This window comes from Streptomyces sp. NPDC029466, from assembly GCF_055574515.1.
In genome coordinates this window covers 1-57,671 of record NZ_JBVHZH010000012.1, presented here as the reverse complement: position 1 = coordinate 57,671, position 57,671 = coordinate 1, and the positions used below count along the sequence as shown (strand labels likewise).

Here is a 57,671-nt window from a genome sequence, read left to right as displayed (position 1 = left end):
TGACCGCCCGGCGGATGCGCAAGGAACTCGACAAGCAGCCCGACCGCGGCGCCGCGCTCGCCCGCTTCGTCTCCCAACTGGCCGGTGAGGACCAGGACTTGCTGCGGAATCTGCTCGGAGGGGCGGGGGGCGGTGTACCTGCGTCTCCCCCGTCGTGACCGGAGCCGGATGACGAGTGCGGCGGCGGTGACGGTGCCCGGGAAGACGTATCCGCGCTGGGCGTCCCGGGAGGGAAAGGGGAAGGGTTCCACCCGGTCGCGGGTGGAACCCTTCCTGTGAGGTGTACTGCCCGGCCGGGCTACTCCTGGGCGGTGCCGCGCCGGCGCATCCACCACATGAGGCCACCGCCGGCCGCCGCGAGCACCGCGGCGATGCCTGCGATCAGGCCGATGGGGGTGTTGCTGCCGGTGTCGGCAAGATCGCCGTCAGGGTCGCCCGGCGTGGATGTGGCCGAGGGCTGTCCGCCGCTGCTGTGGGTCGGGTCCGGCGTGCCCGGCGTGGAGGGCTGGTCCGTCGGGGTCGGCTTACCGGTGTGCGACGGGGTGGGTGTCGGGGTGGGTGTGGGGTCGCCGCCCGGGTCCTCGCCGCTTTCGTCGCCGCCGGGTCCGGCGCCGAGGTAGAGGGTGTCGGTGTCCCGGTAGGAGGTGTCATCGGATTCGCGGGAGTTGCGGGTGGTGTTGTCCAGGTCCCGGTTCTCCAGGTTGAAGCGCGTCTTACTGATGTTGCGCTTGGGCTGCCTGGAGAAGTCGACGCCGCCGACGCCCTGCTTGTAGATCTTGCCGCCGTACTCCAGCTCGAACCACTCGATGCCTTCCTTGTACGACTTCATGTACGTGTCCCAGACCTTCTCGCGGGTCCAGTCCTGGTGCGGGGGCCGGATCGGCCACGCGGACACATCATTGGAGTTGATGATCCGGTGGAAGTCCGTCGGCGACTTGGCGTCGGCCTGGCGGATGTACTCGGCGGCGACGCGAGCGTTGTAGACGGCGCGCAGCTCGGCGTACTTGGGGTCCTTGTTCACCCGCTCCTGGATGATCGGGACGATGTTGGCGTTGACCGACACCTCGATCCGCTTCTTCTCGGCGTCCGAGAGGTCGGTGCACTCGGTGGAGCCGGGGACGGTGTAGTCCACGTCCAGCCACTCGGCGGAGACATCCATCGGCGAGTCGAGGATGTAGATCCCGCCGTCCTGCTCCCGGACCTTCGCCTCGTCGGGCTCGATCCAGAACCGGGTACCGGGGAAACACGGCATGCCGTTGCGGCGCGGCGCGGTGTCCCAGTAACGCTTACCCTCCACGTGCTTGTTCGGGTTCAGCGCCTCGGAGAAGTCGTGCTTCATGAGCAGATCCGCGTCGAGAAGGACACGGCCGGCGTCGGTCTTGCCGAACTTCGCGTCCATGACCTTGCCCGGCTGGTCCGGGTTCAAGTTGACCCAGAACTTCTCAGGGGTCAGCGCGAGCCAGGTGAACAGGGCGTCGGAGGAGAGCTGCATCCTCTTCTCGCCGCCGAAGCCGGGGTTGTTGTCCGGGTCGGGCATCTGGTCGGCACGCATGGAGTACTGCATGCCCTTGCCCTTGCCGAGACCACCGACGTAGCGGAGCTCCATGGTGGTGAAGTCGACGCCACCAGGGCCGCCCCTGGGGAGGGTGCCCCTCGGGTCGAGGCGGTTGGCATCCCTCTGGTAGCGCTTGGCCTCTTCCAGGGTCTTCCCGGAGGAGAGGGCGCGCTGGTTGGCGGGGCCGCGGGTGCCGCAGTTGTTGGCGCCGGCCGCCATGAGCTGCGTCCCCGTGCCGCCGCCGGTCTGGCAGGCGGGGGCGAACCACCGCTGGTGGTCGGAGAATCCGCGGATCGGGGTGGTCTTGGGCACCGGGTTGTAGAACCGCTGGTTACCGCGGACCTGCCCGGTCTTGCCGTTTCGCATGGCGCGGACGTCGCGTTCCAGGTCGTTGATGTGCTTGACCTGACCCTTGGTGAACTTCTTCGCACCGGTGAAGCGGAAGGTGTGCTGGGGCATCGACTTGGCGACGACCCGGTCCTTCGCGAGCTGCTTGGCGGTCAGCTTGCTGTTGGATTTGAACTCGTTGAACTCTTTGGTCTTCTGGTTGTAGGCGTCGTAGCGGCGCTCGCCGACCTTGGCGCCGTTCTTGTCGAACAGCTCGACGGTGACCTCACACAGCCAGTCCGGGCCGATCAGGCGGTAGTCCTTGACGAGCTGCCGCTCGAAGCCGGAGCCCTTGTGGTTGTTGATCTGGTTGCGGATGTACCGCTTGTCGAACCAGTGCTTGAACCCGAGGCCCTCCTTGTTCGCGAAGTACCGGGCGTAGATCTCCATCGCCCGGTCCTCGGGCTTCTTGGAGAGGTCGGCGGCCTTCTTCCAGGCCGCCACGTTCTTCTCCAGGTCGCCGGGGACCTTCGACAGCGCCCGCGTCTTCTCGTCGGCCGTCGGCGTCTTCAGGCCGTCGTACGCCTGGCCGGGAAGGTCGTACTCAAACTTCCGCGGGAGGGCGGTGTCCTTGTGGAGGTTCCCGGTCAGGTCGTTGGGGAACCCGGAGTTCGCCGGGGTCTTCGCGGCGGCCGGGAGCTTGTTGCGGACGTCGCAGCGCTGGCCGGAGCCGGGTTTCATCTTCGCCGAGACCGGCGGCAGCTTCGGCGGCGCGGCCTGGACGGCCGGCAGCCCGGTCATGGTGACGGCCGCAGTCAGGCCGAAAGCGGCCGTGCACCGGGCCGCGAACCGCCACCGGGACGGTATGCGGAGCAGTTTGTTCAAGAGCTCGTCTTTCCCTCGGGTGGGGCCTGAGGGGTCGTGGGCGGCACGTTGGGCCCCCGTGACGTGTACGCGCCGCCCGGACACCATAGCCCCAACTGCCCGCAGATAAAGACGAGTTAATGGAGTGTCGACATGGCGATCGGCGGCCCCTCAGAGGGTGGCCGCCGCTTCCTCGCGCCTTAGATGAAGTACAGGCCCTCCATCGAGGAGACGGACAGATCGCTGTGTTGTACGCGGAAGGCGGTGGTCTGTATCTCCTCCCATCCCCAGGGGTCGGAGTGCCCCAGTGCCAGGCCGGCCAGGGAGGCCCATTCGATCTCGTGGAGGGGCTGGTCCATGTCGATGTCGGCGGCGGTGAGCATCCAACTGCTCAGGCCGAGCGAGGCGATGACGGCGTGGGGGTCGCCCAGGACGACGAACGGTTCGCCGTCGGGCCAGCCGGCGGCGTGGAACATGGCGCCGTCGGGGAGCATCACGACGGTTTCGGTGTGCTCCATTCCGCCGTAGTAGGTGACGTGGCCGACGATCCGCGCCGCGGGGAAGCGCTCCCGCAGCCGTTCGGCTTCGGCCAACAGCGGGTTTCCGTTGCCGTCGTCGGCGAAGACAGGGGTGGAAATGGCCCGCACACCGCCCCACACGGCGGCATGAACGATGTCCAGATCGGAACGCACCGAGGAGGGCAGCGGCGTCTGCACGGAGCGCGGCCCGAGATCCGCCAGGACCTCCTCGATGCCGTCGAACGACTCGACGAACAGGCGGGCCTGATCGGAGTCGTTGGCCGGCAGGCTACGGGCGTCGATGTCGAACGGCGGCTGAGCCACGGTGAGATGACACAGGCCCATCGAGCCGCGAACCACCCGGTCCGGGGCAGCAGTCCAGTACTTGGTATCGGTCATGCGGGCCACCGTAGCGGCCGGCGGTGACACCCCTCCCCCGGAATGTGCACGCAGCAGTCGCGGGAAGCCGGCCGGAGACCCCCGTGACCGAGTGCCCGTCGGCGCACTCCGGCACGGTCCGCGACCGCTGAGCCAGGACCTGGGACGCTAGGGCGTGTCCGCAAAGTCCCGCCTGGCTCGCGACGCCTGGCACGCACGCTCGCTGCGTTGTCGGGATCGTCCACGTAGACCCACTACGAGGACGACCCTCCGCCTTGCGAGCGCACGCACCAGACGCCGCGAGCCCCGCCCTACGGGCGAACGACGGGACTTTGCGGACACGCCCTAGGCCCCCGGCCCCCCGGTCTCCGCATGCGCTCCGCCGCCGGACCCCGTGCCGCTCCCCGCCCCCGTCCCCGTCCCCGTCCCGGTGCCGACCGTGAAGCCCAGGGTGGCGCCCCCTCCCGGGCGGTGGGTGGCGAAGGCGTGGCCGCCATGGGCGGTGGCGATCTCGCGGACGATGGCGAGGCCCAGGCCGGAGCCGGGCAGGCCGCGGGCGGCCGCGGCGCGGTAGAAGCGGTCGAAGACGCGGGTGAGGTCGGCGTCCTCGATGCCGGGCCCGCGGTCGAGGACCTCGACCCGGGCGCCCGTCACCACGACCTCGATCGGCGCCGTGCCGCCCGCGTCGAACTTGGCGGCGTTCTCCAGCAGGTTGGTGAGCGCACGGTGCAGCGCGGCGGGCCGGCCCTCGACCACCGCCGGGCGCACGGTCCGTACGGTGATCTCGCGGCCGGTGCGGCGGCGGGCCGAGGCGGCCGCCTTCTCCGCGACCTCGGCCAGACTCACCTCGGCGAGCGGGTCGTCATCCCGCTGTCCGGCGGCCAGATCCACCAGCTCATTGACCAGATCGCTGAGTTCCCTGGCCTCGCCCGCCAGATCGGCCAGCAGCTCCTCGCGGGCGTCCGACGGCAGTTCCTCGAACCGCTTCAGCAGCGAGATGTTGGTACGGAGCGAGGTCAGCGGGGTGCGCAGCTCATGGCCGGCGTCCTGGACGAGGCGCTGCTGGTCCTGTACGGCGCTGGCCAGCCGGCCGAGCATGTCGTCGAAGGCCCGGCCGAGCCGGGCGACCTCGTCGCGCCCGGCCACCGGGACCGGGACGTCCAGCCTGCCGTGCTCCGCCACGCTCTCGGCGACCGCGGTCAGCCGCACCAGCCGGCCGGTGATCCGCCGCGCCAGCCACCAGCCGCCCGCTCCGGCCAGCGTGATGACCACGGCGGCCAGCAGGGCGGTGCGCTGCTGGAGCGCGGAGAGCAGATCCTCGGTCTCGCTGAACTTCTGGGCGACCTGGACCGCCCCGCGGCCGCCGCCGAGCGCGACGGTCGCGACGTGGTACTCCTCGTCGCCGATGTCGGCCTCCCGCTCCGCGTGCAGGCCCGCCCGGTCGTCGACGGCGATCCGGCGCTCCGCGGCACCGGCCGGAAGCGCCGGGCGCCCCCGCTCCACGATCTGGCCGCCGGCGCCCAGGATCTGCACCTCGGTCCGGCTGGGCCGGGTGAGGTCGTCGCGCGGTCCGTCGTGGTCGGGGTCGGCGGTCGCGTAGTCGGCGGGCCAGAACGGCTTCTCCTGGACCTGGGTGCGCAGATCCCGGACGACCTGCGAGAACACCGACTTCTCATCGACCCGTACCAGCCGGGCCGCCGCGTCGTAGCTGAGGAATCCGACGAGGACGGTCACCGCCGCGGCCCCGGCGGCGAACGCCACCGCGAAGGCGGTGCGCAGACTGGCGGGCCGGCGGGTACGCACCCAGGCCGCCGATCCGCCGCGCCGCCAGGACCGCAGCCGGGCGCACAGCCGGACCCACAGCCGGCGGCGGCCGGCGCGGGTACCGCTCCCGGTGCGGTCACGGGGCCCGGACATCTCAGTCCTCCCGCAGCACGTAACCGACGCCACGCACCGTGTGGATCAGCGGGCGGCTGCCCGGGACATCGACCTTGCGCCGCAGGTAGCCCACGTACACCGCGAGGTTCTTCGAGCCCGGCCCGAAGTCGTAGCCCCAGATCCGGTCGTAGATCGTCGAATGGTCCAGCACGATCCCGGTGTTACGGGCCAGCAGTTCCAGCAGTTCGAACTCGGTCCGGGTCAGTTCCAGCTCCCGCTCGCCGCGCCAGGCACGGCGCGAGGGGCCGTCGATCCGCAGATCCGCTGCCTCGACGACACCGCTGTCCGCCACCCGGGCCTCGTACGCTCCGCCCGTGTCCGCGCCCCCGCCCGTCTCGCCGGGCTCCTCGGCGGCGTCCGGACCGGTCCCCGGCCCGTCGCCGTCCTCCGCCCCGGCCGCCCCGGCAGCGCCGGCCGTCGTCCGCCGCAGCAGCGCCCGCAGCCGGGCGAAGACCTCCTCGACCTCGAACGGCTTGACCACATAGTCGTCCGCCCCGGCGTCCAGGCCGGCGATCCGGTCCGCGGTCTCGACCCGGGCGGTCAGCATCAGGATCGGGGTGCGGTCCTGCTCGGCCCGCAGCACCTGGCACACCTGGAGCCCGTCGATGCCCGGCATCATCACGTCCAGCAGGATCACGTCCGGGCGCTCGCGGTGGGCGGCGGCCAGCGCCTGGATGCCGTCGGCGACGGCGGTGACCTGGTATCCCTCCAGGGTCAGCGCACGCTCCAGCGCGGTCCGGATGGGTCGGTCGTCCTCGGCGAGCAGTACGGAATGGGTCACCCGGCAAGTCTGCCAAGGTCCCGGCGGTGCGAAGACGGGCGGCCGGTGGGGCGGCGGCTTTCTTACCCGGCTCTCACCCCTGGTTCTTACCGGGCTCTCACCCGGGCCACGCCCTCGGCTTACCCCGTGGCGACACGGTGACCCCGTGCCGGACGGGCCGGTCGCGGCGGCCCGTCGCGCAGGTACCGGCCGGTCGGAATGATTCGGCACACCTCGGGGAAGACACCACACCGCATGAAGATCACCCTCCTGTTGCACAACGCCTATGCCATCGGCGGCACGGTCCGCACCACCCTCAACCTCGCCGCCGCGCTCGCCGACCGGCACGACGTCGAGATCGTCTCGATGCTGCGGCACCGCGAGGTCCCGCGGTTCACCGTGGACCCCCGGGTGCGGCTGATCCCGCTGGTGGACACCCGGGTCGGCAGCGAGGACATGGCCGACCCGCTGTTCGGTGAGCCCGCGCGCGACTTCCCGCTCACCGAGAAGCGGCACCACCAGTACAGCCGGCTGGTCGATGTCCGCGCCGCGGAGCTGCTGCGGACCACCGACGCGGACGTACTGATCGGCACCCGGCCCGGCATCAATGTCTACCTGGCCCGGTTCGGCCCCCGCCGGGCGCTGCGGATCGCCCAGGAGCACCTCCGGCACGACGCGCACAGCAAGCGGCTGCGCGCCGAACTCGCCCGCCATTACCGGACGTTGGATGCCGTGGTCACCACCACCGAGGCGGATGCCGCCGTCTACCGCGCGCGGATGCCGCTGCCCGGCGTACGGGTGCTGGCGGTGCCGAACATCGTGCCCGCGCCGGCCGGTCCGCCGTCCGAGGGCACCTCCAAGGTGATCGCGGCGGCCGGCCGGCTGGTCCGCGGCAAGCGCTTCGACCTGCTGATAGAGGCGTTCTCCGGGGTCGCCGCCAAGCACCCCGACTGGCGGCTGCGGATACACGGCGGCGGCGCCGAGCGGACGCAGCTCCAGGGGCTGATCGACGGGCTCGGGCTGGGCGGGCAGGCGGAGCTGACCGGGCCGCGCTCACCGATCGAGGCGGAGTTCGCCAAGGCGTCGATCGTCGCCTCGGCCTCGGACGCCGAGTCGTTCGGCATGACCCTCGTGGAGGCGATGCGCTGCGGGGTGCCCGTCGTCAGCACCGACTGCCCGCTGGGCCCGGCCGAGATCATTCAGGACGGCACGAACGGGCTGCTGGTGCCGCGCGGCGACGGCCCGGCGCTGACCGATGCCCTGCTCGCCCTCATCGAGGACCCCGAGCGGCGGCGCACGATGGCCGGGAACGCGCGGGAGAGCTCGCACCGCTACGACCCGGAGCCGATCGCCGAGCGCTATCAAGTCCTCTTCGGGGAACTGCGGTCGACGCGCGGCCGGCGGGCCCGGCAGCGGACCGTGGCGCGGATCCGCGCCCGCGCACGACGGCTGCTGCGACGCGCCCTGCGGCGCTGAACCGGCCGCCCACGGACGGCGGGGCCGGTCCGGTCGGCGGGACCGGCCCCGCCTCAACTTGACCGCGTCACAAGGAACTTCCCGCCTCTTGTCTGGCGTCCCCGGTAGCGAACATGCTGAACTGCTGGAAACGAAACGGAAATCGCACGGAACGCGGAATCGCTGGATCACGGAACGCGGAATCACTGGATCACTCGATCACTGGATCACAGCACCGGGATCACAGCACCGGATCACCGAATTGCCGATCACGGAACGCCCGGAACTCGGCAACGCAGTTGGCGCTTCGAGCAGTTGACGCTTCGAATCCGCAGGTCCGAGGGCAGGAGGCCGCTCATGCTGCATGGTGTCGATGTCAGCTCCTACAACACCTCGTATTCCACCGCGGGGCTGGACTTCGTTTTCGTCAAGGCCACAGAAGGCCGCTCCTACATCAACCCGCACCAGTCGGCGCAGGCGTCAAAGGCCCGTAAAGCGGGCTGCGTGGTCGGTTTCTACCACTTTCTGTGGCCGGGAAATATCGCCGCCCAGGCGAAATACTTCGTCGAGAAGTGTGTTTCGGTCCAGGGCGACATTCTGGCCTGCGACTGGGAACGCACCGGCGAGGGGACCTATGCGAGCAATGCGCAGAAGGATCAGTTCCTGCGCGAGGTGAAAAGGCTGCGGCCCACGCACCGGGTGATGCTCTACTGCAACCGCGACTTCTGGCTCCACCACGACACCACGTCCTACGCGGCCGACGGCCTGTGGATCGCCGACTACGTCACCGCCGGGCACCCGCGGATCAAGGCGAAGTGGCGCATCCATCAGTACACCGACCACCCGCTGGACAAGGACGTCGCGGACTTCTCCACCAAGGCCGCCCTCAAGAAGTGGGCGCACCCGGCATAAGGTTTCCTACCGGCACGCCGATTTCGCGTCGCCAGGCACCGCACGCGGGCGGCGGATGAACGCTGCGTACGGGGCACAGGAACAGCGCGTCACCGCCACCGCGCGACGCAGCACGAGACAAGAGGAGCAGTCGTGACCGACCCGGCGCCCAAGGCCCTGCAACAGGAGATCGCCCGGGATCTCCAGGTGACCGCGTCCTTCGACGCCGAGCAGGAAATCGAGCGCCGGGTGACCTTCCTCACGGAGCGGCTGACATCCACGGGCCTGCGCTCGCTGGTCCTGGGCATCAGCGGCGGCGTCGACTCCACGACCACGGGCCGGCTCTGCCAGCTCGCCGTCGAGCGGGCCCGCGCCGCCGGGCACGAGGCGACGTTCTACGCGATGCGGCTGCCGTACGGCGTCCAGGCGGACGAGAAGGACGCCCAGCGGGCGCTGGAGTTCATCCGCGCCGACCGGGAGCTGACCGTCGACATCCGCCCGGCGAGCGATGCCGCGCTCCAGGCCGCGCTGGACGGCGGGCTCACCTTCCGCGACGCCCACCACCAGGACTTCGTCCAGGGCAACATCAAGGCCCGGCAGCGCATGATCGCGCAGTACGCGGTCGCCGGGGCGCATGACGGCCTGGTCGTCGGCACCGACCACGCGGCCGAGGCGGTCTCCGGCTTCTTCACCAAGTTCGGCGACGGCGCGGCCGATGTCGTACCGCTCACCGGCCTCACCAAGCGCCGGGTGCGCGCCATATCGGCGGCACTGGGCGCCCCGGAGGAGCTGGTCCAGAAGGTGCCCACGGCCGACCTGGAGACCCTCGACCCGGGCAAGCCGGACGAGGACGCGCTCGGCGTGAGCTACGACCAGATCGACGACTTCCTGGAGGGCAAGCCGGTCGACGACGCGGCCGCCCAGGCGATCGTCCGCCGCTACCACCTCACGGAGCACAAGCGGGCACTGCCGATCGCGCCTTGAGGGGTCGCTTCCCGACGGGCTGGGGCGGGGCGGACGGGCTCGTGGAGCTGTTTGCGCAGCCCCTCGGGGAGCCGCCGCTCGCACGACCTCGGAGGCCCGCTCGCACGGCCGCGTAGCCCCGCTCGCGCGGGCCCCGGAGCTCTCCCCCGCCCCCTCCCCCTCTCCCCCTTCGGGGGAGGGGGCGGGGGGTGGGTTCGGGGGTGGGGGGGGAGCAGAGCCGCAGCAGCGGCACCCCACCGGCCCGCCCTGTCCCGCCTTGCCTCACCCCTCCCCCGCCCCAACCCGCAGCGCCGCCCCCGCCCACCCCCGCCCCGTCATGTCATGGCCCGGCTAGGGGACCGTCATCATCCCGGTGCTAAATCGTGGGTGTGAGCGGGCATGCATCCGGCCATGGGAAGCCGCGAAGTGCGATCGGAAGATCAACTGTCAGTGGGGCCGCCTACGCTCCGGGACATGGGTTACGCAAACCTGCGCGAACTCCAGACCGCGCTGACCACCGCCTCCGACCTGGCCTCGGCCTTGCAGTCCGCGCCCACCCGGCGTGACGCGGACCAGCTCGTCGACGTCCTCCGCCAAGCACTGACCGCCGCCAGCTCGCTGGGTGCGCAGACCGGCCCGACCGGCTGCGCCCTGCATCCGCACGGTGCGGTCGACCCGTTGTACGGCGACCCGGAAGATCCCCTTCCGCCGGGCTACGGGAAATGCCTGCTCTGCAACGACCGCCGCCGCCGGGCGGACGCCCACCCTCCGCACACCCGCCCGTACGCCCGACCGCATCCGCGCTGGCGGCGACGTCTCAGTGCCTAGAGCCGGTGGGTGCCGTGGGCCCGGAAGGGGCCCGGTGCGCGGGGCAGGACTACCATCCGCGCATGCGACCTGCCACATACAGCGATGAGGATCTAGAGCAGCACTCCCTGCGGCGACGGGTGCCCGACGACGGGCAGCGGTCCGGGTTCGAGCATGACGTCGACCGGATCCTCTACTCGACGCAGTGGCGGGCGCTGGCCGGCAAGAGCCAGGTGGTGGCGAGCGCCGAGCTGGGCGCCTACCACACCCGGCTGACGCACTCGATGAAGGTGGCGCAGCTCGGCCGGCGGATGGCGGAGCGGCTGGAGCGGCAGTACGGCGGGCCGAATCCGGCGCTCGTCGAGGCGGCGTGCATGGCGCATGACATCGGCCATCCGCCCTTCGGGCACGCGGGTGAGCTGGCGCTGCGCGCCACCATGGACGAACTGCACTTCGCGGACGGTGTCCTCGACAGCTTCGAGGGCAATGCGCAGACCCTGCGGGTCCTGACCTTCCTCGCCGCCCACAAATACCCGGGCCACCGCGGGCTGCATCTGACCCGCGCCTGTCTGGACGCCGCCACGAAGTACCCGTGGGAGCGGGCGCCCGTCGACCAGGACCCGGCGCGGCATGTGAAGTGGGGCGTGTACGTCGCCGACCGGGAGGCGTTCTCCTGGGTGCGGGCCGGCCGTACGGACACCGCCGTACCGGTCGAGGAACAGGTCATGGACTGGGCGGACGATGTCACCTACGCCTGCCATGACGTCGAGGACTTCTACCGCACGGGCCTGATCCCGCTGGCCGCGCTGTTCCCGCCGGACGGCGCCGCGGGCAGCGACACCGAGCGGGAGACCTGCCGCTTCCTGGACTATGTGCAGGCCAAGCGGGCGCGGGCGGGCGAGGACTTCGACCGGGCGGCCGCGCTGGTGATGATGGAGGACATCGGCAAGCGGCTGGCGGTGCCCGCCCCGTACAGCGGCAGCCACGAGGACGCGGTGGCGGTCAATCGCCGCACCGCGGATCTGATCTCGTACTTCACCCGGGGCATCGAGCTGGAGGTCGGCGGCGCGGCGGCGATCCGCTACGGGGCGCAGCTGGTGATCCCGGCGGACCGGCGGGCCGCCTGCGATCTGCTCAAGGAGCTGGTGTGGTGCTACGTCATCGACCGGCCGGCGCTGGCCACCCAGCAGCACGGCAAGCGGCGGGTGGTGAGCGAGCTGCTGCGCTGGAGCCATGACGCGCCCGAGCTGCTGCCGCCGGACCGCGCCGAGGAGCTGGCGCTGCACGGCGACCGGCTGCGGGCCGCCGCTGACCATGTCGCCTCGCTGACCGAGGACCAGGCACTGGCCCTCCACCGGCGGCTGTCCGGCACGGGCCTGGGCTCGGTCAACGACAACGTGTGGCTGTGAGGCCGGGGAACGGCACCGCGGGCCGGTGAACCGTCCGGAGACCGGGGAGCAGGGAGCCGGGGCCCGTTCCCCGACGGCCCGCTCCGCCCCGGCTACTCACCGCCGTCCCGGCTACTCGCCGCCGTCCCGCTTCTTCTCCGGCCGTAGCGCGAACCGGCCGAGCACCCCGGCGACGACCAGCGCGGCGACCGCGATCAGTACGGCGTCCGGGACGCCGTTCCCGATCCGCGTCGCCCACTCCTCGGCCCGGAATTCGCTGTCCGCGTCGAGGATGCCGGGCAGCGCACTGGTCCCGTTGAAGCACAGGAACAGCACCCCGATACCGATGAAGAACACCCCGGACAGCAGCGAGGTGGTGTGCAACCGCAGCCTGCCGAGGGTGAATTCACGGCCCCGCAGCCAGCCCCGGGTGCCGAGCTTGCAGCGGTCCCACAGCAGCGCCAGTACGAACAGCGGCAGCGCCATGCCCAGCGCGTAGACGGCGAGCATGGAGGCGCCGTACACCGGTGAGCCGCTGACCGCCGTCACCGTCAGCACCGCGCCGAGGATCGGCCCCGCGCAGAATCCGGCCAGGCCGTAGACACAGCCGAGCAGGAAGGTGGAGACGGCCGACCGCGGGGTGATCCGCGCGGCGGCGGCCTGGGCGCGCCGGGAGGCGAAGCCCAGGCCGAGGATCTGGGCGAGGCCCATCGCGATGACGACCCAGCCGCCGACGGCGATCAGCAGATCACGGTGGCCGTTGAAGAGCCGGCTGGCCGCCGTACTGGCCGCGCCGAGCGGCACCAGTGTCGTGGCCAGTCCCAGATAGAACACGCCGGTACGGGCGACCAGCCGGCCGGGCGTGGACAGGGAGTAGGCGAAGAACGCCGGCAGCAGCAGTGCGCTGCACGGGCTGAGCAGGGCGAGCGCACCGCCCAGGAACGCCGCGAGATAGCCGATGTCGGTCATTTGCCGGCTCCCTTGGCCGCCGTGCCGTGCTTCGCCCGGGCCGCCGCCTCCTCGATGGCCTGGGCGAAGACCTCCTGGGGCTGGGCGCCGGCCACCGGCCGGCCGTTGACCAGGAAGGACGGCGTGGACTGCACCCCGAGCTGGTAGCCCTCGTCCTGATCCTTCTTCAGCGCCCGCTCGGCCTCCTTGCTGTTCATATCCGTACGGAACTTGTCGAGGTCGTCCACGCCGCTCTTACGGGCCAGGTCGACGAGCTTGTCCTCGGCGAGCGCCGCGCCCTTACGGGTCTTGGCGTACAGCTCGTCGTGCAGCTGCCAGAACTTGCCCTGCTGCCCGGCGGCCCAGGAGGCACGGGCGGCCCGCTCGGAGTGCGCGCCGAAGACGGTGAAGTTGCGGAATTCGATGCGCAGGGTGCCCTTGTCGACGAACTTCTTGATCAGGCCGGGCTGGGTTTCCCGGGTGAAACGGCCGCAGAACGAGCACTGGTAGTCGGCGTATTCGACGAGGACCACCGGGGCGTCCTTCTTGCCGATGGCCAGCGGGTCGCCGTCCGCGCGGCGGCTGGTCCGCTCGGCGAGGTCGTCGAACATCTTCTGCTGGGCGGGGTCCTCCTGGGGATCGGTGGAGGCGGCGGCCTCGGGTGCGTCGCCACGGCCGGTGTCGCGGTCGCCCTCGACGGACGAGCCGACCGCGATGGCGATGGCGATCAGGGCGACGACGAGGGCGAGGACCGCGCCGACGGCGGCGAGTTTGCGGGTGGGAGAGGCGGAAACGGGCATGCGGAAGCTCCAGACGTACGGAGGGGGATTTCGGGCCGGGTGCGTCGGGGCGGCGGCCTATATCCGCAGTACGGGGAGGAGCGCGGTGTGGTCGATGACGGATGCGCTGTCCGTCGGTGGCCGGGCGAGCGCGCACTGCACGGGCAGATCCACGGCGAGCGGCCCCGGGCCGACGGTGGCGGGGGCGAGGGGCTCACCGCGGTGCGGTGCGGGCAGCGGGGCGCTCTCATCGGGCCCCGGCGCATGCCGGTCCGAGCACCTCTTGGGCGCCTGGGCGACGGCGAGGGGGGCGGCGGGGTCGAGCCGCGGGCCGTGCTGCGCGGCGGCCGGTTGCTCGGTGGCCGGTCGGTCGGTGGCCGGTCGGTCGGTGGCCGGTCGGTCGGTGGCCGGTCGCTCGACGGCGGTCGCGTCCGTGGGACCGGAGGTGTCCGGGGCGGCCGCGGGCCTCGCGTCACCCGCCCGCCAGTCCGCCGCGGCCGTCGCCGCCCGGCCCGCCAGCCAGGCCTGGTCGCCGCCGATCCGGCACAGCAGCGGCCCGAAGGTGACGGTGAGGAGGAGCAGCAGCGTCAGCGCGGCCGACCGGCGCACAGGGCGCATGTCCCTCCCTCTCCGTACCTCGCGCGAGCATGAACAACCCATCCTACGGACCGTCGCCGCACCAGCGGAGCACCGCCGGACCCCGGCGCCTGTCGCGGGCCGTCCGGCCGGACCGGGGCCGGGGAAGCGGCGTTCAGCGGTCGGCGATCCGCATCTCGAACCAGGTGGTCTTGCCGCGGGGCAGCAGATCCACGCCCCAGCGTTCGGAGAGTTTGTCGACGAGGAAGAGACCGCGGCCGCTGAGGTCCATCTCCTGGACCGGCATGAGACACGGCAGTCCGCGGGACGGGTCGCGTACCTCGATGCGGACCCAGCCACGGCGGCGCAGCATCCGCACCCCGAAGGTGCGGGCGCCGGTGTGCCGTACGGCGTTGCCGACGAGCTCGGAGACCAGCAGCACGGCCTGCTCGGTGAGCTGGGGCGTCAGGGACCACTGCTTGAGGAGGACGGCGGCGGTGAGCCGGCGGGCGATACCCGCTGACTGGGGGCGAGAGGGGAGCCGGACCTCACCGAGGGTCGGATCACCGGCCGGTTCGGGTGCCGCGGACACCGGTCTGCGGGGAGCCGGGGTCCGGTCCCGGTCCGCGCCGGGGATGCCCCATCCTGCGGCGGCCGGATCGCTCCGCGGCCGCGGCTGCTCCATTCCCTCGAGGCCCGCCATGCCCCCCATCATGGCCGTTACTTGACGGTCACGGGGAGGGAACCGGCGGAATCCGCTGTCCGGAATCACCGGTTCCCTCCCCTCGCCGAGACATATGCCAAAGGCAGTTAAGGTTCCGGGTCGCACCTGCTGACCTGCGATGACACTCGGCATCCAGAGGGCGGCCGGAAAGCCTCAACAAGGTTGGCTTAAGCCGCAATTAAGTTTTGCATCATTCCCCCACAAGGGGCATCACGTCCCGGCCAAACCTCAGATGTCCCGTCAACACCAGTTGTTTCAGCGGAACTTGGCCTTGCCGGGACCTTCCTCGACGAAGCTGCGCATGCCGGTCTCCCGGTCCTCGGTCGCGAACAGCCCCGCGAACCAGTTGCGTTCAATGGTGAGGCCGGTGTCGATGTCGGTCTCCAGGCCCGCGTCGACGGACTCCTTCGCGGCCCGCAGCGCCAGCGCGGGGCCGGCCGCCAGCCGCGCGGCCCAGGCGTGTGCCTGCTCGTAGACCTCGGCGGCCGGCACCACCCGGTCCACCAGCCCGAGGGTGAGCGCCTCGTCGGCCTTCACCTGACGGCCGGTGAAGATCAGGTCCTTGGCCTTGGACGGACCCACCAGCCGCGCCAGCCGCTGGGTGCCGCCGGCGCCCGGGATGAGCCCCAGCAGGATCTCCGGCTGGCCCAGCTTGGCGTTGTCGGCCGCGATCCGGACGTCGGCACAGAGCGCCAGCTCACAGCCGCCACCCAGCGCATAGCCGGTGATCGCGGCGACCACCGGCTTGGGGATCCGGGCCACGGCGGTGAAGGAGTCCTGTAGCGCCTTGGACCGCACGACCATCGCCGCGTGATCCATGACCTGCATTTCCTTGATGTCCGCGCCGGCCGCGAACACCTTCTCCCCGCCCCAGATGACGACCGCACGGACGTCGTCGCGGCGGGTGGCCTCCTCGGCCAGCTCGCGCAGCCGGTCCTGGGTGGCGATGTCCAGTGCGTTCATCGGCGGACGGTCCAGGCGGATGGTGCCGACGCCGTCGGCGACCTCAAGATTCACAGTCATGCCGGAAGGTTAGTACGCGTTAACGGCGCCGGGCCCGGTGCACTCGGTCACAGTGCAGCGGGCCCGGTCGTCTTCCGGCCGTTCTGGAGGCGTCCCCTGCTCCCCTACTGCTCGGCCTTCCACTTCTCCCAGGAGAGGTTCCAGTCGCTGAAGCCGTTGTCCGGCTGGATCGTTTCATCGTGCGAGTTCTTGACGACGACCACATCGCCGATGACGGAGTTGCGGAAGAACCACGCCGCCGGAGTGGAACCGTCACCGCCGCCGCGCTGGTCGAAGAGGCCCACACAGCCGTGGCTGGCGTTGCGGGTGCCGAACGCCCCGCGGCCCGACCAGTAGTTGCCGTGGATGAAGGTGCCGGACGTGCTCAGCCGCATCGCATGCGGTACGTCCTTGATGTCGTACTCCCCGCCGAAGCCGACGGTGTCCCCGTTCATCCGCGTCACGAGGTGCTTCTCGCTGATCACCATCTTGCCGTTGTACGTCTCGGTTCCCGGCGCGCCCGAGGTGATCGGGATGGTCTTGACGGTCTTCCCGTCGCGGACCACGGTCATCTGCTTCGACTTGGCGTCGACCGTGCTGACCTGGCTGCGGCCGACGGTGAACGAGACCTCCTTGGCCTGGGTGCCGTAGACACCGGGCCGGCCCTCGACGCCGTTGAGGTCGAGCTTGAGGGTGACCTTGGTGCCGGGCGCCCAGTACTTCTCGGGGCGGAAGTCGAGCCGGTCGTTGCCGAACCAGTGGCCCTCGATCGGGACCGACGGCTCGGCGCTGACCTTGATGGCGTCCTCGACGGCCCCGGGGTGCGTGATGCCACGGGTGAAGCGGATCGAGACCGGCATCCCGACGCCGACCCGCTGGCCGTTCTCGGGGCTGTACTGGCCGATGAAGGTGTTCTTGGGGACGAGGGTGGTGAAGCCGGAGTGCTCGGCGGCCTCCCGGCCTTGGCCGTCCACCGCTATCGCGTCGACGGTGTACTTCGTCGAGGCGCCCAGGTGGCCGCTCGGCTTCCACACGGCGCCGTCGCCCGATATCTTCCCGTCGACCTCATTGCCCTTGCCGTCCTTGACCTTGACGGACTTCAGCCGGCCCTTCTGGGCGGTCACCTTCAGCGCACCGCTGGTGGCGACGTCGTCCGCGCCGTCCTTGGGCGCTATCGTCACGGCGGCCTGCGAGGCGTCCTTCTCCCCGCCCGCCTTGCCGGCCTTCTTGCCGTCACCGTCATCGCCACCACACCCCGCCACCAGCAGCAGCACGGCGGCGAGCAGCACGGCGAGCGGGCCCCCGCCCTTGCCTGACCACCGACGCCGGCGAGCCGGCACCCCCGAATTCGGCTGGACGTTCACGACTGGCCCCTTTTCCCCTCGCACGGCCCGCGATCCCCCGCACGCGGATACGGACAGCCGCGTGCTTGCCGTTAGATAACCACACCGCGGTGACAGTGAACTCCCCGTGAATGTCACTGTTTAGTCCCAAGTGCGGGGGTGGTGCGGGGGACTTGTCCCGGCGGACCGGCTCCCGTTCAGCGCAGCGCGGATCCGGCCCGCCACAACTCCCAGGGCATGTTCCAGCCACCGAGTCCGTTGTCCGGCGCGACCGTGCGTTCCGGGGAGTGGTGCACCTCCACGGTGTCGCCGACGATCGAGTGGCCGAAGAACCAGCCGGCGGGGGTGTTCGGGCCGCCGCCCTTGATGTCCTTCAGCCCGACGCAGCCATGGCTGGTGTTGACGCCGCCGAAGACCTCCGGCGGCGCCCAGTAGTTGCCGTGCAGGAAGGTTCCCGACCTGGTGAGGCGCATGGCGTGCGGCACGTCCGGGATGTCGTACTCGCCGCCGAAGCCGACGGTGTCGCCGTCCATCCGCGTCATCGAATGGCGCTCCAGGATCACCATCCGCCCGTTGTACGTGGGGTTCTCGTCGTCGCCCGCGGTGACCGGCAGCACCGCCACGACCCGGCCGTCCTGCCGCACGGTCATGGTGTGCCGGGCGGCGTCGATGGTGCTGACCTGGTCCCGGGCCACCCGGTAGCGGACGGTGCGGCGCTGGGTCCCGTAGGCGCCCGGGGCGGCCTTCACCCCGCGCAGCCGCAGCTGCACGGTGATCTCGGTGCCCGGGCGCCAGCGGTCGCGGGGCCGGAAGTCCAGCCGCCGGCGGCCGAACCAGTGGGCGGCGATCTCGACGCCGGGCCGGGCGCTGACCCGGACGGCGCGTTCGACGGCCGCGCGGTCGGCGATCGGCCGGTTGAAGACCATCGAGAAGATCAGGCCGGTGCCGACGGTGGCGTCGCGCTGGGGTGCGAAGTGGCCGACGAAGCGGCGGACGGGGGCGGCGGTGGTGAAGCTGGTGTGACGGGCGAAGCGGTGGCCGGCACCGTCCAGCGCCACCGCGTCGACGGTGTACTTCGCGCCGAGCCGCAGACGGCCGGGGGCGGGCCGCCAGGTCAGGCCGTCCGGCGAGATCCGCCCCGGGACGGGCCGCCGGCCTGCGTCACCGGTCCGGCTGACCGCCACCCGCTCCAGCCGCCCCGCCGGCACCCGGACCTCGAACCGCCCGTTGGCCCGTACGCCGTGCGCGCCGTTGTGCGGGACGACCGTGATCGTGCCCTCCGGGGAGGGCGGTTTGCCGCCGGTGAAGACCTCCGGGTCCCCGCAGCCGGCCAGCGCGGCGGCCCCGGTGAGCCCGGCCAGGACGGCGAGGGCGAGACGGGTGCGGCGGGCCGCCCGCACCGCCGCGCCACCGGCCGCCCGGCGCCCCGCCCGGTCCGGCAGCCGGTCCCGCACCCGGGCGCCGTGGCGGCGCTTCGCTCGGTCCCCTGCGCGGTCCTGCTGATGGGCGGTCATATACCGCATTGTGCTGGATGATGCCTGGGTTGGGACGTATGCCGCGTAACGGGATGTCATCGGCAGAACGGAGCGGCGCGCGGAGCCTCCCACGGGAAGCGTGAGGCAACGCCCGGTTGCGGGAAGAACAACGAGGAGGGCGGAAACCCGCACGGCCGGGCTCCCCAGCGCACGCTGGTGGGCACCACCTCCATGCCGGGACCCACCGCCCGACCGAGCCATGAGCCGCAGGAGGCGGGCACGTGTCGAGCGCACCCGAGCAGGAGGCAGTGGCGGACGAACCACTCGCCCCACCCGCGGACATCCGTCCTGGCAGCCCCACTCCCCTGGGGGCCCGGTACCGCACCGGCCCCGATGGCATCGCCGGCACCAACTTCGCCCTGTGGGCGGGCGGCGCCGAGGCGGTCGAGCTGTGTCTCTTCGACGACGCGGAGCGCGAGACGCGCCATGCCCTGACCGAGCTCACCCATGAGATCTGGCACGGCTTCCTGCCCGGTGTCCGCCCCGGGCAGCGCTACGGCTACCGGGTGCACGGCCGCTGGGACCCCTGGTCCGGCGCCCGCTGGAATCCGGCGAAGCTGCTGCTCGACCCGTACGCCAGAGCCGTGGACGGCGACTTCGGCACCCGTACGGAGGGGTCCGGCACGGGGGCCGCGCTGCCCGCGCAGTTGTACGGGCATGTCCGCGACTGGCCGCAGCAGCAGGTCGCCGACACCGTGCGCGACGACCGGGACTCGGCGCCGTACGTCCCCAAGGGCGTCGTGGTCGGCGATGACACCGGGGGCGAGGGCGGTGCCGACGAATGGCGGGACGATCGCCGGCCCAAGACGCCCTGGCCGGATTCGGTGCTCTACGAACTGCATGTGCGCGGTTTCACGATGCGTCACCCCGGTATCCCGAAGCGGCTGCGCGGCACCTACGCCGGGCTGGCGCACCCCGCGGCGCTGGAGCACCTGGTCCGGCTCGGGGTCACCGCCGTCGAACTGCTGCCGGTGCACCAGTTCGCGCACGAGGACCACCTGGTGCGCCGGGGGCTGCGCAACTACTGGGGCTACAACTCCATCGGCTACTTCGCGCCACACGCCGGATACGCCGCCACCGGCACCCGGGGGCAGCAGGTCGGCGAGTTCAAGCGGATGGTGCGGGCGCTGCACGACGCCGGTATCGAGGTGATCCTCGACGTCGTCTACAACCACACGGCGGAGGCCGGTGAACTGGGCCCGACGCTCTCCCTCCGGGGCATCGACAACCGCGGCTACTACCGTCTGGCGGGCGACGCCCGCCGCTACGCCGACTACACCGGCTGCGGCAACACCCTGCATGTCGTCCAGCCCCAGGTACTGCGGCTGATCACCGATTCGCTGCGCTACTGGGTCACCGAGATGGGTGTGGACGGCTTCCGCTTCGATCTGGCGGCCGCGCTGGCCCGCTCCATGCACGACGTCGACATGCTCTCCCCGTTCCTCGCCGTGATCGCCCAGGACCCGGTACTGCGCCGGGTCAAGCTGATCGCCGAGCCGTGGGACGTGGGAAACGGCGGCTATCAGGTCGGCGCCTTCCCGCCGTTGTGGACGGAGTGGAACGACCGCTACCGCGACACCGTCCGGGACTTCTGGCGCGGCGCCCAGCACGATGTCCGCGATCTGGGGTACCGGCTCTCCGGATCGAGCGACCTCTACGCCTGGGGCGGCCGCCGCCCGTACGCCTCGGTCAACTTCATCACCGCACACGACGGCTTCACCCTGCGCGACCTGGTCAGCTACGAGCACAAGCGCAACGCCGACAACGGCGAGGGCAACCGCGACGGCACCCACGACAACCGCTCCTGGAACTGCGGCGCCGAGGGCGAGACCGACGACCAAGAGGTCCGCGCGCTGCGCCACCGCCAGTTGCGCAACCTCCTGACCACGCTCCTGCTGTCGACGGGCGTGCCGATGCTGGTCGCCGGTGACGAGATGGGCCGCACCCAGCACGGCAACAACAACGCCTACTGCCAGGACAACACGACCAGTTGGCTCGACTGGTCGCTCCTGGAGGACCCGGAGTGGCGCCCGCTGGCCGGTCTCGTCGCCCGGCTCATCGCCCTGCGGCGCGCCCATCCCGTCCTGCGCCGCCGGGCGTTCTTCACCGGCCGGCCGCATCAGCAGGGCGGTCTGCGCGACCTCGCCTGGTTCACCGCCGACGGGACGGAGATGACCGAACAGGACTGGTACACCCCGGGCGCCACGCTCGGCATGTACCTCTCCGGGAACGACATCTCCCAGCGCGACGACCGGGGCATCCGGATCGTCGACGACAGTTTCCTCGCCGTGCTGCACGCCGGCGACCGGCCGCGCCCGTTCACCCTCCCCGGGCCGCCCTGGGCCGGCGGTTACGAACTCCTCGTCGACACCGCACGGGAGGACCAGCCGGGGGCGGCGGAGGCGCCGTACGCGGCGGGCGCGCCGATCACGCTCGCCGGGCGGTCGGTGCTGTTGTTCCGGGCGGTGCCGGACTGAGGCATACGGGCGCGGCGGCGCGGGGCGGACCGTCGGCCGAAATCCGGGTGAGCGTTGTCAGTGCCGCGCCTTACGCTCGCGAGTGATGGCTGATACCGCGCAGACGACGAACCGGACCGATCCGACCGACTTACCCCGGCGCTCCGCCGTGCGCTCGCTGGTGCGGCTGTGGCCGTTCGCCCGGCCCGTGCGGGCGCGGCTGTTCACGGCCGCCTTCGTGGCGGTGCTCGCCTCCTGCGTCAGCCTGGTCATTCCGCTGGTGCTCAAGTGGCTGGTGGACGGGCCGGTGGCGGAGCGCGATCCCGGCGGGACGTGGCTCGGCGGCGGCTTTCTGCTGCTGCTCGGGCTCGCGGAGGCGCTGCTGTTCGGGCTGCGGCGCTGGCTGGTGGCGCGTCCGCTGGCCGGCGTCGAGGCGGCGATGCGCGAGGCGCTGTACCGCCACCTCCAGCGTCTTCCGGTCGCCTTCCACGACCGCTGGCCCTCGGGCCAGTTGTTGTCGCGCGGCACGACCGATCTCCAGACGCTGCGGTTGTTCCTCGCCTTCCCGTTGACCTTTCTGCTGGTCAACGGCGTCACCATCCTGGTGGGCGCGGTGCTGCTGCTGGCTCAGCGGTGGTCGCTGGGGCTGGTGCTGCTGGCGCCGGTGCTGCCGCTGATGGTGCTGTGCTCGGTCTTCGAGGCGAAGTACGGGCGCGCCGCGCGCCGGGCCCAGGACCAGCTCGGCGATCTGACGACGGTGGTCGAGGAGTCGGTGCTCGGCATCCGCATCATCAAGGGCTTCGGGCGCCATCGCAGCCAGACCGAGACCTTCCGGAAGCTGACCCGCGCGCTCCGTACGTCCGAGCTCCGCAAGGCGCGGCTGCTGGCGTGGATCTGGGGGTGCAACACCACCCTGCCGGAGATCGCGATCGGCGGGGCGCTGGTGCTCGGCACCCTCCAGGTGGCCGACGGCGTACTGTCCGCCGGCACCCTCGTCGCCTTCCTGTCCACCGCCCTGGCGCTGCGCTGGCCGGTGGAGTCGATCGGCTTCCTGCTGGCCATGAGCAACGAGGCGGCGGCGGCCACCGACCGGTACTTCGAGGTGCTGGACGTGCCGGCGGTGGACGAAGCGGCAGGGGACGCAGCGGCCGGTGATGCGCCGGCCCGGGGCAAGCCGGCGGCGGAGACACCCACCCGGGACGCCCCGGCTGTGGACGCACCGGCCGTGGACGCACCGGCTGCGGACGCCCCGGCTGCTGACGCCCCGGTACGGGACGCACCGGTACGGCACGCCTCGGAGCCCGCCGGCACCGGTGGCCTGGTCTTCTCCGGCGTGCAGTTCCGCTACCCGGACGCGCCGCCGGACTCCCCGCCGCTGCTCAAGGACATCACCCTGCACATCCACCCCGGCGAGACGATGGCGCTGGTCGGGGCGACCGGCAGCGGAAAGACCACGCTCACGGCGCTGGTGCCGCGGCTGTACGACCCCACCGCGGGCCGGATCAGCCTCGACGGGCGCGATCTGGCGACCCTCGGCCGGGACGAGGTCCGTGCGCTGGTCGCGATGGCCTTCGAGGAGCCGACGCTCTTCTCGGCGACCGCCGCGGAGAACGTCCTGATGGGTGGGGAGGGCGCCCAGGAGAGCGATCTGCGGCGGGCGTTGGAGGTCGCGCAGGCCGATGGCTTCGTCGATGCCCTTCCCGAGGGCGCGGCCACCCAGGTCGGTGAGCAGGGCCTGAGCCTGTCCGGCGGGCAGCGGCAACGGCTCGCCCTGGCCCGTGCCGTGGTCGGCCGACCGCGCTTCCTGATCCTCGACGATCCGCTGTCCGCCCTCGATGTGCACACCGAGGCGCTGGTGGAGGCGGCCCTGCGGCAGGTCCTGGCGACCACCACGGCGCTCGTCGTCGCCCACCGGCCGTCCACGGTCCTGCTCGCCGACCGGGTGGCCCTGCTGTCCGGCGGCCGGATCACCGCCGTCGGCACCCACCACGCACTGCTCAGGGACCACCCCGAGTACGCCACGCTGATGTCCGGCGACGGAGAGGGCGCCCGATGACCACCACCACGACCGGCCGCCCGTCCGACAACCCCGAGGACCGCCCAGGCCCCCGGCCACGGCCCGCCCCGGAGCCCCCGGAGCCCGCGGACCTCGCCCCCGACGCGCTCGCCCACGACACCCTGCCCGCCCCCAAGGGGGCCGCGCGCACCCTCCTCGCCTCCCTGCTGGCCCCGCACCGGCGCCGCGTCGGGCTGGTGGCCGTTCTGCTGCTGCTCCAGCAGGCCACCGTGCAGGCCGGTCCGCTGCTGGTCGCCTACGCTCTCGACCGGGTGGTGCCGGCGCTGCGGGCCGGCGACCACGGGCCGCTGCTCGCCGTGGCGGTGGCGGCGGTGCTGTGCGCGGCGGCGTCCGGCGGGCTCCAGTTCGGCTTCATCGAGTTCAGCGCGCGGGTCAGCCAGGATGTGCTGCTCGATCTGCGCGGCCGGATCTTCCGGCACGGCCAGGCGCTGAGCCTGGACTTCCACGAGCGCTATACGTCCGGCCGGCTGATCTCCCGCGCCACCACCGATGTGGAGGCGCTGCGCGAACTCCTCGACGAGGGGCTGCAAGAGCTGATCACGGTCCTTCTCTCGTCGGTCTACATCACCGTGACCCTGCTCTGGCTGGACGGGGGCCTGGGCGCCGCCGCCCTCGCCTCCGCCGCGCCGCTCGCCCTCCTCGTCCGCTCCTTCCGGCACCGTTCGCACCGGTCCTACGGCGCGAAGTCCTCGGCGATGGCAGCCGTCATCGTGAAGTTCACCGAGACCCTCAACGGCATCCGGCCGGTGCAGGCGTTCCGCCGCGAGCGCCCGAACGAGGCCGCCTTCGCCCGGCTGAACCACCAGCACGCACGGCTCAACGGCGACACGCTCCTGGAGATGGCGCGCTATGTCGTCGCCTCCCGGGTGGTGGCCAATATCGCGGTCGCCGCGATCGTCCTGTGGGGCGCCTACCGCGTGGCCACGGGCGGCCTGGCGCTCGGCGTTCTCGCCGCCGCGGTGCTCTATCTGCGCCGGCTGTACGACCCGATCGACCGGCTCGGGATGTTCCTCAACTCCTATGAATCCGCGGTCGCTTCCCTCCAGAAGATCGCCGGACTGCTCGCCCGGCGCCCCGGTGTCCCGGAGCCGGCCGCATCGGCCACGCTGCCGCTCGCCGCGGCCGGCCGGCCGGGCCGTGAGGTCACCTTCCGCGGGGTCCGTTTCGCCTACCGCACCGGCGGCGAGGTGCTGCCCCGTTTCGATCTGACCCTCGCGGCCGGGTCGACCGTGGCCGTGGTGGGTGCCACCGGCGCCGGCAAGTCGACCCTCGCCAAGCTGCTGGCCCGCTTCTACGACCCCACCGAGGGCCAGGTGCTGCTCGACGGGGTCGATCTGCGCGAGCTGTCCACGGCCGCGCTGCGCCGTGGCGTCGTCATGGTCACCCAGGAAGCGTTCCTGTTCTCCGGCACGGTGGCCGAGAACATCGCCATCGGCCGCCCGGACGCCACCCGCGAGGAGATCGAACGCGCCGCGAAGGCCCTCGGCGCCCATGACTTCATCACCGCCCTGCCGGACGGCTACGACACCGATGTCCGCAAGCGCGGCGGCCGCATCTCCGCAGGCCAGCGCCAACTGGTGGGTTTCGCCCGGGCGTTGCTCGCCGACCCGGCCGTGCTCATCCTCGACGAGGCCACCAGCTCCCTGGACATACCCGGCGAACGCGCGGTGCAGCGCGCGATGGACACTGTCCTGGAGGGCCGTACGGCCCTGGTGATCGCCCACCGCCTCTCGACCGTCGACATCGCCGACCGGGTCCTGGTCATGGCCGACGGCCGGATCGTCGAGGACGGCCCGCCGGACCAACTCATCGCCGCAGGAGGCCGGTTCGCGCAGCTGCACCAGGCGTGGCGGGACAGCGTGGGGTAGGGCGGCAACGACGCGAGGGGGGCGCCATGAGGAACGGGACCGCACGGGGGCCGGGAATCCCCGACCACCGCAGTGCCGGACGCTATGTGTGGTGGCTGGTGGTCAGCCAGCGGGGGCGGGTGGCGGCGGGCGCCACCTACGGGAGCCTGTGGATGGTCGGGCTGATGCTGCCGCCCTATGTGCTGTCCCGGGCCATCGACGAGGGGCTGGTGCCGGGCCGGATGCCGGTGCTGCTCGGCTGGGTGGCGGTGCTCTTCGGCGTCGGGGTGGCGAACGCCTGGCTGGCGGTCATGCGGCATCGCACCATGACCAGGATCCGGATGGATGCCACCTTCCGTACGGTGCGGGTCATCGTGGCGCACACCCTGCGGCTGGGGGCCGCGCTGCCGCACAAGGTGACGGCCGGGGAGGTCGTCACGATCGGGATCGGCGATGTCGGCGTGATCAGCCAGACGCTGACGATGACCGGGCCCGGTGTCGGCGGGGTGCTGGCCTACGGGGTCGTCGCCGTGCTGCTGCTGACCGTCTCGCCACTGCTGGCCGGGGTGGTGCTGCTGGGCGTCCCGCTGCTCGCGCTGCTGGTCGGGCCGTTGCTGGGGCGGTTACAGGGGGCCGAGTCGCGGTACCGCGAGCGGCAGAGCGGGCTGGCCGCGCGGCTGACGGACCTGGTCGGCGGGCTGCGGGTGCTCAACGGTCTGGGCGGCAAGGAGGTGTTCGCCGACCGTCACCGGCGCGAGGCGCGGGCGCTGCGGGACGAGGGCTACCGGGTCGGTGCGGTGACGAGCTGGGTGCAGGCCCTCGGGGTCGGCCTGCCGACGCTGTTCCTGGCCGCGGTGACCTGGCTCGCGGCCCGGATGGCCGCCCAAGGGGCCATCACCGTGGGCGAGTTGGTGGCGGTCTACGGCTACGCGGCGGCGCTGGTGGTGCCGGTCTCGTTCTTCATCGAGGGCGGCTACGACCTCACCCGCGGGCTGGTCGCCGCCCGGCGGGTGGTCCGGTTCCTGCGGCTGGAGCCGGACGCCGCGGAGGGCTCCGGGGACGCGGCCGGGAGCAGGAACGCGGCCGGGGGCGGGCACGCGGCCGGGGACGGGGCCAGGGACGGGTCCAGGGACGGGACCGGGGCCGGAGACGCCCCCGAGGCCGCGTCCGTGCTGCGGGATCCGGCGTCGGGCGTCGAGGTGGTGCCCGGCCTGCTGACCGCGCTGGCCGCCGCCCGGCCGGGCGAGTCGGCGGCGGTGGTCGACCGTCTGGGCCGGTTCGCGGATTCGGCCGCCACCTGGGGCGCGGTGCGTCTCGACGAGATCCCGCTGCCGCGGCTCCGCGACCGGATCCTGGTCGCCGACAACGAGGCCGATCTGTTCGCGGGGACGCTGCGCGAGGTGGTGGGCGGCCGCCGGGACCGGACCGAGGAGGCGATCGGCCGCGCCGTCCGGACGGCCCTGGCCGAGGACATCGTCCGCGGGCTGCCGGACGGGCTCGACTCGGCGGTCGAGGCGCAGGGCCGCAATCTCTCCGGCGGGCAGCGGCAGCGGCTGCGCCTGGTGCGGGCGCTGCTGGCCGACCCCGAGGTGCTGCTCGCGGTGGAGCCGACCTCGGCGGTCGACGCGCACACCGAGGCCGGTATCGCGGCCCGGCTGCACCGCGCGCGGGCGGGCCGTACGACCGTCGTCACCAGCACTTCCCCCCTGCTGCTGGACCGGGCCGACCGGGTGTACTTCCTCGTCGACGGCCGGGCCACCGCCGTCGGCAGCCATCGCCAACTCCTGGCCGAACAGCCCGGATACCGCCGCCTGGTGGCCCGCGGCGAGGACGAGGCAGGCGTGGACGAGAGCGCGATGGGCGAGGTCGGCGTGGACGAGGGCGGCGTGCACGAGACCGGCGTGGACGAGAGCAGCGAGGACGTGACCGGCACGCACCACGGCCCGCACAACGGCGCGAACCCCCAGCCCGACGCCCGCGCAGCCAAGGAGGACGCGTGATGACGGCGACCGCCCCCCGGCCCGGACGGCCCGGACGCCCCGGACGGTCCGGGAACCCGCTGCCGGCCGCTGCGGCGCTGCCGGTGGCCGATCCGGCCACGACCCGGCGGGCGGCGCTCCGGCTGGTCCGGCGGGACGGCCGGGCCGTCGCCCTGATGCTCGCGCTGAACGCGCTGGCGGCCGGCGCCGGACTGGCCGGCCCCTGGCTGCTCGGCCGGATCGTGGACACGGTGCGGTCCGGCGGCGGCGTGCACACGGTCGACCGGCTGGCGCTGGTCATCCTGGCGTGCGGGCTGGCGCAGCTGCTGCTGGCGCGCTACGCCCGGTACGTGGGGCACCGCTTCGGCGAGCGGACCGTGGCGCGGGTCCGCGAGCAGTACGTGGACCGGGCGCTGGCGCTGCCGGCCGCCGTCGTGGAGCGGGCCGGGACCGGGGATCTGACGGCCCGTGGGACAGCCGATGTCACCTCGGTCGCCCGGGCGCTGCGGGACGCCGTGCCGGAGGTGTGCGTCGCCGCGGCGCAGGCACTGTTCCTGCTGGGGGCGGTGGTGGTGCTCGATCCGCTGCTCGGCCTGTGCGGGCTGGGCGTGTTCAGCGGGGTGTTCGCGGTCCGCTGGTATCTGCGCCGGGCGCACGGCGCGTATCTGGCGGAGGGTGCGGCGACCTCGGCGCTCGCCGAGCTGCTGGCGGCCACCGCCGCGGGCGCCCGGACCGTCGAGGCGCTGGGGCTCCAGGAGCGCCGGACGGCGGCGAGCGAGCAGGCCGTCGCGCGCTGCCGCCGCACCCGCACCCGCACCCTGTTCCTGCGCAGTGTGCTGCTGCCGGCCGTGGATGTCGCCTATGTCGTCCCGGTGGTCGGCGTGCTGCTGGCCGGCGGGGCGCTGCACGGGCGGGGCGGGATCAGCCTGGGCGTGGTCATCACCGCGGCGCTGTATCTGCGGCAGCTGTCCGACCCGTTGGCGACGATCCTGTTCTGGGCCGAGCAACTCCAGAGCAGCGGCGCCGCGTTCGCCCGCGTCGAGGGGCTGGGCCGGGCGCCCCGAACGAGGACCGTCCCCGCGGCCCTCCTCCCGCACCCCTCCGCGGAACCCTCCCCCGCCCTCCCCGCCGACGACCGCATCGAGGTCACCGCCGTCCACTACGCCTACGGGGCCGGGAGCGCGAGCCCCGCCGCTGACCGCGATGTCCTGCACGGCGTGGACCTGACCGTCCGCCCCGGCGAACGCCTCGCCGTGGTCGGCCCCTCGGGCGCCGGCAAGTCCACCCTGGGGCGGCTGCTGGCCGGGATCGACGCACCGCGCCACGGCTCCGTGACGGTCGGCGGGGTGCCGGTCGCCGCGCTGGATCCGGCGGCGCTGCGCCGGCAGGTCGTCCTCGTCACCCAGGAGCACCATGTGTTCCTGGGCACGCTCCGGGACAACCTCCAGATCGCCGCGCCCGACGCCGGGGACGCCGCGCTGTGTGCCGCGCTGGCCGCCGTGGGCGCCGAGTGGGCCGCGGAGCTGCCGGCCGGCCTGGACACCGAGCTGGGCGCCGGCGGCCACCGCCCCGACGGCTCCCAGTCGCAGCAGCTGGCCCTGGCCCGTGTGGTGCTGGCGGATCCGCACACGGTGATCCTGGACGAGGCGACCGCCCTGCTCGATCCGCGGACGGCCCGGCACACCGAGCGCGCCCTGGCCGCCGTCCTGACGGGCCGTACGGTCATCGCCATCGCCCACCGGCTGCACACCGCCCACGACGCGGACCGGGTGGCCGTCATGGAGGAGGGCCGGCTGACCGAACTCGGCACCCATGACGACCTGGTGGCGGCGGACGGGGCCTACGCCGCCCTGTGGCACTCGTGGCACAGCTAGGGCGGGTCCGCACCGTCCCGCCCGGCTCGCGATGCCTGCTCCCCCGTAGGTGTCCCTAGGCGTCGAGGCGTCCCGCAGGAGACGGCCGTACGGGAACGGCGCGGCCGGCCCCGGTTCGTACGACCCCGGTTCGTACGACTGTTCAGCCACCCGTCCGGCTTCCGGACACCGATTTCGGGCAACGGACGGTTTCCGGCCAATTAGTTGAACGGAGCCTGACAACAAGCCGCTGACGGTGGGACTCTTCCCGGCAACCGCCGCACGGGCCCCCACAGCACCACACCCCGCGGCCGGAGGTTCCACCCGCACCATCCGCACCACCCGCACTATCCGTTCCACCCGAACACCCAGCACTTCCCGTACGTCTCCCCCCACACGCTCCAAGAGTTCTGCCTCGCTCTGCCCGGACGGCCGCTTCGCCGCCCGGTCCCCCTCGGCCGCATCGTCACGTGGCGGCCACCGCAGAAGGAGTCAGTGTGAGACGCACCCCCCATGGACGCGCCGTCGCGACCGGCGCACTGGTCGCCGTCACGGCGATGCTGGCCGTCGGCGTTCAGGCCGGTACCGGTACGGCGGCCGCCCCGCGGCCGGGCACCACGCATGCCACCCCCGATCCCGGCGCCCTGCCGGCCAAGCTGTCCCCGTCCCAGCGTGCGGAGCTGATACGGGCAGCCGGTGCCACCACCGCCGAGACCGCGCGGCAGCTGAAGCTCGGCGCGAAGGAGAAGCTGGTCGTCAAGGACGTCTCGAAGGATGTCGACGGCACCGTGCACACCCGCTATGAGCGCACCTACGACGGGCTGCCCGTCCTCGGCGGCGACCTCGTGGTGCACGAGAGCAAGGGCGGCACGCTCAAGGGCGTCACCAAGGCCGTGCGCTCCCAGCTGAAGGTCGCGAGCACCACCGCGAAGGTGAAGCCCGCCACGGCCGAGGCGAAGGCCGTCAAGGCGGCGCAGGCGCTCGGTTCGAAGAAGACCGAGGCCGCGAAGGCCCCGCGCAAGGTGGTCTGGGTCGCCGACGGCAAGCCGCTGCTGGCGTACGAGACGGTGGTCGGCGGGCTCCAGGACGACGGCACCCCCAACCAGCTGCACGTCATCACGGACGCCACGACCGGCGCCAAGATCTTCGAGTACCAGGGGATCGAGAACGGCGTCGGCAACACCCAGTACAGCGGCAAGGTCACCGTCGGTTCGTCGGGCTCGGCGCCGAACTTCTCGCTGACCGACCCGACCCGCGGCAACCACAAGACCTACGACCTCAAGCACGGCTCGTCCGGCACCGGTTCGCTGTTCACCGACGCCGACGACACCTGGGGCGACGGCACCCCGCAGAACGCCCAGACGGCGGGTGCCGACGCGGCCTTCGGTGCCCAGGTGACCTGGGACTACTACAAGAACGTGCACGGCCGCAGCGGCATCAAGGGCGACGGCGTGGGCGCCTACTCCCGGGTGCACTACGGCAACAGCTACGTCAACGCCTTCTGGGACGACGGCTGCTTCTGCATGACGTACGGCGACGGCAGCGGCAACGCCGCCCCGCTGACCTCCATCGACGTGGCCGGCCACGAGATGTCGCACGGCGTCACCGCGGCCACCGCCGACCTCACCTACAGCGGGGAGTCCGGCGGCCTCAACGAGGCGACCTCCGACATCTTCGGTACGGCGGTGGAGTTCTACGCCAACAACTCCTCCGACCCCGGTGACTACCTCATCGGCGAGAAGATCGACATCAATGGCGACGGCACGCCGCTGCGCTACATGGACAAGCCGTCCAAGGACGGTGCCTCGGCCGACTACTGGTCGAGCAACGTCGGCAACAAGGACGTGCACTACTCGTCCGGTGTCGCCAACCACTTCTTCTACCTGCTGTCCGAGGGCAGCGGCCCGAAGGACATCGGCGGCGTCCACTACGACAGCCCGACCTTCGACAACCTGCCGGTCCCGGGCATCGGCCGGGCCAACGCCGAGAAGGTCTGGTTCAAGGCACTCAGCCAGTACATGAGCGCCAACACCAACTACGCGGCCGCCCGCACCGCCACCCTCAAGGCCGCCGCCGACCTGTTCGGTGAGGGCAGCGCCTCGTACAACACGGTCGCCAACACCTGGGCGGCGGTCAACGTCGGCTCCCGGGTCCCGGACAGCGGCGCGGTCTCCGTCACCAACCCGGGCAGCCAGACCAGCACCGTGGGCCAGGCGGCGAGCCTCCAGATCAAGGCGAGCAGCGGCACCGCCGGCGCACTGTCGTACGCGGCGACCGGGCTGCCCGCCGGGCTGTCGATCAACGCGACCACCGGTCTGATCTCCGGTACGCCGACCACGGCCGGGACCGGCAATGTGACGGTCACGGTCACCGACGCCGCGAAGAAGACCGGCAGCACCGCCTTCTCCTGGACGGTCAACCCGGCCGGCGGCGGCAATGTCTTCGAGAACGCCGACGATGTGCAGATCCCGGACGCGGGCGCGGCGGTCAACTCTCCGATCAACGTGGGCCGCACCGGCAACGCACCGAGCACGCTGAAGGTCGCGGTGGACATCGTGCACACCTACCGCGGTGACCTGGTCGTGGACCTGATCGCCCCGGACGGCACTGCCTACCGGCTGAAGAACGCCAGCGCGTTCGACTCGGCGGCCAACGTGAAGACCACGTACACCGTCAACGCCTCCGCGGAGAAGGCGAGCGGCACCTGGAAGCTGCGGGTGCAGGACGTCTACTCCCAGGACACCGGTTACATCAACGGCTGGAAGCTGACCTTCTGACCGGGAGGCATCACTCAGTCGTCACTTAGGTGTGACATAGGCGGGTCACAGATCTCGCCACCGCACAACTGACACACGAAGCACGCGCGTTGGGCGTCGTCCCCTGGTATCCGGGGGCGGCGCCCAGCTCCGTTATACGAACGGCGCGTCCCTCTCTACGGACATTTTTCAGCCAATCCCTTAACACCCTCCTGACATGCACGCGTTCGAATGGCAGTCTTCCCGAACGCACGTCACACCCGCATCGCTTTGCACCCCCACCACTTGGCAAAGTTGAAGGAGCACGCGTGACCCCCCGCATATCCCGTAAGACCCGTGTCGTCGGTACGTCGATCGCCGTCGCAGCCCTCGTGGCCGCCGGCATCACCGCAGGTACCGCCGGCGCCTCCCCCGCCCAGACCCCCACCGCGGACGGTTCGCCCCTCAAGCTCACCGCCTCGCACCGCGCGGAACTGCTGCGCGACGCGAGCGCGACCAAGGCGCAGACCGCCAAGGAACTGGGCCTGGGCTCGCAGGAGAAGCTGGTCGTCAAGGACGTCATCAAGGACGCTGACGGCACCACGCACACCCGCTACGACCGCACCTACGCCGGCCTGCCGGTGCTGGGCGGCGACCTGATCGTGCACACCGCCAAGGGCGGCGCGGTCAAGAGCACCACCAAGTCGACCGAGAAGACGGTCAAGGTGGCCTCCACCACGGCGAAGATCGCCCCGACGGCCGCCGCGAAGTCGGCCCAGGGCACCGCGGTCAAGTCGCTCAGCGCGAAGAAGGCCGACGCGCAGGCGCCCAAGAAGGTCGTCTGGGCCGCCTCCGGCACCCCGACTCTCGCCTACGACACCGTCGTCAAGGGCGTGAAGAAGGACGGCACGCCGAGCCGGATGCACGTCATCACCGACGCCAACAGCGGCAAGAAGCTGTTCCAGTACGACGAGATCCGTACCGGCAAGGGCGAGAGCGAGTACAGCGGCAGCGTCGAGCTGGGCACCTCCAAGGAGGGCAACGGCTTCACGCTGACCGACAAGGAGCGCGGTGGCCACAAGACCACCAACCTCGAAAACGGCGAGTCCGGTGACGGCAAGGCCTTCACCGACGAGGACGACAAGTGGGGCACCGGCAAGCCGGATGACCCGCAGACCGCGGCCGTCGACGCCCACTACGGTGCGGGCGTGACCTGGGACTACTACAAGAAGGTCCACGGCCGCAGCGGCATCAAGGGTGACGGCAAGGGTGCCTCCTCGCGCGTCCACTACGGCAAGAGCTACGTCAACGCCTTCTGGGACGACGACTGCTTCTGCATGACGTACGGCGACGGCGAGGGCGACAAGGCCCCGCTGACCGCGCTGGACGTCGCGGCGCACGAGATGTCGCACGGTGTCACCTCCGCCACCGCCAACCTCACCTACAGCGGTGAGTCCGGCGGCCTCAACGAGGGCACCTCGGACATCTTCGGGACCTCGGCCGAGTTCTTCGCCAAGAGCGAGAAGGACCCGGGCGACTACCTCATCGGCGAGAAGATCGACATCAACGGTGACGGTACCCCGCTGCGCTACATGGACAAGCCGTCCAAGGACGGTCAGTCGCAGGACAACTGGGACTCCAAGACCGGTGGCCTCGACCCGCACTACTCCTCGGGTGTCGCCAACCACTTCTTCTACCTGCTGTCCGAGGGCAGCGGCCAGAAGGAGATCGGTGGCGTCAAGTACGACAGCCCGACGGCGGACGGCAAGAAGGTCGAGGGCATCGGCCGGGACAAGGCCGAGAAGATCTGGTTCAAGGCCCTGACCGAGTACATGACCTCGAACACCGACTACAAGGCCGCCCGTGAGGCGACCGTCAAGGCCGCCACCGACCTGTACAAGGCCGGCAGCGCCGAGGTCAAGGGCGTCGAGGCCGCTTGGACCGGTGTCGCCGTCAAGTGACGCAACGAGCGGGAACGTGCTGATCGTCCCGGGGTGAAGTGACCCCGGCGCGGGCGGTGTCCGGAGATCCTCCGGGCACCGCCTTCGCGCGTTCCGGGGCCGGGAGTTCGGCCGCCCGGCCCGGGCGCGGCCGGCTGACGAGAAGGCACCCGCTCACCCGCCAGGGATGACGGGACCGCCCTCAGCGGGACGCCCCCGGCCCGCTCTCCCTCCTCGCCCGGGCCCGGCTGTAGTTCCATGCGCCCGCACCCACCAGCACCGCCGCCCCGGCCCCGTACAGCGGCAGCCAGCGGGTCGTCGTGGCCGACAGACAGTCGGCGACGGCCACATGACTGCGGGCCTGCTGCGCACGGGCCAGCGCGGTCCGGTCGCGACCGCTCAGCTGCGCCAGCTCCGCCTCCGCCCGCAGGCTTTCGTATCGGCCCAGTTGACCGCACCCGCTGCGGGTCCCCTCCATCGGGAGCAGCCACGCCCAGCGCTGGAGCATCGGCGCCAGTGTGATCGCGATACACAGACCGACGGTCAGCGCGAACGCGACCAGTTTGCGCACATACGCGGTGCGAAGGCCGGGCGTCCAGGCCGGCAGCGCGTAGAAGGAGCAGACCACCGCGAGCAGCGTCACCCCGACGTAGGTGGCGAACCACTGCCAGGAGCCCTGCGCCAGAGCGGCCGTCAGCACGGCGGCGAGGGCGATGCCGATGACCCCGGCCTCCCCGCCGGTGGCCTGGCCGGCGCCGGGGCGTGCCGGTTCCCGGGTGCCGTGCGGGCTGGACTGGTTCACGGTCTCTCCTGCGGGTCGGCGGCCCTCAGCATCCGGCACCGCCCGCCGCCGGCCCCGGCACCGTGCCGGACGGGCCCTGGACCCCGCCCGGTTGGGGGAGGAGCCGCCCACCGCGGCACCGTGGCAGCGGGCCGGTGCGCCCTTCCCGCCGCTTAGTCTGACGGTATGACTGAGTCCAGCGGCGGCCCGCCCGTCAGCCGTACCAGGGTCCTGCTCGCCGACGACGAGCCGTTGATGCGGGCCGGGGTGCGCGCGATCCTCGGCACGGCGCCCGATATCGAGGTCGTCGCGGAGGCCGCCGACGGCCGCGAGGCGATCGACCAGGCGCTCCGGCACCGGCCCGACGTCTGTCTGCTGGACATCCGCATGCCGCGGCTGGACGGCCTCGGGGTCGCCGCGGAGCTGGCCAGGGCGCTGCCCGCCACCGCCGTCGTGATGCTGACGACGTTCTCCGAGGACGAGTACATCGCCGGTGCCCTCGGCTCGGGCGCGGCCGGCTTCCTGCTGAAGTCCGGCGACCCGCGGGAGCTGATCGCCGGGGTCCGGGCCGTCGTCGCAGGCGGCTCCTGTCTCTCCCCGTCCGTCGCCCGGCGGGTCATCTCGCACCTGGGAGGCGGGCAGTTGGGCCGCGGAGTGGCCGCCCGGGCCCGGGTCGCCGAGCTGACCGGGCGGGAGCGCGAGGTGCTCGGGCTGGTCGGCGCCGGGCTGTCCAACGCGGAGATCGCCCGGCGGCTGTTCCTGGTCGAGGGCACCGTCAAGGCGCATGTCAGCGCGATCCTCGCCCGACTGGGCTTCAAAAACCGCGTCCAGGCGGCGATCCTCGCGTACGAGGCGGGCCTGGTCCCGGCGTCATGAGGCGGTGGAAGCGCCCGGACGCCCGGCGGCTGCGCGCCCACGCCCCCGCGCTGGGACTCTGGCTCGCGCTGTGCGGTCCGGCGGCGCTCGTCGTCGCCTCCCTCGACGGCGCCCAGCGGTGGGCCACCGTGGCCGCCTTTCCGCTGCTCGGCGTCTGTGTGCTGCTGCGCAGGCGGAGTCCGCTGACGGCGCTGGCGCTGCCGATCGCGCCGAGCCTGGTGATCTCGCTGGATCTGTTCACCACCGGCTACTGCGCCGCGCTGGCGGCGTTCGGCTATCTGGCCGGGGTCCGGCTGTCCCGGGCCCGTCCGGCGCTGTGGTTCTTCTGCGCCGTGGCGGCCTGCGGGCTGCCGCTGGCCGCGGTGCTGGGCCGCACGGTGTGGCCGTGGTTCTCGCTGCTGTTGACGCTGCTGCTCAATGTGGTGCTGCCGTGGCTGCTGGGCCGCTACCGCCGGCAGTACGCCGAACTGGCCCGTACCGGCTGGCAGCTCGCCGAGCGGATGGAGCGCGAACAGCAGGCCGTCGCCGATCGCACCCGGCTGCGCGAACGCGCCCGGATCGCCGGTGACATGCATGACTCCCTCGGCCATGACCTGGCCCTGATCGCCCTGCGGGCCGGGGCGCTGGAGGTCGATCCGCGGCTGGACGCGGACCGGCAGGCGGCCGCCGGTGAGCTGCGGGCCGCGGCCGGGACGGCGACCGAACGGCTGCGGGAGATCATCGGCGTCCTGCGCACGGATGACGAGAGCGCGCCCCGGGTACCGGCCGACGAGAGCGTGGCGCGGCTGGTGGACCGGGCGCGGGCGTCCGGGATGACGGTGACCCTGGAGCAGGCGGACGGCACCGGGACCGGCACGCTTCCGGCCATGACCGGCCACGCCCTGCACCGCGTCGTCCAGGAGTCCCTGACCAATGCCGCCAAACACGCCCCCGGCGCGGCCGTCCGGGTGCGGATCGGACGGGACGCCGGGCAGGTGCGGGTCACGGTGGCCAACAGCGCGGGAACGGCCGGTCCGGGTGCCGGGCCGGTCTCCGGCGGCAGCGGGCTGGTGGGACTGGACGAGCGGGTACGGCTGGCGGGCGGCACACTGCGCGCCGGGCCCGCCCCGGAGGGCGGCTTCACGGTCTCGGCCCGGCTGCCGACCGCCGCCGGCGCCCGCCCGGAATCCCCCGCCCGCCCCGAACCCACCGCGGCCCAGCGGGAGTTGGCACACGCCCAGCGGCAGGTGCGGCGCCGGCTCCGGCAGATGGTGGCGGCCCCGGTGGCGCTGCTGGCCGTCCTGGTGCTGCTGAGTAGCATCTACCACCTGGTCAGCCCGTCCTGGACGGTGCTGGAGCGGGAGCACTACACGGCGCTCCGCCTCGGCGCCGACCGCTCCCGGGTGGAGTCCCTGCTGCCGTTCTTCGCCCTGGACGCCCCGCCGGACGGCACCCCGCCGCCCCCGCCCGCCTGGACCTGCGTCTACTACACCGTCCACCCCGACTCCGCCTACGAGCTCTGCTTCACCGCCGACGAGCGGCTGGTCAGAAAGAGCGTGGTGCACCGCCGGGACCGCTAGGACGGGCCGCCCTGGCGTTATGCCGTACGCCCGCCGGACCGACCCCTTCGGACCGGCCCCTTCGGAGTCGAACCCGCAGACCCCGACACCCTCAACTCGCCCCCGCCGCAGGCGACTTCCCCCTCCCGGCCCGACCCCGGCACCCCCTTACCGCCCCGTCCGCCGATATGGCTGATTCCACCCCCTCATGCGCTCTTGTACGGACTCCCTCCTGGAGAGAGGCTGCGGTGTGGCGCCGATGGGCCCCGGCGCGGCACCGGACATCCGCACACCGCAACTCCGCTGTGATCAGACCGAGTTGAGGAGGCGAACGCCGACCGTGTCAGCGCAGCGCCGCAGTCGCCCGCGCGAGAGCCGGGAGGTGTCCGCCGGGTCATGGCGGGCGCGTGGTGACCGGCCGGTGGGGCCTGGTCCAGCCCGACGTCCCGGTCGTCGCCCAGGGCGGGTTCCGCGGGGCCACCCGCCACCCGCATGGCCCACCCGCGCGGGATCCGTCGGGGGAACCACCCGCCGGGGCCGGGAGAGCACCGAACCGCCCCGCCGTGCCATCCGCCGGCCGAGTGAAAGCGGACAGGAGCGCCCATGCCCGCACCCGGTTCGTCTGCCGCGGAGCGGATACAAAGGACAAAACCCCGCAAAGCATCACAAGCCCAGGTGAGCCCATGATCGGTCGCATTCCTGTTCTGGACATCCGCCCGCAGATCGATTGCGGCCGCCGCCCGGCGAAGGCTGTGGTGGGGGAGACCTTCGAGGTCTCGGCCACGGTCTTCCGCGAAGGGCATGACGCCGTCGCGGCGAATGTGGTGCTGCGCAATCCGGCCGGGCGCTGCGGCCCCTGGACGCCGATGCAGGAGCGGGCACCCGGCTCCGACCGGTGGAGCGCCGAGGTCACCCCCGGCATCGAGGGCCGCTGGACGTTCACCGTCGAGGCCTGGTCCGATCCGGTCACCACCTGGCGGCGGCATGCCGGCATCAAGATCCCGGCGGGGATCGACACCGAGCTGATGCTCGCCGAGGGTGCCGAGCTCCATGAGCGGGCGGCCGCCGAGGTCCCCAAGAACGACGGGCGCGAGGCGGTGCTCGCCGCCGTGGACGCGCTGCGCGACGCCGGGCGGCCCGCCGCGACCCGGCTGGCCGCGGCGCTCGCCCCCCAGGTCACCGAGGCGCTGGCCCGCCACCCGCTGCGCGAACTGCTCACCGTCTCGCGTCCGATGCCGCTGGTCGTCGAGCGCCGGCGGGCCCTGTTCGGCTCGTGGTACGAGCTCTTCCCGCGCTCCGAGGGCGCCACCGTCACCCCGGACGGCACGGCCGTCAGCGGCACCCTGCGCACCGCCGCCGACCGGCTGCCGGCCGTGGCCGCCATGGGCTTCGACGTGGTCTATCTGCCGCCCGTCCACCCCATCGGCACCGCCTTCCGCAAGGGCCCCAACAATGCGCTCACGGCCGGCCCGGACGATGTCGGCTCCCCCTGGGCCATCGGCTCACCGGCCGGCGGTCATGACGCCCTCCACCCGGACCTGGGCACCTTCGATGACTTCGCACACTTCGTCCGCACCGCCCGTGACCTGCGGATGGAGGTCGCCCTGGACTTCGCGCTCCAGTGCTCCCCGGACCACCCCTGGGTCACCCTGCACCCCCAGTGGTTCCACCACCGCGCGGACGGCTCGATCGCCTACGCCGAGAACCCGCCGAAGAAGTACCAGGACATCTACCCGCTCGCCTTCGACAGCGACTTCCGCGGGCTGGTCCGCGAGACCGAACGCGTACTGCGCTTCTGGATGGCCAAGGGCGTACGGATCTTCCGGGTGGACAATCCCCACACCAAGCCGGTGGCCTTCTGGGAGAAGGTGATCGGCGACATCAACCGCACCGATCCGGACGTGCTCTTCCTCGCCGAGGCGTTCACCCGCCCGGCCATGCTGCACACCCTCGCCGAGATCGGCTTCCACCAGTCGTACACCTACTTCACCTGGCGTAACACCAAGCAGGAGCTGACCGACTACCTCACCGAACTGACCGGCGAGAGCGCCTCCTACCTGCGGCCCAATTTCTTTGTGAACACCCCGGACATCCTGCACGCCTACCTCCAGGAGGGCGGCCGCCCCGCCTTCGAGGTACGCGCCGTACTGGCCGCCACCCTCTCCCCCACCTGGGGTGTCTACGCCGGATATGAGCTCTGCGAGTCGACGCCGGTACGCCGCGGCAGCGAGGAGTACCTCGACTCGGAGAAGTACCAACTCAAGCCGCGCGACTGGGATGCGGCAGCCCGGGAGGGACGCACCATCGCCCCTCTGATCACCACGCTCAACCGCATCCGCCGCCGGCACCCTGCCCTGCAACAGCTGCGCAATCTGCACTTCCACCACGTCGACAACGAGGCCGTCCTCGCCTACTCCAAGCGCGAGGGGAACGGCGACCGGGCCGACACGGTGCTCACGGTGGTCAACCTCGACCCGCACCACACCCACGAGGCGACGGTGTCGTTGGACATGCCGGAACTCGGCCTCGGCCGGCACGAGTCCTTTCCGGTGCGCGACGAGCTCACCGGCGATACCTACCACTGGGGCAGGGACAATTATGTGCGCCTGGAGCCGGGCCGCTCACTCGCGCCCGCCCATGTGCTGTCGCTGCGACCGTCCTCACCGATCGGAGGGTCACCCAATTGATCGTCAATGAGCCTGTCCCCGACACATTCGAGGACACCCCGGCGAAGGACCGCGATCCCGACTGGTTCAAACGGGCCGTTTTCTACGAAGTCCTGGTGCGCTCCTTCCAGGACAGCAACGGCGACGGCATCGGCGACCTCAAGGGCATCACGGCCAAGCTCGACTATCTGCAATGGCTGGGGGTGGACTGCCTCTGGCTGCCGCCGTTCTTCAAATCCCCGCTGCGGGACGGCGGTTACGATGTCGCCGACTACACCGCGGTGCTCCCCGAATTCGGCGACCTGGCCGATTTCGTGGAATTCGTGGACGCCGCACACCACCGCGGTATGCGGGTCATCATCGATATGGTGATGAACCACACCAGCGACCAGCACCCGTGGTTCCAGGAATCGCGCACCGATCCCGAGGGGCCGTACGGCGACTATTACGTCTGGGCCGACGACGACAAGCAGTACGCCGACGCCCGCATCATCTTCGTCGACACCGAGGCCTCCAACTGGACCTTCGACCCGGTCCGCAAGCAGTACTACTGGCACCGCTTCTTCTCCCACCAGCCGGATCTCAACTACGAGAACCCGGCGGTCCAGGAAGAGATGATCTCCGCCCTGCGCTTCTGGCTCGATCTGGGGATCGACGGTTTCCGGCTGGACGCGGTGCCGTATCTCTACGCCGAGGAGGGCACCAACTGCGAGAATCTGCCCGCCTCGCACGCCTTCCTCAAGCGGGTCCGCGCGGAAATCGACGCGCATTACCCGGACACCGTGCTGCTGGCCGAGGCCAATCAATGGCCGGAGGATGTCGTCGACTACTTCGGCGATTACGGCGTCGGCGGCGACGAATGTCATATGGCCTTCCACTTCCCGGTCATGCCGCGCATCTTCATGGCGGTACGCCGCGAATCGCGCTATCCGGTCTCGGAAATCCTCGCCAAGACCCCGGCGATCCCGTCCGGCTGCCAGTGGGGCATCTTCCTGCGCAACCACGACGAGCTGACCCTCGAAATGGTCACGGACGAAGAGCGCGACTACATGTACGCGGAGTACGCCAAGGACCCGCGTATGCGGGCCAATATCGGCATCCGCCGGCGGCTGGCCCCGCTGCTCGACAACGACCGCAATCAGATCGAGCTCTTCACGGCCCTGCTGCTGTCCCTGCCGGGTTCGCCGATCCTCTATTACGGCGACGAGATCGGTATGGGCGACAACATCTGGCTCGGCGACCGGGACGCGGTGCGCACCCCGATGCAGTGGACGCCGGACCGCAACGCCGGCTTCTCCTCCTGCGACCCGGGCCGGCTCTTCCTGCCGACCATCATGGATCCCGTCTACGGCTACCAGGTCACCAATGTCGAGGCCGCGATGAGTTCGCCGTCCTCGCTGCTGCACTGGACCCGGCGGATGATCGAGATCCGTAAGCAGAATCCGGCGTTCGGGCTCGGCAGCTACACCGAGCTGTCCTCCACCAATCCGGCGGTGCTGGCCTTCCTGCGGGAGGCCCCGGGCACCGGCGGCGCGGATGACGACCTGGTGCTGTGCGTGCACAACTTCTCGCGCTTCGCCCAGCCCACGGAGCTGGACCTGCGGTCGTTCAGCGGCCGCCATCCGGTGGAACTCATCGGCGGGGTCCGCTTCCCGGCCATCGGGGAGCTGCCCTACCTGCTGACCCTCGCCGGCCACGGCTTCTACTGGTTCCGGCTGCGCAGGAACTCCGGTTAGCGCCGGTGCCCTGACCGGCACGGGCACCGGAAAGACGCCCGTACGCGGCCACCTGGCGCGTACGGGCGTTTTTTGACCTTTCGCCCGGGCAGTCTCCCTACTACCGCACGGGCCGGGTGAGCCATCGTCGGTCCCCCGGCCCGGGAGGGGCCCGCCGCGCAGCGGAGCAGCGCACGCCGGAAGACCGCTGCCGTACGGACGCTCTCGCCCGCCCGGGCGTGTCCGCAAGGTCCCGTCATCCGCCGCGAGCCGGACGGGACCTTGCGGATACGCCCGAGCCCCGGACTCCGTCTGGGGGTACCCCCACCGCGCCGCCGCACAGTCAAGGCCGCATTCCGGGACACTTCGTCCTATATGTCGTGTGCCCGGGGAAAGGACGCGACGCCATGTCGGACACCGCCTCGACCCGTGCCACCCGCAACACCCCTGATCGTCGCCCGCTCGTCGCCGCCCCCGATCTGCTGTCCTCGCTGGTCCCCCTGCTCGCCGAGTGGGTGCCACGCCAGCGCTGGTTCGCCGGCAAGGGGCGGCTGGTCACCGGCTTCAGCCTGCTCTCGGCGACCGAGCTGCTGCCGTGCACCGGCGACGGCACCGCACCGGGCCTGCTGCAACTGCTCGTCCGCGCCCAGCAGAGCGCACCCCCGAGCCGTACACCGGCCGGCGGCGACCGCTACCAGCTGCTGCTGGGGGTGCACCCCGCGCCGCCGCCCCAGCTGGCGCCCGCCGTGATCGGGCGCCCCGGCAGCGGTCCGCTGCGCGGCCGTGCCGTCTATGACGCGCTGCTCGACAGCCGGCTGTGCGGGCTGCTGCTGGAGCGGCTGCGGGTCCCGGGCCGGCTCGGTGCGCTGCGCTTCTGCCGGGAGCCCGATGCCGTCATCCCCTCCGGGCTGCCGGGCCGGCCGATCGCCGTCGAGCAGTCCAACTCCTCGATCGTTTACGGGGATTCGTTCATCCTGAAGGTCTTCCGGCGGGTCGAGCCGGGCATCAACCCGGACCTGGAGCTGCCGCGGGCACTCGCGGATGCCAAGTGCGCACGGGTGCCCGCGCCCGCGGCATGGTTCGAGTCGGCGGCCCCCGACGAGGGCGGGGAGCCGACCACGCTGGGCGTGCTCCAGCCCTTCCTGCCGGGCTCGGCGGACGGCTGGCAGCTGGCGCTGAACGCGCTGGCCGTACGCGCCGACTTCACCGGTTCGGCGCGGGCGCTCGGCCATGCCACCGCGGAGGTGCACACCGCACTCGCCCAGACGCTGCCGACCACCGAGCTGCGCCGCCCGCAGCTGGAGGTGATCGCCGCCCAGATGACCGAGCGGCTGACGGCCACCGCCCGCGCCGTGCCCGTACTCCAGCCCTACCGGGCCCGGCTGCGGACCGCCTTCGACGCGCTGGCCGCGATCGGCCACGACGGCCGCAGCTGGGCCGCCCAGCGCATCCACGGCGATCTGCACCTGGGTCAGACGCTGCGCTCCGCCGACGAGGGCCGCTGGTCGCTGATCGACTTCGAGGGCGAACCGGCCCGTCCGCTCGCCGAGCGGCGCCGGCCGCAGCCCGCGGTGCGTGATGTCGCGGCGATGCTGCGCTCCTTCGACTACGCCGCGCGCAGCGGACCGGCGGGCGGCGACCCCTGGTCGCTGGAGTGGGCGCGGCGCACCCGGGACGCCTTCTGCCTCGGATACGCGGAGGCCGGCGGGCTCGATCCGCGCTCCGCGCCCGAACTGATGCGCGCCTATGAGACCGACAAGGCCGTCTACGAAGTGCTCTACGAGGCCCGGCACCGGCCCGACTGGCTGGCCGTCCCGATGGCCGCCATCCGGCGCCTGGCGGCGGGCGGGGAGCGGGCCGTGGGGGTGGACGGGGCCGGCCCGTCCCGGGCCGCCGGGCCCGACGGCCGGGGGTGAGGGGCCGCAGCCGACCGCCGCACCGCCGCCCGTCCGCCCCCGACACCCGACCGATGCCTTGCCCCGAGGAGGCCCTCTCGTGATGCGCCCGTCGCCCGCCCCCCATTCAGCCGGACCCCCCTCCGGGTCCCCGTCACCCGCCAGCGGTGCCGCGGCGACCGGTGGGAACACCGCCGGTCCCACCTTCGCCGCCCGGCCGCCCGGCCTCCGGGACCGGGCCGCGGCGCCCGGCCGGACCGGCGGGCCCGCGGGCCCGCCCCGGACGGAGCGGCCGACGGGCAGCCACGGGGTCCGGGCCGCCGCACCGCTGTCCGACGAGGACCGGGGGCGGCTGCTGGGCGGTGCTCATCACGATCCGCACGGGCTGCTCGGCGCCCATCCCGTACGCGGCGGGCTGCTGCTGCGGGTCCTGCGGCCGTATGCGAAGGGCGTCACCGTCCTGGCGAAGGGGCTGCGGGCCGAGCTGCCGTCCGAGGGGGACGGGCTGTTCGCCGGGGTGCTGCCGCTGCGCACCGTCCCGGACTACGAGCTGCTGGTCGACTACGGCGACCACACCGTGACCGTGCGGGACCCCTATCGCTTTCTGCCCGCGCTCGGCGAGCTGGATCTGCATCTGTTCGGTGAGGGCCGGCACGAGCAGCTGTGGCGGGCGCTCGGCGCGCGGATCCTGGAGCACCAGGGCGTGACCGGCACCCGCTTCACGGTCTGGGCCCCCAACGCCCGGGGCGTCCGAGTCGTCGGCGACTTCAACTACTGGGACGGCACCGGCTTCCCGATGCGCTCGCTGGGCTCGTCCGGTGTCTGGGAGCTCTTCCTCCCGGGCCTCGGCGAGGGCGAGCTGTACAAGTTCGAGATCACCCGGCCGGACGGCTCCAGGACGGTGCGGGCCGACCCGATGGCCCGCCGGACCGAGTGCCCGCCGGCCACCGCCTCGATCGTGGAGGCGTCGCACTACCACTGGAACGACGCCGACTGGATGGCCCGGCGCGGCGCGCGCCCCGTGCACGAGGCCCCGTTCTCCGTCTACGAGGTGCACCTCCCCTCCTGGCGGCCGGGCCTGACCTACCGCCAACTGGCCGCGCAGCTCCCTGCCTACGTCCAGGACCTGGGCTTCACCCACGTCGAGTTCATGCCGGTCGCCGAGCATCCCTTCGGTGGCTCCTGGGGCTATCAGGTGACCGGGTTCTACGCGCCCACCGCGAGGATGGGCACGCCGGACGACTTCCGCTTCCTGATCGACGCGCTGCACCGGGCCGGCATCGGGGTGCTGATGGACTGGGTGCCGGCGCACTTCCCGCGCGATGACTGGGCGCTGGCGGAGTTCGACGGGCGCCCGCTCTACGAGCCGCAGGATCCGGCGCGGGCCGCGCACCCGGACTGGGGCACCCTGGAGTTCGACTACGGCCGTACCGAGGTCCGTAACTTCCTGGTCGCCAACGCCGTCTACTGGTGCGAGGAGTTCCATATCGACGGTCTCCGGGTGGACGCCGTCGCCTCGATGCTCTATCTCGACTACTCCCGCGAGGACGGCGGCTGGACACCGAACGAGCACGGCGGCCGGGAGAACCTCGATGCGGTCGCCTTCCTCCAGGAGATGAACGCGACGGTCTACCGCCGCTGCCCCGGCGTCGTCACCATCGCCGAGGAGTCCACGGCCTGGGACGGCGTCACCCGTGCCACGCATCATCCCGGGCCCGGCGGCTTCGGCGGTCTGGGCTTCGGCCTGAAGTGGAACATGGGCTGGATGCATGACTCCCTGGGCTATGTCTCCAAGGATCCGGTGCACCGGAAGTACCACCACGGCGAGATGACCTTCTCCATGATCTACGCCTACTCCGAGAACTATGTGCTGCCGATCTCCCATGACGAGGTGGTGCACGGCAAGCGCGCGCTGGTGTCGAAGATGCCCGGTGACTGGTGGCAGCAGCGCGCCGGCCACCGGGCCTATCTCGGCTTCATGTGGGCCCACCCCGGCAAGCAACTCCTCTTCATGGGGCAGGAGTTCGCCCAGGGCGCGGAGTGGGCGGAGAGCCATGGGCCGGACTGGTGGCTGCTCGACTCCTCGTACGAGGCGGAGCCGGACCACCGGGGCGTACGCGATCTCGTGCGCGAGCTGAACGGTCATTACGCCGCCACGCCCGCGCTGTGGGAGCGCGACACCGACCCGGCCGGCTTCTCCTGGATCGACGGCGAGGCGAGCGAGGACAATGTCTTCCCCTTCCTGCGCTTCGCCGCCGACCGGTCGCCGCTGATCTCGGTCACCAACTTCTCCCCCGTCGTCCGCCGGGCCTACCGGCTCGGCATCCCCGACCGATTCCCCGCCTGGCGCGAGGTCCTCAACACCGATGAGCCGCGCTACGGCGGCAGCGGCGTCGGCAACCCCGGCGTCCTCACGGCCGAACCGACCCCCTGGAACGGCCGCTCCGCCTCCCTCTCCCTGGTGCTTCCCCCACTGGCCACCCTCTGGCTACGACCGTCCTGATCCCTCACGGCTGATGGTTGTCGGACCCTGCGTGCACCGCTGCGGCTCCCCCGCCGAACAGATCCGTCCCCCACGTCGCTATGGCCCGTTCCTCCTTGTTCGTACCCCCGCGCGGCCGGCGCCGGCCGACCGCGTTTTCCTGTCACGTGCATGGTGTCAGGGGGCACTGACAATCCCTCCGCGGGAAGGAAACGCGCAGGTCGGAGCGGTGGTCGAGGGCGATCGCGGCAGGGCGTACGGAAGGGGCGGGCGCCGTGTGCGGCACCCGCCCCTTCTCCCCTCCTGAAGCCCGGGGTCAGACCTTGGCGGACGTCTTCTCCGCGCCGCCGTCCCGCGGTGCGACGACCGCCGCGGCGGCCGGCTGCGCATGCGCGTCGTCGACCAGCGTCTTCTCGTCGAACGGCACCTGTCCGGCGAGCACTTCGGTCACCCGGCCCTTGTCGATCTCCTTGGTCCAGGTGCCGATCAGCACGGTGGCCACCGCGTTGCCGGCGAAGTTGGTCAGGGCGCGCGCCTCGCTCATGAAGCGGTCGATGCCGACGATCAGGCCGACGCCGTCGACCAGTTCGGGGCGGTGCGACTGGAGGCCGCCGGCCAGCGTCGCCAGGCCCGCGCCGGTGACACCGGCCGCCCCCTTCGACGCGATGACCATGAACACCAGCAGCGAGATCTGCTGGCCGAGCGGGAGCGGCTTGCCCATCGCCTCGGCCACGAACAGCGAGGACATCGTCAGGTAGATGGCGGTGCCGTCGAGGTTGAAGCTGTAGCCGGTGGGGACGGTGATGCCGACCACCGGCTTACTGACGCCCAGATGCTCCATCTTCGCGATCAGCCGGGGCAGCGCCGACTCCGAGGAGGAGGTGGACAGGATCAGCAGGAACTCCCGGCCGAGGTACTTCAGCAGCAGGAAGATATTGACGCCGGCGACCAGCCGGAGCAGCGCGCCGAGCACCACGATCACGAACAGCAGACAGGTGACGTAGAAGCCGACCATGATGACGGCGAGGGACTTCAGCGCGTCCAGGCCGGTCTCGCCGACCACCGCCGCGATGGCGCCGAAGGCACCCACCGGCGCCGCCCACATGATCATGGCCAGGACCCGGAAGACCAGCTTCTGGAGGTGTCCGACACCGCGCAGCACCGGCTCGCCCGCCGAGCCCAGCGTCTGGAGCCCGAAGCCGACCAGCAGCGCCACCAGCAGCGTCTGGAGCACCTCGCCCTGGGTGAAGGCGGAGACCAGCGTGGTGGGGATCATGCCGAGCAGGAACTCGGGCAGCGTCTCACCGCCGCCCTCGGTCTGCGCGTGCCCGGCGTGCTTGACGGTCTCGGTCAGATGGAGGCCGGAACCGGGGTCCAGCAGATTGCCGACGACCAGGCCGATGGCGAGCGCGACGGTGGACATCACCATGAAGTAGCCGAGGGCCAGGCCGCCGACCGCACCGACCTTGGCGGCCTTCCGCACCGAGCCGACCCCCAGCACGATCGTGCAGAAGATGACCGGCGAGATCATCATCTTGATCAGGTTCACGAAGCCGGTGCCGAGCGGCTTGAGCTGGACGGCGACACCGGGCGCGGCGAAGCCCACGACGATGCCGAGCAGCACCGCCCCGATCACGGCGATGTAGAGGAAATGGGTCCGGTCCCGCTTCACGGGCGCGGTCTCCCCGGTGGTGCCCCCACGCGGCGGGGTCTGTGCAGCCACTGCTGCCTCCTCGGTCTACGGCGGTGCGCTGATCTGCGGCTCTGACACACCACAAGTTCCGGTGACTATGCACGCCACTGTGGCGCCCGTCACCCTTACGTACATTTCGTTCACGTAAAAGTGACCGTGCAGACTGTTTCGCGGTCACCGTGCAGACTGTTCTGCATGCGACTCCCCCGACCCCGCCCTTCCCGCCGGCTGCGCGGCCCCCGCAGCCTGGCCGGGCAGCTGTTCGCCATGCAGGTGGTGCTGGTGGCGGTGGTCGTCATGGGGTGCGCGCTCTTCGCGTACGTCAGCGCCGGCCGGCAGGCGGAGGAGACCGCGCGGCGGCAGGCGACCGCGGCGGCCACCGCCGTCGCCGACTCCCCGGCGGTCGTGGCGGCGGCCCGCACCAAGGACCCGACGGCCGCGCTCCAGCCGTACAGCGAACGGCTGCGGCGGGACGCCGGGGTCGACTTCGTGGTGATCATGTCGCCGAAGGGCATCCGCTGGACGCACCCCGAGCCGTCCGCGATCGGCAAGAAGTACTTCGGGCACATCGGCCCGGCGCTGCGCGGCGAGATCTTCCCCGAGACGCACCTGGGGGTGCTCGGGCCGTCCGTACGGGTCGTCGCACCGGTCCGGGACCCGCGGCGCGGCGGCCGGATCACGGCGCTGGTCAGCTCCGGGATCACCATCGAGACGATCAGTGCGCAGCTGCGCGACCAGGTGCTGGCGCTGGTGGGCGTGGCCGCCGCGGCGCTGGCGCTCGGCGGTCTGGGCACGTATGTGATCAACGCCCGGCTGCGGCGGCACACCCACGGGATGAACGCCGGGGAACTGAGCCGGATGCACGACTACCACCAGGCCGCGCTGCACGCCGTACGCGAGGGGCTGCTGATGCTCGACGGACAGCGCAGGGTCGCCCTGATCAACGACGGCGGGCGGGAGCTGCTGGGGCTGTCCGAGGACGCGGTGGGCCGCCGCGTCACCGAGCTGGGGCTGCCGGAGCCGCTGACCGAGGCGCTGCTGGAGCCCGGCCCGCGGGTCGACGAGCTGCAGCTGACCGGCGAGCGGGTGCTGGTCGTCAACTCCTCGCCGGTCTCCGGCGGTGAGCGGCGCGGCAGCGTCGTGACCCTGCGCGATCACACCGAACTCCAGGCGCTCTCCGGGGAGTTGGACTCGGTACGCGGCTTCACCGAGGCGCTGCGTTCGCAGGCCCACGAGGCCGCCAACCGGCTGCACACCGTGGTCTCGCTGATCGAACTGGGGCGGGCCGAGCAGGCCGTGGAGTTCGCCACCGCGGAGCTGGAACTGGCCCAGGCGCTGACCGACCAGGTCGTCGGCGCGGTCGCCGAGCCGGTGCTCGCGGCGCTGCTGCTCGGCAAGGCGGCCCAGGCCAACGAGCGCGGCGTGGAACTGACGCTGACGCCCGACAGCCGGATCGACGACGGGGTGCTGCCGCCCGGTCTGCCGGCCCGCGACCTGGTCACCGTGCTGGGCAACCTCCTGGACAACGCCATCGACGCCGCCGCGCCGACCCAGGAGCACGGCGCCACCGAGCCGCCCCGGGTGCGGGTCACCGCACGGGCGGCCGGGGGCGAGCTGCTGCTGCGGGTGGCGGACACCGGGCCGGGGGTGGCCGCGGAGGCCGCCGAGGAGATCTTCCGCCGGGGCTGGAGCACCAAGACGGGCACCGCGACGCCCGCCCGGGGCCGCGGGCTGGGCCTGGCCCTGGTCCAGCAGGCGGTCCGCCGCAACGGCGGCACCGTGACCCTGGACCGGGCAGCGGAGGGCGGCGCGCGGTTCACCGTACGGCTGCCGCTGCGGGCGGAGGCCGCGAGATGAGACGGCAGCCGCCCTGCGCGGTCCGCCCGGCGGCGAGAGGATGGATGCGGTGACCCCCTCCGACATCCGGGTCCTCGTCGTCGAGGACGATCCGGTCGCGGCCGACGCGCACGCCCTGTACGTCGGGCGGGTGCCCGGCTTCACCGTCTCCGGCACCGTGCACTCCGGCGCCGACGCCCGCCGCCACCTCGAACAGCACGCCGTCGATCTGCTGCTGCTCGACCTCTACCTGCCCGACGGCCACGGGCTCCAGCTGGTGCGTACGCTGCGCGCGGCCGGGCACACCGCCGACATCATCGCGGTCACCTCGGCGCGGGACCTGACGATGGTGCGCGAGGGCGTCTCGCTGGGCGTGGTGCAGTACGTCCTCAAGCCGTTCACCTTCGCCACCCTGCGCGACCGGCTCACCCGCTATGCGGAGTTCCGGGCCGCCACCGGCGAGGCCAGCGGGCAGGACGAGGTGGACCGGGCGATCGCCGCGCTGCGCGCACCGCGTCCGGCCGCGCTGCCCAAGGGGCTGACCGCGGCCACCCTCCAGGCGGTGACCACCGTGCTGCGGGCCGCCGGGAGCGGGCTGACGGCGACCGAGGCGGCCGCCGACGTGGGCATCTCGCGGATCACCGCCCGCCGCTATCTCGAACATCTCGTGGAGAGCGGCCGGGCCGCCCGCGCCCCGCAGTACGGCCAGGTGGGCCGTCCGGAATTGCGCTATCGCTGGTCGGGCCATTGACCCACTGTGACCGGTGACTTACTTTCAGCGGGCAGGACACCGTGGTTAGTTGGAGGTCGTGCCGTGCGCCCCACCGCCCCGCTGATGCTTCTCGCCGCCACCGTCGTGGCCGCCGGCACGCTCACCGCCTGCGGCAGCGGGTCCGGGAGCGACTCCGGCACCGTCAAGGTCGCCTTCATCAAGGACACCAACAGCAAGGTCACCGTCCGGGACGACTATGTCCGGCTGGTGGCCCGGCAGTTCGAGAAGGACCACCCCGGCAAGAAGGTCCGGCTCATTCCGATCCAGGCGTCCGAGAACGACTACTACACCAAGATCCAGCAGATGATGCGCTCCCCGCGGACCGCACCGGATGTGGTCTATGAGGACACCTTCCTGGTCAACTCCGATATCACCGCGGGGCTGTTACGGCCGCTGGACTCCCATCTGCGGACCTGGGACGACTGGCGGCAGTTCGAGCCGGCCGCGAAGGCCGCGGCCAAGGGGCAGGACGGTAAGACGTACGGGGTCCCGGACGGTACGGACACCCGCGGACTGTGGTTCAACAAGAAGATCTTCAAGAAGGCCGGACTGCCCGCCGACTGGCGGCCCCGGAGCTGGGACGAGGTGCTGGACGCGGCCCGGACCGTCAAGCGCGAGGTCCCCGGCGTCATCCCGCTGAACGTCTTCACCGGCAAGGGCGCGGGCGAGGCCGCCGTGATGCAGGGCTTCGAGATGCTGCTCTACGGCACCGGCGAGCACCCGCTCTACGACCCGGGCGCGAAGAAGTGGGTGACCGGCACCCGGGGCTTCCGGGACAGCCTGACCTTCCTCGACACGGTCTACAAGGAACACCTCGGGCCCGAGGTCTCCGACGCCCTCAGCCCCAACATCCAGACGAATGTGGCCGCCGAGCTGCTGCCCGAGGAGAAGCTCGCGATCGATCTCGACGGCTCCTGGCTGGGCCAGCAGTGGCAGAAGACGGGCGGCGGCAATCCCTGGCCCGCGTGGTCGACGACGCTCGGCCAGACGCCGTTCCCCACCCAGCACGGCGCCCCGCCCGGCAAGGTCAGCCTGGCCGGCGGCTGGACCTGGTCGGTGCCGCGGAACGCCCAGCAGCCCGAACTGGCCTGGAAGTTGATCGAGACCTTCCAGTCGAAGCCGAACGCCCTGGAGTGGTGCGTACGCGGCGCCCAGATCGCGGTGCGCAAGGACGTCGCGGCCGACCCCCGCTACCGGACGTCGGTGCCCGGCATCGGCTTCTTCACCGGTCTGGTCGGGATCAGCCGGTACCGGCCCGCGCTGCCCGAGTACCCCAGGGTGGCCGCGGCGATCGGCGAGGCGATGGAGGCGGTCACCGCCGATGACGCCTCGCCGGCCAAGGCGGCCGCCGACTATGACACGACGCTGAAGTCCCTGGTCGGCGGCCGCACCGTCGCCAAGCCGTGACCAGCACCGTCGCCCGGGCCGCGGCCCGCGTCCGGCGGACCGGCGCCCCGTCCGCCGGTGGCCGCCGCGCCCGGCTGCTGCGCTGGTCCCCGCTCGTCCCGGCCACCGTCCTGCTGCTGCTCTTCCTCGTCGGCCCGATCGGCTACTGCGTCCTGATCGCCTTCACCGACACCCAGCTGACCGGCCAGGAGTCGGCGTCCTTCGTCGGGCTGGCCAACTTCCGCCGGGCGGTCGGCGATCCGGCCTTCCGCAACGCCGTCGTGCTGACCCTGGTGTTCACCGTGCTCTCCTCGCTCGTCGGGCAGAACACCCTGGGACTGGCGCTGGCCGGACTGATGCGCCGCGCGTCCCGGCCGGTTCGGGCCCTGACCGGCGCGACGGTGATCACCGCCTGGGTACTGCCGGAGATCGTGGCGGGCTTCTTGCTCTACACCTTCTTCGAGCGCCGCGGCACCCTCAACGCCCTGCTGGCCTGGTTCCAGCTGCCCGCCCAGAACTGGCTGTTCACGCTGCCCATCGTGGCCGTGTCGTTCGCCAACGTCTGGCGCGGTACGGCCTTCTCGATGCTGATCTACTCCGCGGCGCTGGCCGGGATCCCCCAGGAGGTCACCGAGTCCGCCGAGGTCGACGGGGCGGGCGGGCTGCGGCGGCTGTGGCACATCACGCTCCCGATGATCCGCCGCTCCATCGGCACCAATCTGATGCTCAACACCCTGCAGACGCTGTCCGTCTTCGGGCTGATCTGGACGATGACCCGGGGCGGTCCGGGCAACCGCAGCCAGACCCTGCCGGTGTTCATGTACGACCAGGCGTTCCTGAAGTCCCTGATCGGCTACGGCACCGCGGTGGCGCTGCTGTTGCTGCTGGTGGGGGCACTGTTCTCGGCCGTGTATCTGCGGCTGCTGCGCGAGGAGGTCTGACCGTGCCGCTCCCCCGCCGTCACCTCCCCCGAGCTCTCCGGCCCGCTCCGCGCAGGGGGCGCACCCACCGGCTGGCCGCCGACGCCGGGCTGCTGGTCGTGGCGGTGGCGTTCGCGGTGCCGCTGGTCTGGCTGGTGCTGGCGTCGCTGGACACGGAGGCGACGCTGCGGGTGCGGCTGCCCGGGTCCCCGACGCTGCACAACTTCTCGGCGGTGCTGACCGACGAGATCACCTTCACCCCGATGCTCAACAGCCTGCTGATCTGCGGCGGCGCGACCCTGCTGACGGTGGTCTGCGCGGCACTGGCCGCCTATCCGCTGTCCCGCTTCCGCTCGCGGCTGGCCCGCCCGTACCTGCTCACCGTCCTGTTCGCCACCTGTCTGCCGGTCACCGCGGTGATGGTCCCGGTCTACGGGCTCTTCGTGCAGGTCGATCTGATCGACACCCGGTACGGCACCGCGCTGTTCCTGGCCGCCGCCCAACTCCCGTTCGCCATCTGGCTGATGAAGAACTTCATGGACGGGGTGCCGACGGTCCTGGAGGAGGCGGCGTGGACGGACGGCGCCTCCTGGCCGCAGACCCTGCTGCGGGTGATCCTGCCGCTGATGGGCCCCGGCGTCGCCGTCGTCGCGATCTATACCTTCATCATGATGTGGGGCAATTTCTTCGTCCCCTTCATGCTGCTGCTCTCCCCCGAGCAACTGCCCGCCTCGGTCAGCATTTTCACGTTCTTCGGCAATTACGGCGCCATTGCCTTCGGCGAACTCGCGGCCTTCTCGATTCTGTACTCGACACCGGTCGTCGTGCTGTACATCCTTATCTCCGGACGGCTCGGCGGCGGTTTCGCGCTCGGCGGTGCCGTGAAGGGCTGAGGAGCCTTTCCACCGGAAAGCGCCCGAGGCCGGAGCCGGAAACCGGCCGGTTAGGAGCTTCCTACGACGTTCCGGCTTGGGTATCCGCACGATAGGTGCGGCCGGACTCCGTCACTTACCGTGTGCCGGTGAACACGCACGCCGGGGAGACCGGTCGTCCCCCTTTCGACGCCGCGGCCGCCCGCCGCCTCCGTGAGGCCCTCGGCATGACCCCCGCCCATGTCGCCTACGGAATAGCGGCCGCCTTCGGCATACGGATAGCGCCCGAAACGGTGGCCTCCTGGGAACGGGGCGAGAGCTCCCCCACGGAGGCCGAACTGACCGCGCTGGCCGGTGCCCTGTGGTGCGCACCGGGCGAGCTGCTCGGTGCACCGGGCACCCTGCGCGAATACCGGCTGGCGCTCGGCCTCGCCCCGGTGGACCTCGCGCTGCGGATCGGCATGGACGCGGGCGCGTACGAGCGGCTGGAGGCCGGCGGGACCTGGCGCGGCAACGACCGGCAGGCCGCGGCGCTCGCCGAGGTGCTGCGGCTGCCGCTGCCCGCACTGCTCCGCTTCACCGGCCGGGACGGGCAGCTGGCGGAGCTGCTGACCAGCGCCGCCACCACCCGCTGGCAGGCCTATGTCCGGCCGGTCGGCAAGCTCGTACCGCTGCCGAAGCGGCAGCTCCAGGACGTGCTGCAGAACCTGCACGACGAGTATCAGACGACCATGGCCGGCACGCTCCACTGGGGCGACGGGACCGGCGCCGAGGAATCCGGCCGGGCGGGGCGCGCCTTTCTCGATGACATCGTGGCGGAATTCTGGGCCCGGGCCGGTAGCCAGGGACCCTGAACGCGGCCCGGCAACCCTGACCTCTCCCGTCGGCCGCTGGGCGTACGGGCGTCCGTCCAGAGAATGACAACGGGGCCGGTGATGGCACTTCCGGCCGGTCCGGCTTTCCGTCCCTCCGGGTGAGGACTGCGCTGACCTGGGCTCGAAGAATAGGAACGTCGAAATCTTCCGTTCCTTCTCCAGGAGTCCCCGTGTCCCACGCGGCTGCTTTCCCGGGCTTCCCCGGTTCCCCCACCTCCACCCGCGCCGCCGTCGCCGCCCGCGCCACGGATCTGAGCAAGGTCTACGGCCAGGGGGAGACCCGGGTGGTCGCGCTGGACTCCGTCTCGGTCGAGTTCGGCAAGGGCCGGTTCACCGCCATCATGGGCCCCTCCGGCTCCGGTAAGTCGACGCTGATGCACTGCATGGCCGGTCTGGACGCGATCTCGTCCGGCTCCGCCCGGATCGGCGACGTGGAGCTGGCGTCGCTGAACGACAAGCAGCTGACGCGGCTGCGCCGGGACAAGATCGGCTTCATCTTCCAGGCGTTCAATCTGCTGCCGACGCTGTCCGCGCTGGAGAACATCACGCTGCCCATGGACATCGCGGGCCGTAAGCCGGACCGGGAGTGGGTCAGCCGCGTGGTCGAGACGGTCGGCCTGTCCGGGCGCCTGGCGCACCGGCCGGCCCAGCTCTCCGGTGGCCAGCAGCAGCGGGTCGCGGTCGCCCGGGCGCTGGCCGCCCAGCCGGAGATCATCTTCGCCGACGAACCGACCGGCAACCTCGACTCCCGCTCCGGCGCCGAAGTGCTGGGCTTCCTGCGGGAGTCGGTGCAGGCGATGCAGCAGACGGTGGTGATGGTCACTCATGACCCGGTCGCCGCGAGCTATGCGGACCGGGTGGTCTTTCTCGCCGACGGTCACATCGTCGAGGAGCTCCACGAGCCCACCGCGGACACCGTCCTGGACCGGATGCGGCTCTTCGACGCCAAGGGACGTACGAGCTGACGCCCGGCACACCGCACCACCGCGCTCCCCGGCGCGCCGCCCTCCATCCCGAGCCACCGGACCAGGACTGACACCACCACCATGCTGCGAACCGCCCTGCGCAATGTCCTTGCGCACAAAGCCCGATTGATGATGACCGCGCTCGCGGTCCTGCTCGGCGTCGCCTTCGTCGCCGGCACCCTCGTCTTCAGTGACACCGTCGGCTCGGCCGTCAAGAAGGCGTCCGAGAAGAACCTCGACGGGGTCGCCGTCTCCGTCCAGGCCGAGGCCGACGACAGCTCCCCGGCCGTCGAAAAGGACGGCAAGCGGTCCACCCTTGTCGACGAAAAGCTGGCGGACAAGGTCCGCGCACTGCCCGGCGTGCGGTCCGTACGCAGCAATGTCAACGGCACGGCCACCGTCGCCGGCCCGGACAATGTGCCGCTCGGCCACGACTGGCAGAACCTCGCCACCAACTTCCAGCCGGGTAAGGACGGTCAGGACCCCCGCTACCCGCTGCTGAAGGGCCGCGGGCCGGCCGCCGGCGACGAGATCGCGCTGGACGAGGCGACCGCGAAGGCGTCCGGCCGCAAGATCGGTGACTCCGTACGGTTCGCCACCGACGGCCCGGTGCTGACGAAGAAGCTGGTCGGCATCGTCTCCACCGACGACCCGCAGGTCACCGCGGGCGGCAGCCTGACGCTCTTCGACACCGCCACCGCGCAGAAGCTGTTCCTGCACCCCGGCCAGTTCGACGAGCTGGTGATCGGTGCCGCGCCCGGCGCCGATCAGGAGGCACTGACCGACAAGGTCAGCGAGGTGCTGCCCAAGGACCGTGCCACGGCGACCAGCGGCGCCGATCTCGCCGCCGAGCAGTCCAGGATGGTCTCCAGCCAGAACAAGGCCCTGAGCCAGACGCTGCTGACCTTCGCCGGGATCGCGCTGTTCGTCGGCGTCTTCATCATCGCCAACACCTTCACCATGCTGATCTCCCAGCGCAGCCGGGAGATCGCCCTGATGCGCGCGATCGGCGCCTCCCGCCGTCAGGTCGTGCGCTCGGTACTCGCGGAGGCGGCCCTGCTGGGCCTGATCTCGTCGGCCGTCGGATTCGCGCTGGGCATCGGCCTCGCCGTCGGCCTGCGGGCGGTGCTCGAAGCGAATGGCGCGGGCTTCCCGGACGGGCCGCTCGTCATCAGCCCGGCCGCGGTGCTCTCCGCGCTCGGTGTGGGCGTCGTGGTGACCGTACTGGCCGCCTGGCTGCCGTCCCGCAAGGCGGCGAAGATCGCCCCGGTGGAGGCGCTCAACACCGTCGAGGCGCCGCCGGCCCTGCGCAGCCTGGTGCTCCGCAACTCCCTCGGCGCGGTCATCACCGGCCTCGGTATCGCGACCATGTGCTACGTCTCCACGCTGGAGAAGGCCGACGACCTGCCGATCGCGATGGTGGGCGGCATGCTGACGCTGACCGGCGTCATCATCCTCGCGCCGCTGCTGTCCCGGCCGCTGGTCTCGCTGGCGGGCGTCGTCACCACCCGGCTCTTCGGCATCAGCGGCAAGCTGGCCAAGGAGAACACGCTGCGCAACCCCCGCCGTACGGCGGCGACCGCCTCGGCGCTGATGATCGGCCTCACCCTGATCACCGGTATGACGGTCGTCGGCAACTCGGCCGGGCAGGCCATGGACAAGATGACGGCCCAGGGGCTGAAGGCCGACTACAAGATCGGGACCTCCTCCGGTCTGGACCCCGAGCTGTCGCAGAAGGTGGCGGACGTCCCGGGCGTCGAGGCGGCGGCTCCGCTGCGCAATACGGGCTTCACGACCCCCAATTCCTCCATGGGCCTGATGGGCACCGACCTCAGCACGATCGGCACGCTCACCCAACTGGACTTCCTCAGCGGTTCGTTGAAGGGTGCCGGAGGCAACGACATCGCGGTCTCCCAGGAGATGGCCACGATGAAGGGCTGGCACACCGGCGACACCCTGGACGCCACCTTCTACGACAAGAAGAAGGCGAAGCTCAAGATCGTCGGAATCTACGCGGACAACGAGCTGCTCGGCGACTCGGTCGGCGCCACCTCGCTGGCGGCGCCGCACCAGCTCGTGCCGATGGTCGAGTCACTGCTGGTGAAGGCCCAGGACGGCCCCTCGGAGGAGCTGGCGAAGCAGATCCGGCACGCCCTCGGCGACAGCCCGCTGCTGAAGGTCCAGGACCACGCCGACCTGCGCAAGGAGAACGCCGCAAGCATCGAGATGGTACTCAACGTCTCCTACGGGCTGCTGGGCATGGCCGTCATCATCGCGGTGGTGGGCGTCGTCAACACCCTCGCCATGTCGGTCTTCGAGCGGACCCGTGAGATCGGGATGCTGCGGGCGATCGGCCTGGCCCGCAGCGGCATCAAGCAGATGGTCCGGCTGGAGTCGGTGGTCATCGCGCTGTTCGGCGCGGGCCTGGGCATCGCGGTGGGTGTCTTCTGCTCCTGGGCCGTCGGCAACCTGGTCAGCGAGGGCCTGCCCACCTACGAACTGATGCTGCCCTGGGGCCGGCTCGCGCTGTTCGTACTGATCGCGGCGGCCGTGGGGGTGCTGGCCGCGCTGTGGCCGGCCCGCCGGGCGGCCCGGCTGAACATGCTGGAGGCCATCGGCGCCCAGTGACCAATTGACCGCCACCCCCCACAAAAAAGCGGGGGGGGGGGGGGGGGGGGGGGGGAGGGGGGGGGGGGCGGGGGGGGGGGGGTGGGGGGGGGGGGGGGGGGGTCGGCGGAGGGCGGGGGGATCCGTCGACCTC

Annotated in this window: 40 protein-coding genes (1 of these 40 running past the window's edge); 27 read left to right on the top strand and 13 right to left on the bottom strand. The window is 71.8% G+C overall.

The window, feature by feature from the left end:
* On the top strand, positions 1-158 hold the final stretch of the coding sequence (locus ACZ4XD_RS12455; protein WP_468041188.1) for a BlaI/MecI/CopY family transcriptional regulator. The gene continues 241 nt to the left of window position 1, outside the view; 158 of the gene's 399 nt are visible here — the last part of the coding sequence; the start codon falls outside the window, past its left edge; it ends in the stop codon at positions 156-158.
* 140 nt (positions 159-298) lie between these two features.
* Here ACZ4XD_RS12455 and ACZ4XD_RS12450 read toward each other — a convergent pair whose 3' ends face one another.
* The 4 genes from ACZ4XD_RS12450 to ACZ4XD_RS12435 form a co-directional block, all read right to left on the bottom strand.
* Complete coding sequence (locus ACZ4XD_RS12450) at positions 299-2,767, bottom strand: LAETG motif-containing sortase-dependent surface protein (RefSeq protein WP_468041186.1); 2,469 nt, start codon at positions 2,765-2,767, stop codon at positions 299-301.
* Positions 2,768-2,946: 179 nt separating this feature from the next.
* Complete coding sequence (locus ACZ4XD_RS12445; protein ID WP_468041184.1) at positions 2,947-3,663, bottom strand: DUF6333 family protein; 717 nt, start codon at positions 3,661-3,663, stop codon at positions 2,947-2,949.
* 324 nt (positions 3,664-3,987) lie between these two features.
* Positions 3,988-5,559 (bottom strand): sensor histidine kinase, encoded by a 1,572-nt coding sequence (locus ACZ4XD_RS12440; RefSeq protein WP_468041181.1) that lies wholly within the window; start codon positions 5,557-5,559, stop codon positions 3,988-3,990.
* A 1-nt stretch (position 5,560) separates the two neighbouring features.
* Entirely contained in the window at positions 5,561-6,361 is an 801-nt protein-coding gene (locus tag ACZ4XD_RS12435; RefSeq protein WP_468041178.1) for a response regulator transcription factor, read from the bottom strand.
* A 234-nt stretch (positions 6,362-6,595) separates the two neighbouring features.
* Between ACZ4XD_RS12435 and ACZ4XD_RS12430 the strand changes: the two genes are divergently transcribed.
* From ACZ4XD_RS12430 to dgt, 5 genes are all read left to right on the top strand, one after another.
* Positions 6,596-7,816, top strand: coding sequence for a glycosyltransferase family 4 protein (locus tag ACZ4XD_RS12430; protein WP_468041176.1), 1,221 nt, complete (start codon positions 6,596-6,598; stop codon positions 7,814-7,816).
* Between the two features lie 336 nt (positions 7,817-8,152).
* Positions 8,153-8,707 carry a GH25 family lysozyme gene (locus ACZ4XD_RS12425; RefSeq protein WP_042148977.1) on the top strand — a complete coding sequence of 185 codons (555 nt, stop codon included), beginning with the start codon at positions 8,153-8,155 and terminating at the stop codon, positions 8,705-8,707.
* A gap of 132 nt (positions 8,708-8,839) precedes the next feature.
* On the top strand, positions 8,840-9,670 hold the full coding sequence (gene nadE / locus ACZ4XD_RS12420; RefSeq protein WP_468041172.1) for an ammonia-dependent NAD(+) synthetase: 831 nt from the start codon (positions 8,840-8,842) through the stop codon (positions 9,668-9,670).
* A 453-nt stretch (positions 9,671-10,123) separates the two neighbouring features.
* The gene (locus ACZ4XD_RS12415; protein ID WP_468041170.1) at positions 10,124-10,477 is read left to right on the top strand and encodes a hypothetical protein; all 354 of its coding nucleotides are present in this window, start codon (positions 10,124-10,126) and stop codon (positions 10,475-10,477) included.
* A 62-nt stretch (positions 10,478-10,539) separates the two neighbouring features.
* Positions 10,540-11,865, top strand: coding sequence for a dGTP triphosphohydrolase (gene dgt, locus ACZ4XD_RS12410; RefSeq protein ID WP_468041167.1), 1,326 nt, complete (start codon positions 10,540-10,542; stop codon positions 11,863-11,865).
* A gap of 111 nt (positions 11,866-11,976) precedes the next feature.
* Here dgt and ACZ4XD_RS12405 read toward each other — a convergent pair whose 3' ends face one another.
* The 7 genes from ACZ4XD_RS12405 to ACZ4XD_RS12375 form a co-directional block, all read right to left on the bottom strand.
* On the bottom strand, positions 11,977-12,813 hold the full coding sequence (locus ACZ4XD_RS12405) for a cytochrome c biogenesis CcdA family protein (protein ID WP_042148964.1): 837 nt from the start codon (positions 12,811-12,813) through the stop codon (positions 11,977-11,979).
* On the bottom strand, positions 12,810-13,592 hold the full coding sequence (locus ACZ4XD_RS12400) for a DsbA family protein (protein WP_468041161.1): 783 nt from the start codon (positions 13,590-13,592) through the stop codon (positions 12,810-12,812). The genes ACZ4XD_RS12405 and ACZ4XD_RS12400 overlap by 4 nt, the downstream gene beginning before the upstream one ends.
* A gap of 57 nt (positions 13,593-13,649) precedes the next feature.
* On the bottom strand, positions 13,650-14,189 hold the full coding sequence (locus tag ACZ4XD_RS12395) for a hypothetical protein (protein ID WP_468041158.1): 540 nt from the start codon (positions 14,187-14,189) through the stop codon (positions 13,650-13,652).
* A 133-nt stretch (positions 14,190-14,322) separates the two neighbouring features.
* Positions 14,323-14,850: an ATP-binding protein gene (locus ACZ4XD_RS12390; protein ID WP_468041155.1), complete on the bottom strand. Its 528-nt coding sequence runs from the start codon at positions 14,848-14,850 to the stop codon at positions 14,323-14,325.
* A 276-nt stretch (positions 14,851-15,126) separates the two neighbouring features.
* Positions 15,127-15,894 (bottom strand): enoyl-CoA hydratase/isomerase family protein, encoded by a 768-nt coding sequence (locus ACZ4XD_RS12385; protein ID WP_042148953.1) that lies wholly within the window; start codon positions 15,892-15,894, stop codon positions 15,127-15,129.
* Between the two features lie 104 nt (positions 15,895-15,998).
* The gene (locus ACZ4XD_RS12380; RefSeq protein WP_468041153.1) at positions 15,999-17,237 is read right to left on the bottom strand and encodes a L,D-transpeptidase; all 1,239 of its coding nucleotides are present in this window, start codon (positions 17,235-17,237) and stop codon (positions 15,999-16,001) included.
* A 176-nt stretch (positions 17,238-17,413) separates the two neighbouring features.
* On the bottom strand, positions 17,414-18,730 hold the full coding sequence (locus ACZ4XD_RS12375; RefSeq protein WP_468041152.1) for a L,D-transpeptidase: 1,317 nt from the start codon (positions 18,728-18,730) through the stop codon (positions 17,414-17,416).
* Positions 18,731-18,972: 242 nt separating this feature from the next.
* Here ACZ4XD_RS12375 and glgX point away from each other — a divergent pair, with 242 nt between their 5' ends.
* The 7 genes from glgX to ACZ4XD_RS12340 all read left to right on the top strand — a co-directional run bounded on the left by glgX (position 18,973) and on the right by ACZ4XD_RS12340 (position 33,659).
* Positions 18,973-21,228, top strand: a complete 2,256-nt coding sequence (glgX, locus tag ACZ4XD_RS12370; protein WP_468041150.1) for a glycogen debranching protein GlgX — start codon at positions 18,973-18,975, stop codon at positions 21,226-21,228.
* Positions 21,229-21,313: 85 nt separating this feature from the next.
* On the top strand, positions 21,314-23,263 hold the full coding sequence (locus ACZ4XD_RS12365) for an ABC transporter ATP-binding protein (protein WP_468041148.1): 1,950 nt from the start codon (positions 21,314-21,316) through the stop codon (positions 23,261-23,263).
* Positions 23,260-25,152, top strand: a complete 1,893-nt coding sequence (locus ACZ4XD_RS12360; RefSeq protein ID WP_468041146.1) for an ABC transporter ATP-binding protein — start codon at positions 23,260-23,262, stop codon at positions 25,150-25,152. The genes ACZ4XD_RS12365 and ACZ4XD_RS12360 overlap by 4 nt, the downstream gene beginning before the upstream one ends.
* Before the next feature lie 26 nt (positions 25,153-25,178).
* Positions 25,179-27,131, top strand: coding sequence for an ABC transporter ATP-binding protein (locus ACZ4XD_RS12355; RefSeq protein ID WP_468041144.1), 1,953 nt, complete (start codon positions 25,179-25,181; stop codon positions 27,129-27,131).
* Positions 27,131-28,984, top strand: a complete 1,854-nt coding sequence (locus ACZ4XD_RS12350; RefSeq protein WP_468041142.1) for an ABC transporter ATP-binding protein — start codon at positions 27,131-27,133, stop codon at positions 28,982-28,984. Before ACZ4XD_RS12355 ends, ACZ4XD_RS12350 begins: the two co-directional genes overlap by 1 nt.
* Before the next feature lie 476 nt (positions 28,985-29,460).
* Complete coding sequence (locus ACZ4XD_RS12345; protein ID WP_468041140.1) at positions 29,461-31,740, top strand: M4 family metallopeptidase; 2,280 nt, start codon at positions 29,461-29,463, stop codon at positions 31,738-31,740.
* Positions 31,741-32,027: 287 nt separating this feature from the next.
* Positions 32,028-33,659 (top strand): M4 family metallopeptidase, encoded by a 1,632-nt coding sequence (locus tag ACZ4XD_RS12340; RefSeq protein WP_468041137.1) that lies wholly within the window; start codon positions 32,028-32,030, stop codon positions 33,657-33,659.
* A 181-nt stretch (positions 33,660-33,840) separates the two neighbouring features.
* Here the strand turns inward: ACZ4XD_RS12340 and ACZ4XD_RS12335 are convergent, their stop codons facing one another.
* Complete coding sequence (locus tag ACZ4XD_RS12335) at positions 33,841-34,440, bottom strand: hypothetical protein (RefSeq protein ID WP_468041135.1); 600 nt, start codon at positions 34,438-34,440, stop codon at positions 33,841-33,843.
* Between the two features lie 165 nt (positions 34,441-34,605).
* On the opposite strand from ACZ4XD_RS12335, the gene ACZ4XD_RS12330 reads away from it, so the two are divergent.
* The 6 genes from ACZ4XD_RS12330 (at position 34,606) to glgB (ending at position 45,612) form a co-directional block, all read left to right on the top strand.
* Positions 34,606-35,295 carry a response regulator gene (locus ACZ4XD_RS12330; RefSeq protein ID WP_468041133.1) on the top strand — a complete coding sequence of 230 codons (690 nt, stop codon included), beginning with the start codon at positions 34,606-34,608 and terminating at the stop codon, positions 35,293-35,295.
* Complete coding sequence (locus tag ACZ4XD_RS12325) at positions 35,292-36,854, top strand: sensor histidine kinase (protein WP_468041131.1); 1,563 nt, start codon at positions 35,292-35,294, stop codon at positions 36,852-36,854. The genes ACZ4XD_RS12330 and ACZ4XD_RS12325 overlap by 4 nt, the downstream gene beginning before the upstream one ends.
* 662 nt (positions 36,855-37,516) lie before the next feature.
* Positions 37,517-39,520 (top strand): alpha-1,4-glucan--maltose-1-phosphate maltosyltransferase, encoded by a 2,004-nt coding sequence (locus tag ACZ4XD_RS12320; protein ID WP_468041127.1) that lies wholly within the window; start codon positions 37,517-37,519, stop codon positions 39,518-39,520.
* Positions 39,517-41,235, top strand: a complete 1,719-nt coding sequence (gene treS, locus ACZ4XD_RS12315; RefSeq protein WP_042148918.1) for a maltose alpha-D-glucosyltransferase — start codon at positions 39,517-39,519, stop codon at positions 41,233-41,235. The genes ACZ4XD_RS12320 and treS overlap by 4 nt, the downstream gene beginning before the upstream one ends.
* Positions 41,236-41,621: 386 nt before the next feature.
* Positions 41,622-43,130 (top strand): maltokinase N-terminal cap-like domain-containing protein, encoded by a 1,509-nt coding sequence (locus ACZ4XD_RS12310; RefSeq protein ID WP_468041124.1) that lies wholly within the window; start codon positions 41,622-41,624, stop codon positions 43,128-43,130.
* A gap of 82 nt (positions 43,131-43,212) precedes the next feature.
* A complete protein-coding gene (gene glgB, locus ACZ4XD_RS12305) occupies positions 43,213-45,612 on the top strand; it encodes a 1,4-alpha-glucan branching enzyme (RefSeq protein ID WP_468041121.1) in 2,400 nt (799 codons plus the stop codon).
* Positions 45,613-45,907: 295 nt separating this feature from the next.
* Here glgB and ACZ4XD_RS12300 read toward each other — a convergent pair whose 3' ends face one another.
* Positions 45,908-47,314, bottom strand: a complete 1,407-nt coding sequence (locus ACZ4XD_RS12300; protein ID WP_468041119.1) for a cation:dicarboxylate symporter family transporter — start codon at positions 47,312-47,314, stop codon at positions 45,908-45,910.
* Positions 47,315-47,479: 165 nt separating this feature from the next.
* On the opposite strand from ACZ4XD_RS12300, the gene ACZ4XD_RS12295 reads away from it, so the two are divergent.
* The 8 genes from ACZ4XD_RS12295 to ACZ4XD_RS12260 all read left to right on the top strand — a co-directional run bounded on the left by ACZ4XD_RS12295 (position 47,480) and on the right by ACZ4XD_RS12260 (position 57,538).
* Positions 47,480-49,141 (top strand): sensor histidine kinase, encoded by a 1,662-nt coding sequence (locus ACZ4XD_RS12295; RefSeq protein ID WP_468041115.1) that lies wholly within the window; start codon positions 47,480-47,482, stop codon positions 49,139-49,141.
* Positions 49,142-49,190: 49 nt separating this feature from the next.
* Positions 49,191-49,871 carry a response regulator gene (locus tag ACZ4XD_RS12290; RefSeq protein ID WP_042148912.1) on the top strand — a complete coding sequence of 227 codons (681 nt, stop codon included), beginning with the start codon at positions 49,191-49,193 and terminating at the stop codon, positions 49,869-49,871.
* Positions 49,872-49,934: 63 nt separating this feature from the next.
* A complete protein-coding gene (locus tag ACZ4XD_RS12285; RefSeq protein WP_468041111.1) occupies positions 49,935-51,299 on the top strand; it encodes an extracellular solute-binding protein in 1,365 nt (454 codons plus the stop codon).
* On the top strand, positions 51,296-52,219 hold the full coding sequence (locus tag ACZ4XD_RS12280) for a carbohydrate ABC transporter permease (protein ID WP_468041108.1): 924 nt from the start codon (positions 51,296-51,298) through the stop codon (positions 52,217-52,219). Before ACZ4XD_RS12285 ends, ACZ4XD_RS12280 begins: the two co-directional genes overlap by 4 nt.
* A gap of 2 nt (positions 52,220-52,221) precedes the next feature.
* On the top strand, positions 52,222-53,091 hold the full coding sequence (locus tag ACZ4XD_RS12275; RefSeq protein ID WP_468041105.1) for a carbohydrate ABC transporter permease: 870 nt from the start codon (positions 52,222-52,224) through the stop codon (positions 53,089-53,091).
* A 122-nt stretch (positions 53,092-53,213) separates the two neighbouring features.
* Positions 53,214-53,924 (top strand): helix-turn-helix domain-containing protein, encoded by a 711-nt coding sequence (locus ACZ4XD_RS12270; protein ID WP_468041101.1) that lies wholly within the window; start codon positions 53,214-53,216, stop codon positions 53,922-53,924.
* Positions 53,925-54,115: 191 nt separating this feature from the next.
* Positions 54,116-54,910 (top strand): ABC transporter ATP-binding protein, encoded by a 795-nt coding sequence (locus ACZ4XD_RS12265; protein ID WP_468041099.1) that lies wholly within the window; start codon positions 54,116-54,118, stop codon positions 54,908-54,910.
* A gap of 81 nt (positions 54,911-54,991) precedes the next feature.
* Entirely contained in the window at positions 54,992-57,538 is a 2,547-nt protein-coding gene (locus tag ACZ4XD_RS12260) for an ABC transporter permease (protein ID WP_468041095.1), read from the top strand.
* Positions 57,539-57,671: the final 133 nt, after the last annotated feature.

Bases quoted from the DNA above. Each gene is read 5' to 3' on its own strand.
- ACZ4XD_RS12330 (WP_468041133.1), top strand. From the start codon at position 34,606: ATGACTGAGTCCAGCGGCGGCCCGCCCGTCAGCCGTACCAGGGTCCTG.
- ACZ4XD_RS12440 (WP_468041181.1), bottom strand. From the start codon at position 5,559: ATGTCCGGGCCCCGTGACCGCACCGGGAGCGGTACCCGCGCCGGCCGC.
- ACZ4XD_RS12400 (WP_468041161.1), bottom strand. From the start codon at position 13,592: ATGCCCGTTTCCGCCTCTCCCACCCGCAAACTCGCCGCCGTCGGCGCG.
- ACZ4XD_RS12430 (WP_468041176.1), top strand. From the start codon at position 6,596: ATGAAGATCACCCTCCTGTTGCACAACGCCTATGCCATCGGCGGCACG.
- ACZ4XD_RS12350 (WP_468041142.1), top strand. From the start codon at position 27,131: ATGACGGCGACCGCCCCCCGGCCCGGACGGCCCGGACGCCCCGGACGG.
- ACZ4XD_RS12415 (WP_468041170.1), top strand. From the start codon at position 10,124: ATGGGTTACGCAAACCTGCGCGAACTCCAGACCGCGCTGACCACCGCC.
- ACZ4XD_RS12425 (WP_042148977.1), top strand. From the start codon at position 8,153: ATGCTGCATGGTGTCGATGTCAGCTCCTACAACACCTCGTATTCCACC.
- dgt (WP_468041167.1), top strand. From the start codon at position 10,540: ATGCGACCTGCCACATACAGCGATGAGGATCTAGAGCAGCACTCCCTG.
- glgB (WP_468041121.1), top strand. From the start codon at position 43,213: ATGCGCCCGTCGCCCGCCCCCCATTCAGCCGGACCCCCCTCCGGGTCC.
- ACZ4XD_RS12445 (WP_468041184.1), bottom strand. From the start codon at position 3,663: ATGACCGATACCAAGTACTGGACTGCTGCCCCGGACCGGGTGGTTCGC.
- ACZ4XD_RS12325 (WP_468041131.1), top strand. From the start codon at position 35,292: ATGAGGCGGTGGAAGCGCCCGGACGCCCGGCGGCTGCGCGCCCACGCC.
- ACZ4XD_RS12320 (WP_468041127.1), top strand. From the start codon at position 37,517: ATGATCGGTCGCATTCCTGTTCTGGACATCCGCCCGCAGATCGATTGC.
- ACZ4XD_RS12295 (WP_468041115.1), top strand. From the start codon at position 47,480: ATGCGACTCCCCCGACCCCGCCCTTCCCGCCGGCTGCGCGGCCCCCGC.
- ACZ4XD_RS12365 (WP_468041148.1), top strand. From the start codon at position 21,314: ATGGCTGATACCGCGCAGACGACGAACCGGACCGATCCGACCGACTTA.
- ACZ4XD_RS12310 (WP_468041124.1), top strand. From the start codon at position 41,622: ATGTCGGACACCGCCTCGACCCGTGCCACCCGCAACACCCCTGATCGT.
- ACZ4XD_RS12405 (WP_042148964.1), bottom strand. From the start codon at position 12,813: ATGACCGACATCGGCTATCTCGCGGCGTTCCTGGGCGGTGCGCTCGCC.
- ACZ4XD_RS12360 (WP_468041146.1), top strand. From the start codon at position 23,260: ATGACCACCACCACGACCGGCCGCCCGTCCGACAACCCCGAGGACCGC.
- ACZ4XD_RS12390 (WP_468041155.1), bottom strand. From the start codon at position 14,850: ATGGCGGGCCTCGAGGGAATGGAGCAGCCGCGGCCGCGGAGCGATCCG.
- ACZ4XD_RS12375 (WP_468041152.1), bottom strand. From the start codon at position 18,730: ATGACCGCCCATCAGCAGGACCGCGCAGGGGACCGAGCGAAGCGCCGC.
- ACZ4XD_RS12395 (WP_468041158.1), bottom strand. From the start codon at position 14,189: ATGCGCCCTGTGCGCCGGTCGGCCGCGCTGACGCTGCTGCTCCTCCTC.
- ACZ4XD_RS12355 (WP_468041144.1), top strand. From the start codon at position 25,179: ATGAGGAACGGGACCGCACGGGGGCCGGGAATCCCCGACCACCGCAGT.
- ACZ4XD_RS12260 (WP_468041095.1), top strand. From the start codon at position 54,992: ATGCTGCGAACCGCCCTGCGCAATGTCCTTGCGCACAAAGCCCGATTG.
- ACZ4XD_RS12385 (WP_042148953.1), bottom strand. From the start codon at position 15,894: ATGACTGTGAATCTTGAGGTCGCCGACGGCGTCGGCACCATCCGCCTG.